Genomic DNA, 45,020 nt, shown 5'->3' on the forward strand with positions numbered 1-45,020 from the left:
TAATTCTGTGTTAGAGTGTATAACGTGTTTACAGCACAGACGTCACAAGGAGGTACGGGATGGCGACTGCGACGGCGGCATTGAGAATACCAGAGGATCTGTCAGCCCGGTACGACCGGCTAGCGAAGGCGACGGGCCGAACGAAGACGTTCTACATGACAGAGGCGCTCTCAAGCTCGATAGACAGGCTTGAGTACGAGTACGACATCCTCAAGAAAGTCGAGGACTTCCGTGCTGGCCGCCTTGAGACCGTGACGCTCGACGAGCTGGAGGAGCACCTTGGCTTGGCGGATTGAGCTCGACAAGGGCGTTGAGCGCACGCTCGCGAAACTCGACAAGCGAACTGCCAGACGTATCGCGTCGAAGCTGCGCGAGATCGCGCAGCTCGACGACCCGAGAAGCACGGGAAAGGCGCTCGTCGGGAATCTGTCGGGGCTGTGGCGCTACCGCGTCGGGGATTACCGAATCATCTGCGACATCGAGGACGAGATCCTGCTGATCTTGGTCGTGGACGTTGCCCACCGCAGCGAGATCTACAAACGCCGCAGGTGAGATTTGGTGACAGGTTTGCAAACGCCACGCCAGAAGGAGCTCGCCCCGGGCCAACGCCATGCTGGCCCGCAAGGAGACAGAAAGACCCCTGGCTCGTCCGCGTTGAGCAGGCCTAGAAGACGAATTCATGAAAAGCCTCTCCATCAAAAGTACGTCAAGACTGGCTAACATCAAACATGCTTAATTTCACGGGATATAATTAACTCTGCAGGCAGCTTTCCACTTGGAGGCTTATGCCAATTTGCGCACAGTGGAGGGGTCAATGAACAGCTACTTCGGTATAGCTCCCGAAGATCTCGGCCGACTAAACGCACAGAAGGCCGTCACCGTTTTTCGCGACCTAGTATTCGCGGAGGCCAAGCACGTCGATGTTGAAATAAGCAAGATCGACATACCCTCGTCCGACAGCGCCATCACAACCCGCGACGGCGGCATCGATGGTCAAGTGTCCGACGCCCATCCAAACTCCAAAGGTCACGGAATAATCAAGCAAGGTTTCACATGCTACCAAATCAAAACCGGCACAGCGGACATCAGAACAGCGAATGGGGCCAAGGGTATCATTTCCACAAAGACGGGAATCTGCAGCCGTGTGAAATCGTGCATTGAAAGCGGCGGAACCCTTGTTGTCGTGTTGTTCGGCAGTGACGCGCCTGATCGAGAAGAAGGACAGTCCGTTCGACACGTCCAGGAAGCCATAGCGCAGTTCATGCCAAATTGCGAAAACTATCCCAATATCGAAGTCTGGCGCCAAAGCAAGCTCGTGGGCTTCCTGCAGGACTTTCCTTCGCTGTGCATGGCTGTTAAGGGGCAAACGCCTTCAGATCTGATGACAATCGAGCAATGGAGGCGGCTTCAGACTATGCACGCCAACATCAGCCCAGGAGAAAGCCAGCAAAGCTCAGTTTCGGACATCAGAGATTCGGTCCTTAAAAACAGCTCCGAAGCTATTCGAGTATTCGGTGAGGCAGGCGTCGGCAAGACCCGCCTTGTCCTAGAAGCGCTAAACGTCGACGGATGCAAAGAAACAGTGATATATGCAGAAAGGCCCTCAGCCCTGCCCCCAGGCTTCCTCAACTCCCTCACCATGACCGATTCGACAAGCAGATGCGTGCTCGTAGTCGACGAGTGCGACTCGGAGCGGCACGACACGATGTGGGATCGCATCGCATCCGTATCCAACAGGATAAAGCTCATAACCATCTTCAACGAAGTTAAGCGCCAACACCCCGGTCAGTCAATAGTGAGCGTTCAGCCGCTCAGCCAAGAAGAAGTTGCGGAGATAGTCAAGTCATACGGCATTCCCGATTACAAAGCGCGCGACCTTGCGGGGTTTTGCAGCGGCTCCCCACGTGTAGCCCATATCCTCGGTGAGCAAATTTCCCGCACTGGCAACTTCGACATATCTTACAGAGACAACATCTGGCCACGATGCATCGCCGCACCAGAAAACCCAGAAAGCGAAGCCGCGAGGAAGCGCATCCGGGTTATGAAGTGGCTAGCTCTTTTCCGCCGCTTCGGTTACGAGGGGCCCTATCGAGAAGAAGGCAATCTTGTAGTCACAAAGATCCAGAAGTCCACCGGCATTCCCGAATGCGAGATACGCGAAATCATCCATCGCCTGCGCGAAAAGAAGCTTCTGCAGGGCGACTACACCTTGTACATAACCCCACGACTGATGCACATCTGGTTGTGGGTGCAATGGTGGGAAGAGCAGGGTCCTGGCTTCAGCTTCGAAGAATTCAAGCACATTGACGGCAGAAAGGAGCTGAGCGGCAAGCTCATCGACTGGTTCTTCGAAATGCTGCAATATGGACGCGAGTCAAAAGTCGTACCGCAGATCGTTGATGAACTCTTCGCGGGCCAAGGCCCTTTCTCGTCGCCAGCGTTTCTTCAGAGCAGCACAGGCGAACGTCTCTTGGATGTCCTAGCTGACATCGCTCCCCGCAAAACGCTGACGTTCGTCGAGAGGGGCCTCGTCAATCGCAGCACAAGCGAGTTGCTGGAACTAAAGTCTGGTCGGAGGGGCCTCGTCGACGCTCTCCAGAGAATCGCCTGGGAACCCCCTCTGTTCGAGCGGGCAGCATACCTGCTGCTGAAGCTATCGCTCGCTGAAAACGAGCACTGCACGAACAATGCGACGGGCGTATTAGCCAGCCTGTTCTCAAACGGGATCGGAGCGCTCGCACCCACCGCTACGCCGGCGAAAGACAGATTCCCCGTCCTCGAGAAGATAGCCACATCGGAGCAGCCGGAGATCCAGGCAATTGCGATAAAGGCCATGTCGAAAGGTCTCGACGTAGTAACGAGTGCTATCAAGCCTCTGCGCGACGCGGAGCTCCTTCATGAGCGAGCAGACGGCTGGCTCCCTACCGATCACGACGAATGGTGGAGCTCGTACAGGCGAATCTGGACGCTTGGAACGAGGTGTCTCAGAATTTACGAAGAATCTAACCAAAAGAACCTCGCAAAAATGCTCGTAGAGCGAGGTATTCACCTAGTGGAGTTGATTGACGATGGCACTGAAGCCGTCGGCTGGCTCGAGGATCTCGCCGACAATGGCTATGCCGAGAAGGAGGATATTGCCAGGGGCGTCATCGACCTGCTGAGGCACTCCCAATTTTTAGGCGATAAAGCCCGAACAGCCCTCGAAGGGCTGCAGGAAAAGCTCATCGGAACGGGCTACGAAGACCAGATGAGGCGCTATGTCGGGATGAACGTGTTGGACGATGAGTACGATAAGGAAGACCCTCACCAAGACTTCCTTGAAGCGAAGATGAACGAGCTCGCAAGGCTTTCGATGGCCGACCCGACCGAGTTCGAGACGATGCTTCCTTGGCTCACAACGGAAATACCTGCACGGGCGGGGAGGTTCGGCTATTCCCTTGGCATGGCCGACGTCGGCAACACACAATGGGAAGCTATCTTTGAGGCCATGAAAGCCCACGGACAGCCAGGCACCAGAAAGGCCGACCCGAGGTTCTGCTCAGGATACCTCCGCTCGGTTTTCGAAGCCGACACCGAATTGTGGGAGGCGAGGATAAGCCAGATATCTCGAGATGACGAACTCCGCGAATTAGTTCCAGCCATAGCCTGCGGGTCCGGCATGACCGACAGGGTCTTTTCCCTTATCGCAGACATGTTCGAGTGCGGATCTATAGACGCAAGCTCGCTGCTGCCCCTGCGTTTCGGAGGTGTTCTTGCCACTGTAGGCAACGAGAACCTGCTCATGTTTTTGAACTTGCTGATCGCAAAAAGAGACCCCCGCATCTTCCAGACTAGCCATAAGCTTAGCGTACTCACGCAAACGCAGCGGCGGCGCTATCGCCAACGATGTTGCAATACGCCTCGTAACGCAAGACTCGCTCTTCTCCGATGCGCGACCCGCAGAGCTCTCGTCGTACGAGTTTAGCTGGCGCGAGATGTGCGTCGCCTTGCTCGACTCCGATTCAAGCTATGCTTATGAAATCGCTGCTTACACCGCCAGATCGTTAAGCAACAATGCGCACATAGAGAGATATTATGCGGAAGAGGTCTTTGAAAAAGCTGCGTCAGTCGATCCGACATCTACTTGGAAGGCAGTAGCTCCGTATTTCGAATCTCATGACTTCAGCGTTACTGCTCGTTTTGGCAACTATTTCAGCGAGAAAAGCGCTAAGCCGTTAGATATCCTGTCAATCGACGTTATCATGGACTGGATCAGGGAGAAACCCGAAACGCGTGCCGTGACGATAGCTCAAGCCTGCGCGCCCGCACTTCGTGACGACAGGGGGAAATCTCTCCTGGCAAGAGAGCTGTTGGCGTCATACGGGCAACACGATCGTGTCAAAAGAGCCCTATTCGCCAGACTTGGAAGCTACTCGTGGAGCGGGAGTCAGGTCGATGCCATAAATAGCAAGACCCAGGAACTCCGTACTTACAAACAATTAGAAACGGACGCCTCTGCGCTGCAATGGATCACAGAGGCGATAGACATGTTCGAATCCCAAGTCGACAATGCGCGTGCAAGAGAAGAGCGAGATTGGTGAACAAAGCATCTGGGGGCGTTTATCGCAGATAAAAAGTGGGAGGGTTCTGAATCTCATATGGTTCATCTTAAGCGGCCCTCTTCCCGATGGCAACGTTCTCGTCCTTGGCTATCTCGATTATGGTCGCGGCCTTCCTGGCGATCTCCTCTCCTTCCCGACCACACGCTCAGCAAAGACCGCATCATGCGGTACGCGGGATGCGAGTGGGTGGAAAGATGCGAGGTCATGGTCATAATATCGAAGACCGTATATACGATTCGCGTAGAAGCTTCTTGCCCGTAATTGACGCTTGTGAGTCAGCGATTAATGCATTCAATCACGAGATGGGCTTTCAAATGAGCTGATCTTGGGACAAGATGCAATAAGAAGGGCTCGTCACTCCACGGAAGTCGCGCGCGCCTCCTTGAGCGTCTTCTTCACGAAGCCCGTCAGCGTCGTGCCGGGGCCGCATTCGACGAAGTCGGTGCACCCGTCGGCCCACAGGTTCCGGAGCGTGTCGACCCAAAGCACCGGGGACTTCACCTGCTGGACCATCTTGTCACGCAGACCTTCCGCAGACACGATGGGGCGAGCGTCGACGTTCAGGTAAACCGGCGCGACAGGGTCGCTGAGCCCGACCTCCCTCAGCGCGTCCGCCAGCACGTCAGCCGCAGGCGCAAGCAGCCTGCAGTGGGCGGGAACGCTCACCGGGATCTTCACCGCGCGGATCTTCCGCTCCTTGCATGCGGCAACAAGCGAGTCGACGGCGCCCGCTTCCCCGCTGACGACGATCTGGCTGGGGGAATTGTAGTTGGCGCACTCGACGTATCCCTCCACGCCAGCGCACAGAGCGCGCAGCGTCTCGGCATCCGCCCTCATCACCGCGGCCATGGCGCCCTCCCCGACGGGGACGGCAGACTGCATGGCGTCCGCCCGAAGCTGGATCAGCGGAAACGCGTCCTCGAGGGCCAAGCAGCCCGCAGAGACGAGGGCGGCGTACTCGCCCAGTGAAAACCCCGCGAAGCAGTCGGCAACCGTCCCTTGAGCTTTGGCGACCTCGTATGCGGCGAGGTCGGCCGCCAGCACGCAGGGCTGCGTGTTGCACGTGAGGTTGAGCTCTTCTTGGCTGCCGTCAAAGCACAGCGCCGCGATGTCGCGGCCCAGCGCATCGCTCGCAACGTCAAACACCCGCCGTGCGGCGGGAAGCGTCTCGTACGCCTCCCTCATCATCCCAGGATGCTGGGCCCCTTGCCCGCTGAACAGAACCGCCGTCTTTCCCATATCCGTTCCCATCTCGCTCACTTGCCTACAGAGGAATGTTGCCGTGCTTCTTCCAGGGCAGCTCCACCAGCTTGTCGCGCAGCGCCTCGAACGCCTGCGCGATGCGGCTCCTGGTCTCCTCCGGAAGGATCACCTCGTCAACCAAGCCGTTCGCAGCTGCGAAGTACGGGTTCAGATGCTTCTTCGTGTACTCAGCTGCCAGCTCGTCGCGCTTCGCGTCGGGGTCGTCCGCCGCGGCGATCTCCCGCCTGTTCATGATCTCGACGGCGCCTTCCGCACCCATGACCGCAATCTCCGCGATGGGCCAGGCGAACACGAGGTCGGCGCCCATCTTCTTGCTGTTCATGGCGATGTAGGCGCCGCCGTACGCCTTGCGCATGATGAGCGTGACCTTGGGCACGGTCGCCTCCGAGTAGGCGTACAGGAGCTTCGCCCCGTGGCGGATGATCCCCGCATGCTCCTGCTTGACGCCGGGAAAGTACCCCGACACGTCGACCAGGGAGAAGATAGGGATGTTGAAGCAGTCGCAGAACCTGATGAAGCGGGACGCCTTGTCCGACGCGTCGACGTCAAGCGTCCCCGCGAGGCTGGAGGGCTGGTTGGCGACGATCCCCAGCACATGCCCGTCCAGCCTGCAGAATCCCACGACGACGTTTCGGGCGAACCGCTCCTGGACCTCCAGGAAGCTCCCCTTGTCGACAAGCGCCTCGATGACCCGATGCACGTCGTAGGCGCGCCTCGGGTTGTCCGGGACGATCTCCTCCAAGCGATGGGACTCGTCAACCGCCTCCCCCGCCATGACCGGCGGGTCCTGCCGATTGTTCTGAGGCAGGAAGGACAGCAGCCTCCGAACGCCCTTGAGGCACGACTCGTCATCGTCGTACACGAAGTGGTTCACGCCGGAAACCTTCGCATGGACCTCCGCTCCGCCCAGCTCCTCGGGCGTGATCTCCTCCCGGGTCACCGTGCGGATGACGGCGGGGCCCGTGATGAACATCTTGGAGGTCTTGCGCGTCATGAACACGAAGTCGCAGATCGCGGGGGAATAGCACGCGCCCCCGGCGCAAGGCCCCAGCACAACCGCGATCTGCGGGACGACGCCCGACATGCGGGTGTTCCGCAAGAACATGCCGCTGTAACCTGAAAGGGCGCACACGCCCTCGTCTATGCGCGCGCCGCCGCTGTCGTTGATGGAGACGAACGGCGCCTTCGCGTTCATGGCCGCGTCCATGACCTGGCAGATCTTCTTCGAGTGGATCTCGCCCAGACTCCCGCCGCTCACCGTGAAATCCTCGGAAGAGGCGTATACCAGCCTGCCGTCGACGGTCCCGTAGCCCACGACGACGCCGTCTCCGGGAACGCTGACCTTGCGATCCCCGTAGACGTTCGGCCTCGCCTCGCGGAACCCGCAGATCTCGACGAAAGACCCCTCGTCGAAGAGGATCTGCAGGCGCTCGCGAGCAGTGAGCTTTCCGCTGTCGTGCTGCTTCTTGATACGCGCGAAGCCGCCGCCCTCAGCCGCCTTCCTGCGGCGGCCCAGCAGCTCCTCCCTATGCTCAACGTTCCACATCAACATATCCTTCGTATCCAAAAAGGGCTCGCTCCCCGATCTCGCGGAGACCGGGGAGCGAGCCCTCGCCTTCAAACATCATGGCAACCTGAAAGTCGCCGCATTGCGCAGTCATCGCCTCAGCGCTCCTCTTGCTTTGGCAGAGGATCTTCCCGCCAACTCGCTCGAAACGAGCGTTGGCCATGAACCGGTAGACGTCACCGCCCGGGACTTCCCCGACCAGCTTCACCGCGCTCTCCTTCAAGGTCCAGATCTCCAGCGCCGAGAAGCTGCGCCTCTCCTCAGCCGCGGAAACCCTGGAGAGCGCTCTCTCGGGAACAGCTCTGTCCAGCTCGACGTCGCAGCCGCACGGCGAGTCGCCCAGCACCACCATCACGCAGCCCTTGGTATGGCTGACGGAGAAGTGGGCTCCCGGGCAACCTGCGAACACGGGCTTGCCGCACGGCAGCTTTTCAACCCTGGGCGCGGGGGAGCCGAATTGCAAGAAGAACGCGTAATCAAGCAGAGCCCATACGAGCTTCTGGTTCGCGGTCTTCGTCAGATAAGCGCGGCGCATGTTCCCCGCAGGGCTGAGCAGCACTCAGCCCGGGAGGCCGTCAGGCCCTCCCGAGTTGAGACGTCCTTTTCGCGAGCGAGCAGCCTTACTCCATGAAGTCGATGATGTCCTGAACCGTCTTGAACCCCTTTATGTCCTCGGAGGTCACCTTCTTGCCGCACTCGTCGTCGATCATGACGATAATCGACAGCTTGTTCATGGAGTTCCATTCCTCCATGTCTGCCAGCACGGCGTCTGCGGCAATCGCCTCAACGTCAAGCGTCTCCGCGATCAATTCAAGCTTCTCTTCCATTCTTCTTTCCTTTCATCAGAGTCGCCCGCCAGTCGGACGACAAGTTACCAACTCTATGAGAGCGATCCGCCTGTCAGGTCGAACTCGGTTCCCGTCACGTACCTCGAGGCATCGCTCAGGAGGAACGCGACGACGTTCGCCACGTCAACGGGATCGAGCATGCAGCCAATGTGCTGGATCATCTCGAACTCTTTATCTAAGAGCTCCGTGCCGTGACTTTCGATAAACGCATCGGCCATCTCGGTTTTAACCCATCCCGGAAGGACGTTGTTCACCCTTACGCCTTGGTCGAAAAGCTCGTGCGACATCGGCCTCATGGCGCCGTTCATGGCTGCCTTCGTCGAGCCGTAGGCCACCTGCCCCTTCGCACCTCTCTCGCTTGCAACTGATGACACGCCCACAATCGAAAGGGCTGCGCCCCTCATCTTCCTCAAGGAGACGCAGCGCGCGAACTCAACATAGGAGAGGTAGTTCACCGTCGCCATGCTCTGCAGCTTGTCCGGCTTCGTCATGCGAAAGGGATAAGACGTCCCCACCCCCGCGCAGTACACTGCGCCGTCAAAGGGGCCTTGGGCTTCGCGGATCCCCTTTATCGTCGGCTCAATCGCCCCGGGATCCATCAGGTCGAGGCAGAAGCAGCGATGCCCCTCGCCGCTCAGGCTGTCGCGCACAGACGCCAGGCGTGACTCGTTCCTTGCGATGAGGCTGACCCTTGCCCCGAGAGACGCAACGTGCCGACAAACCTCAGCCCCTATGCCCGAGGAGGCCCCCGTGACGACGACGTGCTTCCCCGTCAGGTCCATCGGGTTAATCATGGCTCACCGCCCCATCTTCGAAGGCTTCGTCCGTTTCGATGATTCCCCTCAACGCATTCGGGTCGATGAGCGCGTCGACGCACCCCCAGGAAAGCCCGATGCCGAAGCCGCACATCATCACACGCAGGGGGACGGCACCCTCCGGCTTGAGATCGCAAAGCGTCAGCGGGATGGAGGTGACCGAGGTGTTCCCGTAGCGGTCCATTGATATCGGCATCTTGTCGGCAGGAACCTTTGCCTTCTTCGCTACCTGAGACAATATGAACTTGTTCGCCTGGTGCATGGCGAAGCAGTCGTAGTCGTCCGGCCCGGCCCCGAGCTCCTTCATGAAGCGCCTCATCTGACGCGGCACTTCGGAAATGGTGAAGGAGAACACGTCCGTGCCGTTCATGTAGAGTTCGTAGTCGGAGCGGACGTTCCCGTCGACGGGCCACGTGTCCCTGTCCGGGGAGGCGCCGCGGTTCCTGTACGCCCCGGAGGGGACGATGATCGCCTTGAAGCCGTCCCCGTCGGTGGAGAAGCACGCCGAGATCGGTGCGGCGATCCCGTCCTTGACGAGAAGGGTGGCTGCGCCGGAGTCGCCGAAGAGCATGCACGCCGACTTGTCCTCAGGGGAAACGATCTTGCTCAAAGTGTCCCCGACGAGCAGGAGGCAATAGTCAGCATTGCTGCCGACCAGAAGCTGGGAGGCGACGTTCAACCCGTAGACGTAGCCAGAGCAGCCGAGATTCACGTCGAGCGCGATGCAGTCCTTCGACAGGCCCAGGCGCTTGTGGAGGACGCACGCCGTGGCGGGAATCCGGTAGTCGGGAGACTGGGTGACGAACACCAGGCAGCCGATCTTCTCCCTCTCAACCCCCATGTCGGAGAGGAGCTTCTCCGCAGCAGAGAACGCGAGGTCGGAAGAAGTCTGCCCCTCGGCGGCGACGTGAACCTCCTGCACCCCGACCATGCTCTTGAAGTCCTCGACCGCCTTCTCGCCGAATCGCTCCTTCCACTCATCGGTTCTTCTCACGGCTTTCGGGACTGCGCACTGTATGCCCGCGATCCTCACGCCTTCTACCTTCGTCGTCAGCATTTAGCCTCCAATTCTCAGCAGTGCAGAGCCCCAGGAGAGCCCCACTCCGAATCCGCAGAGAACGACTCGTCCTCCCTCGGGAATGCCCCCTCTGCCCATCGCGCGCTTGAGGGCGATGGGGACGGAAGACGAGACCGTGTTGCCTATGTCGCCCATGCTCACCTCGAACCGGTCGGCGGGTATCCTCATCTTCTTCCGCAGATAACCGAGCATGAACGCATTCGCCTGGTGGAAGACAAAGCGGTCGACCTGGTCTCTGCCGACCCCGTTTCGCTCCAGGAGCTTATCGACGCTCTTCGGGACCACGTCGATAGAGAACGACATGATGTCGGCGCCGTCCATGAAGACGTTCTCCTCGCTGCGTGAGTAGCCGTTCTCGTCGACCTCGACGATGCCCGTGAGCTCGCTTTTGGGGTTGCGAAACATCCCCGCGGGGACGATCAGACGGTCGTAGCCGGCTCCTCGGGAGCCCAGATCGAAGTCGACGATCTCGGCGAAGCCCTCCGCCGCCACCCACGTGGCCGCCGCAGCGTCGCCGAAGAGGGTGCGCGTGGACTTGTCCATCGGATGGATGATCTTCGAGTACGTGTCCGCGGTGAGCAGCAGCACGTTTCGCGCTATGTCCGCGCAAACGAGGCCCTTTGCCAGGGAGAGGCCGTAGACGTACCCCGAGCAGCCCAGGTTGACGTCAAGAGCGCCGCACGCCTCGGAGAGGCCGAGCCTGCCATGCAGCACACACGCCGACGCAGGAAGGACGTAGTCGGGCGTCTCCGTCACGAAGATCAGGAAGTCGACTTCTTCGGGCCTCAGGTCGCTGCGCTCGAACAGCTTTATTGCGGCCGACTCGGCCAAGTCGAGCGACGTCTCTCCCTCTGCGGCGATCCTGCGCTCCCTTATGCCGGTCTTCCCCTCTATCTTCTCCGCGGTCCACTCGGGGTACAGCTTCGCCAGGTCGTCGTTCGCGAGCACGTTGCGAGGCAAGTAGTACTCGACTGATCTGATGTAAGATTCAGGCATCTCCCTATCCTTCCAGTTCGCGCATCCGCCTTGCAGGGTTTCCAAGAACGGTGGTGCCTTTGCGAACGTTGTTGAACACGATGCTTCCCGCGGCAACGGTGGCGTCGTCGCCCACCTTGCGACCTGGGGTCAAGAAGGCATGGCCTCCGATGTTGACCCTGCGGCCGACATGGCAGTTGCCGCTTATCCCCGTGCCGGGCATGATGCTCGTGAAGTCTCCGATCGTCGAGTCGTGGCCGACCGTCACGCCTGAGTTGAGCAGGACGCCCTCGCCTATGCCGCAATTGACGGATACTATTACGCTCGGGTAAAAGACACAGCCGGGGCCTATGGTGGTTGAATCGGGGATCTCCACATCAGGAGCGACGATCGACTCGAACACGATGCCCTGGCTTGCAAGGCGCGCCTGGAGCTTTTCCTTAGTTGCAGCGTGCCCAATTGTGCATGTACACACAACCTCATTTCTGTGGCTTACCAACCACTCGCTGCTCCCAAGCACAGGGCATCCGTTAAGCTTCGCGCCAGGTTCGAAGCCGGCATCGTCGACGAACCCAAGGAGCGCGTACGTCAGGGAGACGGCGTTGATCCTCTCGACGAGCTGAGCAACCTCCCGGCCCATCCCGCCAGCACCGAGCAGAACCAACTTCTTCGGTTTTTCCATTGTTCGTCAGTCCCTCCTGAACAGATCCCGCGTGTAGACCTTGGCCGCCACGTCGTCGAGCTCGGGGCTCCAGCGGTTGGCGACGATGAGGTCGCAGCGCTCCTTGAACGCGCGCAGGTCGTGGGTGACCTCGCTCCCGTAGAACTCGGGGTCGTCCAAGGTGGGCTCGTAGACCACCACGGGGATGCCCTTGGCCTTGACGCGCTTCATGACGCTCTGGATGGAGCTCGCGCGGAAGTTGTCGCTCCCCGACTTCATGACGAGGCGGTAGACGCCCACGACGGGCCTCTCCACGCCCTCGTAGACCAGCTTCCAGACGCGGTCGACGACCTCCTCGGCGACGTAGTCCTTGCGCGTGCGGTTGGCGTCGACGATGGCCTGGATCATGCACTGCGGCACGTCCCTGAAGTTGGCGAGCAGCTGCTTGGTGTCCTTGGGAAGGCAGTAGCCCCCGTAGCCGAACGAGGGGTTGTTGTAGTGCGAGCCTATGCGGGGGTCGAGCCCCACGCCCTCGATGATCTGCCCGGCGTCGAGCCCGCGCACGCTCGCGTAGGTGTCCAGCTCGTTGAAGTAGGAGACGCGAAGCGCCAGGTAGGTGTTGGCGAAGAGCTTCACCGCCTCGGCCTCGGTGGCGCGCATGACGAGGGTGGGGATTGAGTCGGCGGGCTCCTCCGCCCCCTCGGCGAGGAGGGACGCGAACTCGCGCGCCCGCCCCTCGAGCTCGTCTGCGAAGGGCGACTCGCTCGGCACCCCCACGATGATGCGCGAGGGGTGCAGGTTGTCGAAGAGCGCGCGGCCCTCCCGCAGGAACTCAGGCGAGAACAGGAAGCGGCCCTCGAGGTAGCGCTCGCAGAGCGTCCTCGTGTAGCCCACGGGCACGGTGGACTTCACCACCATGACCGCCTCGGGGTTCACCTCGAGCACGAGCTCCACCACCTGCTCCACGTATCGCGTGTCGAAGAAGTTTCTCTCCTCGTCGTAGTTGGTGGGCGTGGCGATGACCACGAGGTCGGCCCGCCCGTAGGCGGCCCTCCCGTCGAGCGTGGGGCGGAGGTCGAGCTCCCGCTCCCCGCGCGCGGCCTCGGCGAGGAAGCGCTCTATCTCGGCGTCGGCGATGGGCGACTCCCACCGCGCGAGCCTCTCGACCTTCTCGGGCACCACGTCCACGGCGTCCACGCGGTTCCCCTGCGCCAGCAGCACCGCCAGCGAGAGCCCCACGTAGCCCGTCCCGGCAACGGCGATTCTCATAGTCAAGTCAGTCCTCTCTCTTCGGTTGTCAAAGTTCATAAGCGCCGCCCGGCCGGCAGCGCCCGAGCGGACCCCTACAGCCTGCAGTACCCCTTGTACCACCGCGCGAACGCGCGCAGGCCGTCCTCCAGCTTCGTGGAGGGACGGAAACCCAGGTCACGCTCGAGGGCGCTCGTGTCCGCGTAGGTGACGGGCACGTCGCCGGGCTGCATGGGCACGAGCTCTCGGTGCGCCTCGAAGTCGTAATCCTCAGGAAGGACACCCTCCTCCACGAGCACGCGCTGCAGCGTGTCGACGAAATCGAGGAGGTTCTCAGGGTTGGAGTTGCCGATGTTGTACACGCGGTGCGCGGCCCGGGGCAGCCCGTCGGCGCCTGTCTCCACCGCGGGAGGGTTCCCCATCACGCGCACCACGCCCTCCACGATGTCGTCCACGTAGGTGAAGTCGCGCTGGCAGTCGCCCATGTTGAAGATCTTGATGGCCTCACCGCGCACCAGCTTGTCGGTGAACCCGAAGCAGGCCATGTCGGGGCGGCCCATCGGTCCGTAGACCGTGAAGAAGCGAAGCCCCGTGGCGGGGATGGAGTAGAGCTTGGAGTAGGCGTGGGCCATGAGCTCGTTGGACTTCTTGGTGGCCGCGTAGAGGGACACGGGCGCGTCCACGCGGTCGCCCTCGGCGAAGGGCACCTTCTCGTTGCCGCCGTAGACCGAGCTGGAGATCGCGTAGACCAGGTGCCCCACCGGGTGGCTCCTGCACGCCTCGAGCACGTTGAAGAAGCCGACGAGGTTGGAGTCCACGTAGGCCCGCGGGTTCTCGATGGAGTAGCGCACCCCCGCCTGCGCGGCGAGGTTCACCACGACGTCGAAGCCTCGCTCCCCGAACAGCTCCTCGACCGCCTGCTCGTCGGCCAGGTCTCCGCGCACGAAGGTGAGCCTGCCAACGGAGAACCCGCCCGCGTCCGCGTCGCCCGCGCTCCCGCCCGCCGCCTCGGCGAGCATCTGCAGCCGGTCCTCCTTGATCCCGACGTCGTAGTAGCCGTTCACGTTGTCGAGCCCCACGACCTCGCACCCGCCGTCCTCCAGCAGCCGCCTGCACAGAAACGCGCCGATGAACCCGGCCGCGCCGGTTACCAGTATCCTATTCACTGTATTCTCCAATTTGCCGAAGGGACATTGCCGAAGCGACCAGCTGAGGCGCCGGGGCGAGCAGGAGAGGGAGAGGCTCCTAGGGGCGAGCCTCGCCCTCCCTCACGTCCTGCCAGCTCCTCCGCCAGCTCTCCCTGCTCCTCCCGACCTCGTGCATCGCCAGGATCCCGAGGAGAAGCATCACGAGGAGCAGAGCGGCGGCGACCAGGAAGGCCACGCTCGCCGCGCTCCAGCTGCCTCCCAAGCCCCACACGTACAGGACGATCGAGGACACCCCCACCATGGGGAGGTCCAGGTACTTGCCGAAGCCGGCGCAGAGAGGAGCCCACCTCGCCCCGACCCCGTATATGGAGAGGCCGCCCGCCCGCGTCTCCCACCCCAGGTCGGGATCCCCCGGCTCGATGAAGACAGACACGTAGGTCCCAAGCTTGATCATGCCCATCTTGTAGTACACGGCTTTCCAGGTGGCCGGGACCACGACGACCAGGGGAAGGAGGAACATCTCAGGGACCTTCGTCGTGAAAGCCAGGGCGAAGACGGCGATGTTCGACGTTACGGCGAACATCAGGATCGTGTTGTGGAGCTGGACCTTCTGAAGAGCCTCCTCCCGCAGAGAGCCGTACTCGGCGAGAAGGGCGCTGCTCGCCGCCCGGCAAGCCCGCTCGTCTGCCCGCGCAGCTTGGGTGCCCGGGGTTTCCTGCGGCTCAGGCCGCGTTTTCGAACGATCCGATGTCGTGGTGGGCCCAGTCATCACCCTCGTCTCCCCCTTCCGAGCCTGCGCCCCGCGCAGGAGAGCAGGTCTGAGGCGATCCTCCTGCTCGCCAGCAGGTAGGCCGCGTAGACGGCCGAGTAGGCGATCATGGCCGCCGCGTCGTCCAACAGTGATGTCAAGACGATGAACGCCGCCGTGATCATGAGCTCGCCCAGCGAGGCCCCAAGGCCCGCTCTCCCGAAGTGCCTCGCGACCATCGTCTCGGCGACGACCGATCGGGCGGCGATGACCGCCGCGGCGCCCAGAGCCATGGCCTCGACCGACCCGAGGGCGTACACGCCCGTGAGGGACGCCGCCAGGGAGAGCGCCACGGCCGCGGCGTTCAGAGCCAGGAGCCTCCCCTCCCACCGAAGCACCTTGAAGAACGTCGTCCCCAAAAGGCTCATCCTCGAGTCGAACACGCATACGGGCAGGAGCAGCGGGAACAGTACGAGGCTCGCCTCGTACTGGGGCAGCCACAGGGAGAGGACCTGCTTCGCGGGGAAGTACAGGACGTAGACGGCCGGCAGCGCGAGGGCAAGGGCGGCCCGCGCCCTCTCGAAGAACAGCCCGAGCTCCGCCCCGCCCGCACGCCGCAGGGCCGGGAACAGGACCATGCTCGCCTGGCCGACGAACACCAGGAAGAAGTTGACCATCGTCAGGGAGAACGAGACCTCGCCGAACGCCTCGATCCCCCAGGCGGCGTCGACCACGACCCGCATGACGCCCAGGACGAGCATCGAGGCGACGTTCGCGAGCATCAGCTTGACGCCGACCCTCATGCTCGCGAGGGCGTCCCGCACGGCGCGGCCGACGGGCAGCGGCCTCACGCGCAGGACGTCCCTCCCCTTCCAGGCGCAGAACAGCAGCGCCGCGACCTTGGCTGAGCCGTAGGACGCGACATAGGGCTCGAACTGGTCGGCGCGCAGGATCAGCAGAACAGCCAAGGGCGCGAGGAACACCAGCCTGTCAACCATGACCGAGAAGGAGAACAGCTTCGTCTCGTTCACGGCCTGGAAGACGAACCCGAGGTAGCTGGCGGCGTTGTTGACGAGCATGTAGACCGCCGTGGCGACGAGGACGAAGCGGCGCTCCTCCCCGAAGCCGCCGGTGATCGCGACTGCCACCATGGCAGCTGCGATCACCGCCTGCGCGGCCGTCGCCACGTAGAGCTGGGACGCGACGGAGCGCCTGTCGAGGTCGCCCCGACTCCTCCCCCCGTTCAGGAGGTAGACCCCGTCGTTGACCCCAAAATGGAAGAAGCCCGTGTAGCTCGCGTACAGGAGGAAGAGCTGCCAGTAGCCGAACTCCTCCACGCCGAGGACCTTCGGGACGAGCAGGGACGTGATTACGCTCAGGCACATCGCGACGCCCTGGGACGCGAAGGCGACCGACATGTTGCCGAGAAGCGACCTGTAGTCCATTTCCCTGCCCTCCCGACTCGAGGACCGCAGAGGGCTACTCTCCGCCGAGCGGAGGGTGCTTCTTGTCCTTCTCGCTCAGGATGACCTTCGCGGGGTCGAACGCCGCGTCGCCCCGCAGCGGGGGCCACTCGATCCCGATCGCGGGGTCGTCCCACATGAGGCCGCCCTCGTCGCCCGGGTGGTAGACGTCGTCGCACTTGTAGCAGAACTCGGCCGCGTCCGAGAGCACGAGGAACCCGTGGGCGAACCCGCGCGGTATGAAGAGCTGCCTCCTGTTCTCGGCGGAGAGGACGGCGCCCTCCCACCTGCCGAAGGTGGGGCCGCCCTCCCTCAGGTCGACCGCCACGTCGAACACCTCGCCGGAGATGACGCGCACGAGCTTCGCCTGGGGGTGCTCTACCTGGAAGTGCAGGCCGCGCAGCACGCCCTTGACAGACGAGGACTGGTTGTCCTGCACGAAGTCGCAGCCTATGCCGCCGGCCTCGAAGTCGGGCCGCTTGTAGGTCTCCGCGAAGCGCCCGCGCTCGTCGCCGTAGGACCTCACGTCAACGATGACGACGCCCTCGATCGAGGTCTCGGTGAACGTGAAGTTGCCGGACGTGATCTTGTCTCCCTGGGCCATGGCCCTCTCCTCCCTACTGCCCCTGCTCGGCGTACTTCTTCTCGGTGGCCTCCTTGGCGGGGCGCCACCAGCTCTCGTTGTCCCTGTACCATTTGACGACCTCGGCCAGGCCCTCGGCGAAGTCCGTGTGCCTGGGCTCCCAGCCGAGCTCAGCCCGCAGCTTCGAGCTGTCGATGGCGTAGCGCCTGTCGTGGCCCGGGCGGTCGCGCACCCAGTCGAAGTTGTCCTCCGCACGGCCGAAGGCGCGCAGGACCTCGCGGAGGACGTCTATGTTCGACTTCTCCCCGTCCGCCCCTATCAGGTAGGTCTCGCCGACGCGCCCGCGCGTGAGGATCGCCCACACGGCGCTCGAGTGGTCCTCGGCGTGGATCCAGTCGCGGACGTTGCGCCCGTCGCCGTAGAGCTTGGGGCGGTCGCCGTCGATCAAGTTGGTCACCTGACGCGGTATGAACTTCTCCACGTGCTGGCAGGGGCCGTAGTTGTTGGAGCAGTTCGAGATCGTGACGGGCACGCCGTAGGTGCGGTGCCACGCGCGGACCAGCATGTCGGAGGCCGCCTTGGTGGACGAGTACGGGCTCGACGGGTGGTACGGGGTCTCCTCGGTGAACCTGGCCGGGTCGTCGAGGGCCAGGTCGCCGTACACCTCGTCGGTGGAGACGTGGTGGAGGCGCTTGCCGAACCTCCTGCACGCCTCGAGGAGCCGGTAGGTGCCCTCCACGTTGGTCATGAGGAAGGGCTCGGGGCCCGCGATCGAGTTGTCGTTGTGGGACTCGGCCGCGAAGTGCACGACGGCGTCCGCCTCCGGCACGAGCTCGTCGAGCAGGTCCGCGTCGCATATGTCGCCCACGACGAGCCTCACCCTGTCCTCGGGCAGGCCCGCTATGTTCTCGGGGTTGCCGGCGTAGGTGAGCTTGTCGAGCACCACCACGTCGCAGTCAGTGTTGTCCACCACCCAGCGGGTGAAGTTGCTGCCGATGAAGCCGCAGCCGCCGGTGACGATTATCTTGCTTGGCTCGAACAATCCCGTCCCCTCCTATCTCGAAAGCTCGTCGAACCTGGCGACGTAGGCGGCGAGCGCCTCGCGCCAGGGGCGCATCTCGTCGCCGACCGCGTCGGCCAGCCTCCCGTTGCGCAGCGCGCTGAAGCGCGGGCGGTCGGCGGAGGCGGGGTTCATGCGCTTGTACTCCTCGGACGTGACCCGGACCACCTCGCAGGGAAGCCCGAAGCCCTCCATGACCGCCTCGGCGAGGTCGGCCCAGGAGCAGGTGCCGCCGCCCGTCATGTGGTAGGTGCCGTACCCCTCGGTGAGGGCCACCTTCAGGATCTCGTGGGCCAGGTCGTTGGCGTGCGTGGGGTTGCCCAGCTGGTCGCACACCACCGACACCTCCTCGCGCTCCATGCCCAGGCGCCGCATGGTCTTCACGAAGTTGCGCCCCACGTAGCCGTAGAGCCAGGCCGTGCGCACGACGAACGTGCGGGGGTTGGCGGCGAGCGCCAGCTCCTCGCCGGCGAGCTTCGTGCGCCCGTAGGCGCTGATCGGCCCCGTCGGGTCGGACTCCGCGCGCTCGCCGGGCGCGTCCCCCGAGAACACGTAGTCGGTCGACACCTGGACGAGCTTGGCGCCCTGGCGCGCGCTCGCGCGGGCCAGGGCCTCAGGCCCCAGCGCGTTCACCCGGTACGCCCCCTCCTCGTCCGCCTCGCAGCCGTCCACGTTCGTGGCGGCGGCGCAGTTCACGACGAGGTCGTAGGCATGGCCCGCGAACCACGCGTCCACGGCGGCCGCGTCCGCTATGTCGAGCTCCCCGTAGTCGACGAAGTCGGCCCGCGCGCCCGCGTACTCGGGCGGGACGGGGCCGACCTCGGCCTCCATGGTCGCGAGGCAGCGCCTGATCTCGCTGCCGAGCTGGCCGTTGCATCCGGTGACGAGGATCCTCATGGGCTCAGACATCCTTCCCCCCTCCCCTACGCGTGGTCGGCGCCGGGGACGAGCCCGCCCTCGGCGACCTTCTTGAGGAACCTGCCGTACTCGGACTTGCCGCAGCGCTCAGCCGCGGCGAGCAGGTCCCCCCTCGTGATCCAGCCGTTCTCGTAGGCGATCTCCTCCACGACCGAGACGGGGAGCCCCTGGCTCCTCTGCACGGCGCGGACGAACTCGCCCGCCTCGAACAGCGACTCCATGGTGCCGGTGTCGAGCCACGCGTAGCCGCGCCCGAGGGTCACCACCGAGAGGCTGCCGTCCTCAAGGTACATGCGGTTGAGGTCGGTGATCTCGAGCTCGCCGCGGGCGGAGGGCACCACCTGCTTGGCGAGCTCGCACACGCGCGAGTCGTAGAAGTACAGGCCCGTGACGGCGTAGCTCGACTTGGGGTTCTCCGGCTTCTCCTCGATGGACACCGCGTTGAAGCCCTCGTCGAACTCCACCACGCCGAATCTCTCGGGGTCGTCGACGTGGTAGCCGAACACGGTGGCGCCGCCCCCGGACTCGGCGCGCTCGACGGCGCGGCGCAGGTGGCGCTTGAGGCCGCTGCCGTAGAACACGTTGTCGCCGAGCACGAGCGCGCAGGGCCCGCCGGCTATGAACTCCTCGCCGATGAGGAAGGCCTGCGCGAGGCCGTCGGGCGAGGGCTGCTCGGCGTAGGAGAGCCTGATCCCGAACTGCGAGCCGTCCCCGAGGAGGCCCTCGAAGTTCGGCAGGTCGTGCGGAGTCGAGATGACGAGGACGTCGCGTATGCCCGCCATCATCAGCACCGACAGCGGGTAGTACACCATCGGCTTGTCGTACACGGGCAGAAGCTGCTTGCTCGTGACCGTGGTGAGCGGGTACAGGCGCGTGCCCGAGCCCCCCGCGAGTATTATGCCCTTCATGAGTTGCCTCTTGTTTCGCCATCTGGAAGACGCATTCGTGAATCAACTCCACAAAAGGTTGTTCGTCAACTCGGGAGCCACCACGAGGTCAAGAACGGGGTAATAGACAAGAAATACGGTTCCAATCATCCAAACCGAAAAGGCAAGAACTAGGAAAGTCCTGCCTCGGTCAGAGAGGCTCTCTCTTTGCTCAAATAGCATAATGGCGAAGTAGATGAAGAATAATATGCTTGCGCTGCGAATAGGCCGGTAAAAGTTTTGGATTGAAAGCGGGATGAAGGCTGCGATAGGAAGAAACGAGTAGACTGCGCTATCGAAAAAGGACAAGAACCGCGCCGCCGCATCGTCTTGACCCTCTTGAGCGTGACCTTCTCCACAACGCACGACGGAAAGAGTCGGACGATCCGCCTTCTCGAAAACCTCCGCAGTATAGGACTGGGTTATGTAGACTATGAAAACCTGCAGTCCGACGGAAATAAGATACGGTATAGAGCCAAAGCGGCTCATTTGCGCAAAATAAGCTTCGGCCTTTATCGAATCAGTGAGGCCCGATAGCACAGCTTGGGCGATTCCTGTATACACAAGCAAAAAGATAACAACCGTTATTGCAAACGAAACCCGAGCTGATCTTCCCCTGCCGAGCAACCCCACAAGAAGGAACGTGAACAGCACTGATGCGGGATGAACAGAGTACGCTAGAAGCATCGCAATCGCATACTTCAAGGCGAAAAACCTCACCCTGTCTATCAAGAAGCGTAGAGCAAACAGAGCGATCGCGGCAGAAATGAAGAATTTGAACTGAACCACATCGTAAAGAAAAGGAAGAAGCAAGTAGAGCGACAGGACTATTGCGCCATTTCTTGTGTATCGATTGACGAACCACGCAATGAGCAAAAGTGCCACTGTGCTCATCATCATTCTGTATTGGAGAAAATCGAAGCCAAGAGCCCATGCTACTCTCTCTGACAGTACGTAGCCTGGGTTCAATCCACTCCATTCTTCGATCCTGAATTCATAGAAGTACTCGTAACCGGCAAAATCTGCATTTGACGTATTGAACGCCATGATCAACCAGCAAGCAGTCAAAACAAAGAATCGAGCGAAGCGCGAGCGATGCCCAACGACTCCCGCCAAAGCTGCGGCAAAGAAAAGAAGATACCCAGTCATCGCAGTGTGCAACCATTCCCTCTTATAGTGTGATTTGACACAAAGCGCTATCTCCGAGGGATTTTGAGGTTCTTGAATACAAGGCACCAGAGGTCGCAATAGTAGTTTTTACGAGACGCGTAGCAATCAGAGAAAGAACAGAGTCTCAACCAGTCAAAAAAGCTCCTATGCGCGATCATGCGCTGCCTGAGCTCCAAAGCCCTTTCGGCGCGATCCAGCGTAGAAGCACTTTGATTCGAAAAAGGAGCGTCGCCAGCCCGTCGAAGCACCGCGCGGAGCAGCGAGAGCAGCCTTTCAAGACGATCTAGTTCATCCATTAGTTCACTTCGCCCCTTCTTTCTCTGCGCAGATGCACAATTCTCATGTCTTCGAAAGATAACTGAGACTTCGTTTAGGACAAACAGGGTCCCCATCATCTTGCTCACGGAATAGAGAATTGCATCATGAGGCAAAGACACATCCCAATCATGTTGGATTTTTTGAAAGAGAGTTTTCTTTACCATGTAAGTACAGCCAGGCTGTGATGTAATGCCAAATCTGCAATTCAACGTGGGGTGACAAACAGATCCGTCGCAGTCTGGATACTCGATCTCGCCTCGGCCCTCATAATGAAAAGCAGGCAATGATGACACGACCGTCGCTTCAGGATGCCGCTTAAACACATCAGCCAGCATCTCGATATGAGTTGGCAGCCAAATGTCATCCTGATCAGCAAGGCAAACGTAATCGCACGTCACCTGTTCTAACAACTGATAGAAGTTGCGTTTCCACCCAATATTGGAAGAATTGACCGTCAATCGCCAGGAGCCTAGAGAATGTCGCTTGATATAGTCAGAAACATACTCCGCGCTTCCGTCCGTTGAGCAATCATCGCATATTAGAACCTCATCAGGAACCACGGTTTGATTTCTCAGGGAATCCAGCTGTTCACCTAAATACGCTAGGCCATTATATGTCGCCATTACAACACTAATACCCAAAATAACCCCCCCCCGCAACTTTTCCAGACCTTGCAGCTGTTCATGGCCTATCGGCAACACGATTTTCGGAAAGGCCTGTTCATCAGAATCCGAGCAAACTCCACGTCTTCATATCCGCAGAGCGAACTTTCATTTATCGAAATTCTTTACCGCCAACAGGACATCCGAGTAGCGAGAACGCAACGAATCGTAGTTCGCCGCATGGTCAAAATAGCGAATGGCGCACGATCTGCGACCGGCACTCGCAAACCCATCCTCGTCAATCAGCCCCTGAAGTTCGCCCATGAATTTGCTCTTCATATCAAGGGGGATCGCACGCCCGGCAGCCTCAAATCCCTCGAACGTCCAAGGGGTCTGATCGCTTGTAAGCACTGGGCAACCAACGGAGAGCGATTCCGCTATTACATGCCCATAGTTCTCGCTTTGCGTCGGAAAAAGAAACACGTCATGCTCGGCAAATATAGCATGAGAGCCGCCCTGACCAACATATCCGCAATAGTTCGCCTTGATGTTGCTTGGCAAAGTCGAAATCAAGCTCTTACATTTTTCGTAATACGAAGCGTCCTCAACTGGCCCATAGATATTGAATTCAACGCTCCCACAAAGCCCGGGGAGGCAGCTCAACGCATAGTACAAATTTTTTTTCGGAACAATGCGAGATAAATAGGCGATCTTGATTTCACCCACTCGCTTTTTGCTTCGCTGACTGAGTTTCTTCGGCTTCGAAGGAACATTAGTCAAAGCGAAAGCTTTTGCACTCTCTCCAAAGTATCTCTTGATTCCCATCAACTCATCATCGCTCGTGAACTGAAAGGATACGTTTCTAATCAAGCCAGCTGCCCTCAATAGCCCTATATAGGGTATTTTTTTATATTTTTTCCGCATTGCACCCGGACACAGTTCTCCTCTAGGGGCCAGCAAAACAGGAACGTTGCGCAGCTTCGCTATGGACAAGCACGGAAGTACGCAATCTGCAAACAAGCTTTGCAGATACAGAATATCAGGCTTTATCTCATCAAGAGCCGCCAAGAAGCTATCCTTCGAGTAGTTTTCATCAGATAAATATTTTACAAAACAATTTCCTTTGTCGTTCCACCCGGCGCTAATCCCCGTATAGGGGAGAGTCTCCCCCATGTCGTGATTTTTTGCAACAACATAGCACTCGCAGTTATCCATAAGACTGCAGAAGTTATTAATACTTATCGGAGGTCCTCCGTACTTCACACCTGGGAGAAATCCGCTAGTTACAATCAATACTTTCACTGAGCACCCTTGCCCTTCCTCCACACCATCTTGTTGACCACGCCGGTGTAGGACTGGATTATCTTGACCACCTTGTCGGACACGTCCTCGTCGGCGTAGTCGGGGACCGGGGCCGCGTGCAGGCCGTCGCGCTCCATGGCGACGGCGAGCTCGACCGCCTGAAGGAGGCCCCGCTCGTCGATGCCGGAGAGCACGAAGCACGCCTTATCGAGCGCCTCGGGGCGCTCGGTGGAGGTACGGATGCACACCGCGGGGAAGGGCTGGCCCACGCTCGCGAAGAAGGCCGACTCCTCGGGCAGGGTGCCTGAGTCGGACACCACGCAGAAGGCATTCGCCTGCAGGCAGTTGTAGTCGTGGAACCCGAGCGGCTCGTGCATGCGCACGCGGGGGTCGAGCTCGAAGCCGCTGGCCTCCAGGCGCTTTCGGCTCCTCGGGTGGCAGGAGTAGAGGACGGGCACGTCGTACTCGGCGGCCATCTTGTTGATTGCGCCGAACAGGCTCCCGAAGTTGGCGGGCGTGTCGATGTTCTCCTCGCGGTGGGCGGAGAGCAGGATGTACTTGCCCTTCTCGAGGCCGAGCCTCGCGTGGACGTCGCTCGCGTTGATCTTGCCCAGGTTCCCATGGAGCACCTCAGCCATGGGGCTTCCCGTCACGTAGGTGCGCTCGGGGGCGCAGCCGGCGTCCTTGAGGTAGCGCCTGGCGTGCTCTGAGTAGGCGAGGTTCACGTCGGAGATGACGTCGACGATGCGGCGGTTAGTCTCCTCCGGCAGGCACTCGTCCTTGCAGCGGTTGCCCGCCTCCATGTGGAAGATCGGGATGTGGAGCCTCTTGGCGCCGATGACAGAGAGGCAGCTGTTGGTGTCGCCCAGGACCAGGACCGCGTCGGGCTTGACCTCGGCCATGAGCCTGTAGCTCCTGGCGATGATGTTGCCCACGGTCTCGCCGAGGTCATCCCCCACCGCGTCGAGGTAGACGTCGGGGTCGCCCAGCTCCAGGTCATGGAAGAACACGCCGTTCAGGCTGTAGTCGTAGTTCTGCCCCGTGTGGGCGAGCAGGGTGTCGAAGTACCTGCGGCACTTCTTGATGACCTCGGACAGGCGGATGACCTCGGGGCGCGTGCCCACGACGATCAGCAGCTTGAGCCTGCCGTCGCGCTTGAAGCTCACGTCGTAAGCCATGTCTCTAGACCTCCTCGAAGTAGGTGTCGGGACGCGCCGGATCGAAGGCCTCGTTGCAGGCCATGACCGTGACCAGGTCCTCGGTGTCGGAGAGGTTGGTTATGCTGTGGGTCCAGCCCGGGATCATGTGGACGGCCTCTATTTGCTCGCCCGTCACCTCGAACTCTATCGTTTGGTTCGTATTGACGTTGCGCTCGCGTATTAGCGCACGTCCCTTAACCACGATAAAGAGCTCCCATTTGGAGTTGTGCCAATGCTGGCCCTTGGTGACGCCGGGCTTGGATATGTTGATAGATACCTGACCGCAATCTTGCGTGTGAACAAGCTCGGTAAAGCTCCCCCGCTCGTCAATGTTCATACGTAAGGGGTACTTGAACTTGTCTGTGGGCAGATAAGTAAGGTAGAGGCTATAGAGCTTCTTCTCGAAGGAGCCCTCCGGCATGGACGGCATCATGAGCGTCTCGGGCTGAGTCCTGAACTCCTGCAACAACTCGATGATACGCCCCAACGTTACTTTGTGAGTAGTCGGCACGTAGCAGTAGCGCCCTGTGTCAGAAGGAATGACCTCTAATCCTTCGTATTCACAGCGTTGCTCTTTGCCTTCCAACAGATCAAACATGCCCTGTACGAGGTCATCAACGTAGAGAAGCTCGAGTTTCGTATTGGGGTCATTAACCGTATAAGGTTCATCGTTGGCTATTGCCCAGCAAAACGTTGAGACGGCTGAATTGTAGTTAGGACGAGAATGCCCCATGAGATTAGGAAAGCGATAGACGGCTACCTTGGCGCCGGTTTCCTTTGCGTAGTCGAAGAACAGCTCTTCTCCGGCCCTCTTGCTCTTGCCATAATCGCTCTCCCCGAAACGGCCAGACAGCGTCGCCTGGATACTGGAGGAAAGCATGATGGGTGCCTTGTTGCGAGCTGCTCTAAGCTCACCAAGCAACTCGCCCGCGAACCCGAAGTTGCCCTCCATGAAGTCGGCCGGATCCTCGGGGCGATTCACACCAGCAAGGTTGAATACGAAGTCGCACTCCCGGCAGTACCTTTTGAGATCTTCCGGCGTCGAGTCCAGGTCGTATTCGAAGACCTCGTCGATCTTCAAGTTGGGCCGCGTGCGGTCCTTGCCATCACGTATGTTGCGCAGGCTATTGCAGAGCGCCGTGCCGACCATGCCCTTTGCGCCGGTTACGAGGATCCTCATGCTACTGCACCGCCTCGTGCTCGCGGCCCTGTAGGGCAAGTTGGACGTACTCCGCAGTCTTGATCTTCTCAACCGTACCGGCTACGTCAAGCCTTGTTGTGTTGTGTGAGGTGTAGGCCTCTGTCGCCATCGTCTTAACCTCACCGTCCACCACGAACTTGTCGTAGTTGAGATCACGAGTATCAGCATGTACGCGATAGTAGTTACCCATATCTTCTGCACGAAGTCGCTCCTCGCAGGTCATCAGGGTTTCATAGAGTTTCTCACCATGACGGGTGCCTATGATCTGCGTTCCGGTATGCCCGAATACTTCTTGGACTGCTTCAGCCAAGTCCGCAATGGTAGAAGCTGGGGCTTTTTGGATGAAAAGATCTCCAGGGTTGGCATGTTCAAAGGCAAAACAAACCAGATCTACTGCCTCATCTAAGTTCATCAAAAAGCGTGTCATATGAGGGTCAGTTACCGTAAGTGGCATACCCTTACGAATGCGGTCGATGAACAGCGGGATAACGCTACCGCGCGAGCACATGACATTGCCGTAACGCGTGCAGCAGATGGTCGTACGCCCTGCACCATTACGAGCATTCGCGTGGATGATCGACTCCATCATCGCCTTGGACTTGCCCATGGCGTTGATGGGGTATGCCGCCTTGTCGGTTGACAAGCACACCACACGCTCGACCCCCTCCGCTATGGCGGCGTGCAGCACGTTGTCGGTGCCGATCACGTTAGTGCGCACTGCCTCCATGGGGAAGAACTCGCAGGATGGCACTTGCTTGAGCGCTGCCGCATGAAATACGTAATCGACCCCGCGCATGGCATCCCGAACCGACTGCGAGTCGCGAACGTCCCCGATAAGAAAACGCACCTTTCGTGCTGCTTCGGGGCTCACCCTCTGCAGCCTGTGCCTCATGTCATCCTGCTTCTTCTCGTCGCGAGAGAAGATGCGAATCTCGCCGATATTGGAATCAAGGAAGTGCTTGAGCACCGTTGAGCCGAAGCTTCCCGTCCCGCCAGTGATCATCAGGGTCTTGCCCTTGAACGCGTCGCTGCTAATCATTCACATGCTCCATAATCAACCTATAGGAACGCTCCGCTGTGCAGTTGCCCTCGAAGTACCGGCAGCCCGCCGCCCCCATCCGCCTCAGCTCCTCGGAGGAGAGGCTCTCGCACACCTCGAGGAACCGGGCCTCGTCAATGCTGCCGACCCTCACGCCGAACCCCTCGACCTCGGCCAGCGTCCCCACGTCACTCACGTCGTCCGTCGCCGCGACGTAGGGTATCCCCGCCTGCAGATAGGACAGGCTGCGGGAGGGGAAGTTGGGGATGGTGAAACGATGGTCAAGCAAGACTACCCCGCAGTCGGAGGCCCGCAGGAGGGAGTCGAAGTCCTCCCGCGGCAGGAGGGGGAGCAGCCTCGATCTCTCCGGCCTCTCCTCCTCGAAGTACTCCTCGAGCAGGTGCCGCTCGGTCCCGGCGCCTGCGACGGCGAAGAAGACGCCGCCCCTCTCCTCGTTAAGTCTCAGGACTCGGACGAGAAAGTCGATGGCCTGCGGCTTTCCGAGGTTGCCGCCGTACGTGAAGAGGCGGGCGTCGGCGGGGATGCCGAACCGCTCCCGCAGGACAACCTTGTCGACGTCGGGCATGTCCCGGGGGATCAGGCTGTTGGGGTTGACCTCGACCTTCTCGGCGTCGATCCAAGGCTCGTGCTCGACGAGGTAGCGGCGGTTCGCCTCGGACATGCAGCCGATGAAGTCGGAGGCCTCGTAGGTCCTCCGCTCAGTGCGCTTGAAGTACCGGTAGGCCAGGCCCCTCAGCCCCCTCTCCGACAGCATCCCCAGGTCGAGGGAGTTCTGCGGGAAGATGTCCTTGAGCAGGAGGTACGTCATGGCGCCGTGCTCGCGCTTCAGCTTCCCGACCAGCCCGCCCAAGGTGGTGGGCGGCGTCGGGTACAAGATGAGGTCGAAGTGAACCCCCGCGAAGTGCCTCTCGATCGCCGACAGGTACTGCCTCTCGAGCCTCAGCTGCGAGATCCCCTTCTCCACCAGGCCGCACTTCTGGAGGTTGCCGGTGCGCACGCGCAGGACCTTCACTCCCTCGACGTCTTCGCATTTTGTAGGAAGGTCAGCTCCTTGCTCCTGCGGGTTCACCGCATATACGGCGTGCCCGTGGTCTCTGAACGTCTTAAGCAGGTCGCCGTAGATGCCCTGGCTCTTCAGGTCGCCGATGCCCGCGATGCTCAGGAACAGGACGTTCATGCCGCCTCGCCCTGCTTTCCCTCTTCGGGCGCACCCGCGAACCTCTCCATGGTCGCAGAGGTCTCGCTGCTGATGCCGGAGCGACGGAGGAGGATCTTGAACGTGGCGATGAACACCTTCAGGTCCATGGCGAAGGTGCAGTTGTCCACGTACTCGAGGTCGTACCTGAACTTGTCCTCCCATTTGATGGCGTTGCGGCCGTTGACCTGGGCCCAGCCAGTCAGCCCGGGGCGGACGTCGTGGCGATGGCGCTGCTCCTCGCTGTAGAGGGGCAGGTACGACACCAGGAGCGGCCGCGGCCCGACGAGGCTCATATCGCCCCTGAGGATGTTCACGAGCTCCGGCAGCTCGTCCAGGCTCGTGGAGCGCAGGGCGCGCCCGAAGGGCGTCAGGCGCTCCTCGTCCGGGAGCAGCTCGCCGTCCTCGCCGCGCGCGTCGGTCATGGTCCGGAACTTGTAGAGCTCGAATATGCGCTCCTGCCCCGTGGCCGGGTCCACCATGCCGGGCCTCCTCTGCCTGAAGACGACCGGGCTGCCGAGCCTCGCGCGGACCAGCAGCGCGGTCACGCCGAACACGGGAGCGAGGAGGACGAGCGCCGCGGCGGAGAGCACGACGTCGAGCGCCCGCTTGACGCGGCGCTCGTAGAGGCCCTCAGGCATCCTCGGCTCTACGGGGGGAAGCGCCGCCACCTACCCGAAGCACCTCCTCACGACCTCGATGACAACGTCCTGCTGCCCGGGCGTCATCTTCACGTCGGAGGGCAGGCACACGCCGCGGCGGAACAGGTCGGCGCCCACGTCGGGGGCGCGGCCGTCGCCGGCGTAGGCGTTCGTGCGGGCGCGCCCGTCGCCCTCGCGGGTGACGAAGGGGTGGTTGCGGTAGACGGGCTGCAGGTGCATGGGCTTCCACACCGGTCGCCCCTCGGCGTTCACGGAGGCCAGCGCGTCGAGTATCTCGTGCGGGCAGGACCTGCCCGGCTCGGGCGCGTAGAGCACGTCGCGCTCGCCGCGCACCTGCCGGCACATGGCCTCCTCGTCGATGAGCAGGCAGGAGAGCCAGAAGTTCGGCTCGGAGGCCTCCGCGTCGTAGGGGTTCATGGACGCGGGCAGGCCCGCCAGGCCCTCCCGGTAGCGCTCGTAGATCTCCCTCTTGCGGGCCACGTGCTCACCCAGGTGCGGCATCTGGCCGCGCACCACGCCGGCGACCACGTTGCTCATGCGGTAGTTGTAGCCGAGCTCCTCGTGCTGGTACCAGGGCGCCGCCTCGCGCGCCTGGGTGGACCACTTGCGGGCCTTGGCCGCCGCCCCCTCGTCGTCCGTGAGCAGCATGCCGCCCGCGGAGCCCGTGATGACCTTGTTGCCGTTGAAGCTCACGACGCCGAGGTCGCCGAGGGACCCCGTCTGGCGGCCCCGGTAGGACGCGCCCAGGGACTCGGCGGCGTCCTCCACGACCACGGCGCCGTGCGCGCGGGCGACGGACAGGATCTCGTCCATCCTGGCGGGGACGCCGTAGAGGTGGGCCACCACGACCACCTTGGCCCGCGGGTGCAGCCCGAAGGCGCGCTCGAGGGCCTCAGGGTCCATGTTCCAGGTGCCGGGCTCGGAGTCCACGAACACCGGGACCCCGCCCTCGTAGGCCACGGGGTTCACCGTGGCGTCGAAGGTCAGGTCGCTGCAGAGCACCTCGTCGCCGGGCCTCACCCCGGCGAGCTTCACGGCCAAATGGAGCGCCGCGGTGCCGCTCGAGAGGGCCACGGCGCAACGGGCGCCCACCTCCTCGCGCACGAGGCGCTCGACCTCGTCGATGTTCGCGCCCACGGTCGACATCCAGTTCGTCTCGTAGGCCTCCGTCACGTAGCGCAGCTCCTCGCCGTGCATAGTCGGCGACGAGAGCCACAGCCTCTCGCCGAAGGGGGTGATGTCATCAAGGCCGCGCAGCATGCGAGCCCTCCTTGTCGTCTCTTAAGTCCGGATGGTACGTCGGCACGGCCTCGGCCAGCGCCCGCCTGACGTCGTCGTTGGTGCCGCCGAGGGACGCGCGAAGGATCTCGAGGCGCCGCCCCACGTCGCCCACCTCGGGGCGGGCCGCGGTCAGCACCGTGATGCGCCCGTCGGAGGTGGGGCGCGCCTCCTCGGCGCCCATGCGCAGCTCCTCGTACATCTTCTCCCCGGGGCGCAGGCCCGTCTCGACGATATCCACGTCGCGCCCGGGCACGAGCCCCGAGAGCCTCACCAGGTTCTCCGCGAGGTCCCATATGCGCACAGGCTCGCCCATGTCGAGCACGAAGATCTCGCCGCCCTTGGCGAGCGCGCCCGCGGTGATCACGAGGCGGGAGGCCTCGGGGATGGTCATGAAGTAGCGCGTGATGTCGCGGTGGGTGACCGTGACGGGCCCTCCCTCCCTGAGCTGGCGCTTGAACAGCGGGATGACGCTCCCGTGGCTCCCCAGCACGTTGCCGAAGCGCACCGCGGCGAACACGGTGTCCGACATGGCGGCGTAGCGCTGCACGACCATCTCGCACATGCGCTTGGTGGCCCCCATGACGTTGGCGGGGTTCACGGCCTTGTCGGTCGACACGAGCACGAAGTGGGTGCACCCCCTCTCGTGGGCCATGCGCGCCACGTTGAGCGTGCCGAGGACGTTGTTCTCCACCGCCTCGCGGGCGTTGGCCTCCATGAGGGGCACGTGCTTGTGGGCCGCGGCGTGGAACACCACGTCGGGCGCATGCTCCCCGAAGCACTTCTCGAGCGCGGGCAAATGGGTGATCGAGCCGATCTCGACGGACAAGCCCACCCCCGCCTCCTCGCAGCGGCCCCTGATCTCGTGGTAGAGCTCGTAGGTCGTGTTCTCGTACACGTCGAGCAGGATGATCTCGGCGGGGCGGGCGGGCAGCAGCTGCCGGGCGATCTCGCTGCCGATCGATCCGCCGCCTCCCGTCACGAGCACGCGCCTGCCCGTGACGTAGCCCACCTGCCCGAGGTCGAGCGCGACCTCGTCGCGGGCGAGCAGGTCCGCGATCTCCACCTCGCGGATCGGGGCGGGGGCGTCGGGCGTCGCGACGTCCAGCTCGTAGGGGACCATCATCGTCCTGACGCCGGTGCCCGCGCACACGTCGTATATGCGCCCGCGCTGCGAGCGGGTGGCGTTGGGGATCGAGATCACGAGCTGCTCGACCCCCAGCTCACCGCAGAGCTCGGGGATGCGGTCGCAGGTCCCCAGCACCCTCACCCCGTGCACGTGGCGGCCGACCTTGGCCGGGTCGTCGTCGACCAGCCCGACCGGGAGGCCCGGCATGCTGCGGTCGCCGGCCAGCATGCGCTTGACGACGATGCTGCCGTTCTCGCCGGCGCCCACCACGAGCGTGCGCGGCGAGCCCTCCGGCCCGGCGGCGGCCCCGCCCCCGGCCCCCGCCGCTATCCGGGCGGCGAAGCGGGAGGCCCCGCACGCGACGAGCATGAACAGCCACGCGAACAGGTAGGAGCGGACCCAGAGCCGCTCGCCGAACAGCAGCGCGGCGGCCAGGTCGCCCGCGAGCGACGCCGCCGTGACCGCGAGCACGACCCGCACGAGCTCGTCGACGGAGGCGTACCTCCAGATCGTCGTGTACATGCGGAACGCCGCGAGCACGAGCACGTAGACGAGCGCGAGCAGCGCGACGTGCCACCCGAAGGCGCTCATCCCGAGGATCTCCCCCTCGAGGTGCATGCCCCACGCGCCCACGACGAAGGCGGCGTAGACGGACATGACGTCGAGCACGACCAGCGGCAGCGCCCTCAGGAGCGTGTCGAGCCTCGCGCTCACGCCGCCCCCCGGCCGCCCGCCCCCGGGGCGCGCCCCGCGCTCCGCTGGGTCCGCTGGGTCAATTGACCCAGCGAGCGGCTGCACGGGCAGGTGAATGCAGTGGGCGCGTCTTTCGCGCTCGCCGCCGCAACGTCTCCGCCGCCTGCTACTATTTCGCTTTCTGCTTCTTCTTGCACGCTTTTCTCTTCGTGATTATCTTGATGCCCAGCTGGGCTTTTATCTTCTTGCCATGGGCCTCGATCTCGAGGTAGGCCACCTTCCTGCGGTGGTTCACCTTCTGGATGACGGCCTCGCGACCCGCGAGCGGGCCGCTCGTTATGTGGAGCTTGCCGTCCTCGACATAGCCCTCGGACATCGCCACCGCGCTTCTGCCGCGCTGGGTCTGCTCCTCGAGCCATCGGACGCTCTGCTCCGAAAGGGGAACTGCCACGTTGTCTTGCCGCACCACACGCACGAAGCCGCGCGTCCTTCTCAGCGCGCGGACCAGCGCGTCGGGGTCGCGCGCAATCGCCACCAGATAGCCCGGCATGAGCACTTCCTCGCCGGGAAGCCACTTGCCTTCGCGCTTCACGCCCACGCGGGCCTTCGGCACGAAGACCTCCTCCGCGACCGGCAGTCCCTCGGGCCGCCTGCCCTCGGCCTCCGCCCGCTCGCGCATGGCCTTCTCCTCGAGCTTCACCGCCTCCGCGATCAGCTCGCGCGCATGGTCCTCGCGACCTGCCATCACCTGCACGACGTACCACGGCACGCCGCGCACGGGAAACGCATGGCGGCGGGAAGCGGCGTCTGGCTGAGCCGCCTCCGCAAGCCCTTCGCTCAGCTGAGACGAATTCAGGACACGCATAGCTCCGCCATCCATCCTTCCTGGTCGGTCCGACAACGTGTTCGTTCCCCTGATGCCAACGCGCGCCGAGCGCGGCGCCGTTCACAGCAGCAAGGTATGCTGCAGCCGCCCTTACGTGCGGCTGGTTATGGCCAGCGCCGCGCGCAGCAGCACCGGCCGATCGGGCATGTTCACCTCCACGAAGGCGAGCGCCTTGTGGCGGTTCAGCTTGCGGATGCGCCCCTCGAAGCCGCGAAGCGGCCCCTCGGACACCCGCACCTGGTCACGCTCGATGACGCCCGCGCTCGGACGCAGCGTGCGCCGGCCGTCGAGAACTGACTCGAACCAGCCCTGCTCGTCCGCGGTGAGCGGCACGTACGTCGTACGCTGCTGCCCGATGAGGCGTGCCGGAAAGGAAAGGGAGCTCAGCCGCCGGTCGAGCCCGCGCGGGCTGTCTGAGACGGCGAACACGTAGCCGGGGTACAGGAGCCGCTCGACCGTGACCCACTCGCCCTGCCGCTTCTGCAGCAGCTGGACCTTGGGGACGAAGCAGTCGCGCAGGAGCTCTTCGCTGACCAGGCTCTTCAGGTCATGAGCTGCGGCTTCCTCGCGGCCCTCGTGCACACGCGCCACGTACCAGCACGCCGGCCCTATGGGACCTCCTTTGCCCGCACGTGAGGCAGACGGACCGCGCTGGGAGGCCTCGCGCACGCCCGAAGGCGAACGACGACCTGCGCGCGCACGCGTCTCGCCTCGCGAGACGGAGTGCGCTGCAACCTCTGCCGCATATGTGCTCGTGGCCATGCGTCCTCCGCCTTCGTGCCCGCAAAAAGGCCGAGCGCTCTGGCATGGCGTCAACCCGCAAGCTCGAAGCCGCAAAAGGTACACTTTTTGAGAGCTCCTGACTTGCAGCTTGGCGGGATGCCGTATTAGCGCCCGACCTGCCCTTTCTTCCAAACTCAGCCAGTATAACCCTCCCCTGACAAATAGTGTACCTTTTGAGAGCAGGGAGCGTCTTCGATTGCCCGAAAGACGCGTCTGATGTCACCATCGCCAACCCGCTCAAGATGATTGTGAAGAAAATAAGAAGGCCGAGGGGCCCTGACAAAAACTGCGTCAGGGGCCCCTCGGCCGTTGCCTATATGAGGGAGGGAAAGCCCCTCCCCTTCGTCTCTCTTACCCGAAGCGGCCGGCCACGTAGTCGGCGGTGCGGGGGTCGCTCGGGGTCGTGAAGATGGTGTCGGTGTCGCCCGCCTCGACCATCTCGCCGAGCAGGAAGAACGCCGTCTTGTCGGACACGCGCAGAGCCTGCAGCATGTTGTGCGTCACCATGATCACGGTGTAGCTCTTCTTGAGCTCGGCCACCAGCTCCTCGATCTTCGCCGTGGAGATGGGGTCGAGCGCGCTCGTGGACTCGTCCATGAGCAGCACCTCGGGGCGCACCGCGAGCGCACGCGCGATGCACAGGCGCTGCTGCTGGCCGCCCGAGAGGCCGAGCGCGTTCTTCTTCAGGCGGTCCTTCAGCTCGTCCCAGATGGCGGCGTCGCGCAGGCTCTGCTCCACGATCTCGTCGAGCTCGGCGCGCTTCTTGATGCCGTGCGTGCGCGGGCCGAACGCCACGTTGTCGTACACGCTCATGGGGAAGGGGTTGGGCTGCTGGAACACCATGCCCACGCGGCGGCGGAGGTCGTTCACCTCGACGTCGCGGTACGCGTCAGACCCGTCGAGCATGATGGAGCCCTCGACGCGGCAGCCCTCCACCAGGTCGTTCATGCGGTTCAGGCTCTTCAGCAGCGTCGACTTGCCGCAGCCGGACGGGCCGATGAGGGCCGTCACCTGGTTCTCCGGGAACGTGAGGCTCACGTCCTTGAGCGCGTGGAACTCCTTGTAGTACAGGTTGAGGTCGCTCACGACCATCTTGTTCGCCGCGGGAGCCGCGCCGCCCGCAGCGCCTGCGCCGGCAGCCGCGCCTGCGCTCGGCACAACCGTCGTCCTCGTTGCGCCTGCTGCCTCGCGCGTCGTCACGCGCTCCATCGTCCCGCTAGTCATTGCCGCTTCCTTTCCTCATCTTCTTGGCAGCGAAGGTCGCCGCCGCGTTCAGAATTACCACGACCACCAGCAGCACAACCGCGGTCGCATACGTCTCGTTCACGTGCAGGCCCTCGCTGGCCAGCACGTACATGTGCACCGCAAGCGTGCGGCACGAGTCAAACACCGCCATCGCGCCGCCGGCCGCGAAGTCGGGGATCTGCGCGATGGTGCCCGCCGTGAACAGCAGCGCGGCCACCTCGCCCACGCAGCGGCCGAGGGCCAGGATCACGCCGCCCAGGATGCCGGGCACCGCGCTCGGCAGCACGCAGCGGAACACCGTGCGCAGCCGGCCCGCGCCCAGACCGAAGCCGCCCTCGCGGTACGCGTCAGGCACGGCGATCAGCGCCTCCTCCGTGGTGCGCATCACCACGGGCAGCACCATGATGGCCAGCGTGCACGCGCCCGACAGAAGCGACAGGTTCCAGCGCAGCGCCGTCACGAAGAACAGCATGCCGAACAGGCCGTAGATGATCGACGGGATGCCCTGGAGGGTCTCGGTGGTGGTGCGCACGATGCTCACGAAGCGCGAGCCGCGCGGCGCGTACTCCACCAGGTAGATGGCGCTTCCCACGCCGACGGGCACCGCCATCACCAGCGCGAGCGCCGCCATCATCAGCGTGCTGACGAGCGCCGGCATGAGCGACACGTTGTCAGAGGTGTACGTCCACTCGAACAGGCTGGGCGTGAGGTAGGGCACGCCGTTCACCAGGATGTAGCCCACCAGGAAGGCCAGCACGGCCGCGGTGGCCGCCGCGCCCAGGTACACGAGCCCTCGCAGCAGCGAGCTCACCATGCGCCGACGGCGCGCGACCTCGGCCTCGCGCACGGCCCACTCCGGGCCCGTGATGCGCGACGCCGCGTTGAGCTGCGCCGCCGTCATATCCCAAGGAGCCATCATCGCGCCTCGCCTCGCTTCTTAATCACGTTGAACAGCATCGTTATCAGCAGGATGAACACGAACAGCACCACGCCCGTGGCGATGAGCGCGCCGCGGTGGAGGTCGGCGGCGTAGCCCATCTCGAGCACGATGTTCGCCGTCATGGTGCGCACGCCGTCGAAGATGGAGCCGGGGATCACCGCTTGGTTTCCTGCGACCATGATGACGGCCATCGTCTCGCCGATCGCACGGCCCACGCCGAGCACGATGGCGGCCATGATGCCCGAGGCGGCCGCGGGGACCACCACGCGGAACACCGAGTGCTCGTGGTCAGCGCCGAGCGCCAGCGCGCCCTCGTAGTACTTCTGCGGCACGGCGTCGAGCGCGCTCTGCGCCACGGTGATGATGGTGGGCAGGATCATGATGCCCAGAAGCAGCGCCGCCGCCAGAAGCGAGAGGCCGCGCCCGGGCAGGTAGTCGCGGATGAGCGGCACGATGACCACCAGGCCGAAGAAGCCGTACACGACGCTCGGGATGCCTGCGAGCAGCTCGACGCCGGGCTTGAGCGCGGCCGCCACGCGCCCGCTCGCGAAGCGCGAGAGGAACACGGCGCACAGAAAGCCCGCGGGAACGCCCACCAGCATGGCGCCCGCCGTCACGTAGATGGAGCCGATGATCATGGGGAAGATGCCGTACAGGTCGTTCGCCGGACGCCACGTGGTTCCGAGGAGGAACTCGGGGATTCCGATCTGCGCCATGGCGGGCAGGCCGTTCGCGAACAAGAACACGCAGATCAGAGCTACGGCCAGCACCGAAACGGCCGCTGCGCCCACGAAGAGCGCTCGCGCAAACCCCTCCTTCACAGCAGATTGAGACATGATTTCCTTTCGTTCGATGTGCTGAAGCCCTAGACGGTTCTGAGAGCCCGCCCCTCATCAGGGAGCAAGGAGGCCCTTTGGTTCGAGAGCCTGCCCCGGCAGGGGCGCAGGGCGAAGAAACGACAGAGGGCGGGGGATGTCCCGCGCGCCCTCGCTGCTTCCGGAGGCCCGCCCCGCCAGGGTGCCTAGACGCGAAGCCCTGGCAGAGATGGAGAGGGGCGGGCAAGAGCAAGACTCAGGGGCAGGCCGCCGGGAATCGGCCTGCCCCCACTCACAGGGGAGAGCTGTTGCTAGGCGATCTCGGACCAGTCGGTGATCTCGCCGGTGTAGATCTTCATGACCTGCTCGGAGGTGAGCTCGTCGATGGTGGAGTCAGGGGAGACCACCACGGCGATGCCGTCCTGGGCGATGACCGTGGCCACGACGCCCTTGGCGGTCTCGGAGTCCTTGAGCTCACGGGACGCCATGCCGATGTCGCAGGTGCCCTCGGTCGCCATGTTCACGCCGGTGGTGGAGTCGGACTGCTGCACCTCGACGGTCACGTCAGGGTTGACCGCCTTGTAAGCCTCGGCGAGCTTCTCCATGACCGGGGTCACGGAAGAGGAGCCGGCCACGACGACCTTGCCGGAGATGCCGCTGGCGGTGTAGGCCGCCGCGCCGTCGGCCACGGCGATGTAGCCCGCGTCCTCGACGACCTTCTGGCCGTCAGCGCTCATGATGAACGTCATGAAGTCCTGCGCCACGGCGGAGAGCTCGGACTTCGTCACCACGTTGAAGGGACGGGCGATCTTGTACTCGCCGCTCTTCACGTTGGCGGCCGACGCCTCGGCGCCGTCGATCTTGAGCGCCTTCACGGTGTCGTTCAGCGAGCCGAGCGAGATGTAGCCGATGCCGTTCGGGTCACCGGCAACCGACGTCATCATGACGGAGGTGGAGTTGGTGATGGCGGCGGAGGGGGTGGTCATGTCAACCTTGGTGCCCGAAGCGTCCTTCTGCTCGATGCCGAACAGCTCGATGAACGCGCCGCGCGTGCCAGAGCCGTCCTCGCGCGAGTACACCGAGATCTCGCCCGACGCGGCGCTGCCGCTGGCGGACGAGGCCGAGCTGTCGCTGGAGCTGGAGCTTCCGCTGTCGGAGCTGCAGCCCGTGATGGCGAATGCGCCGAGCGCCAGCGCGGCGACGAGCGCGATTCCCAAAATACGTTTCTTCACGTTCTTTCCCTTTCATCTTCGTGCGGCGCCGAGCCCCATGCCCGCTGCCGCATCGCGCGCCAAGGCACGCGATCTGAAACCTGCAAGCACCATGATCGGGGGGCGCGATCAAAAAAAGGTCAGGCAAAAGGAAAGCCCAGGTAAAGGCTGGCGTAAGAAATGTAAAGTTTGGGAAGCGAAAAACAGGAGAGCCGCTGCCCGGCTGCGGGCGGCGGCTCTGATCTGACGTGCTGTTTCTCGTGCGCTGGCGGCTTTGCGGGCCAGCTGCGCTGCCGCTTGAGGCAGCCACGCGGGGTTGCGCTGCGCCTCTTAGGCCGGTTGCGCGGGGTTGCGCTGCGCCTCTTAGGGCGGCGGCGCTACCTCAGGTTACCGCGTGCTGCGCCTGCGAAAAGCGGCGACGACGCACACGGCGGCGGCGGCAAGCGCCACGGCGAAGGCCGCGAGGGCAGCCACGGACACGGGGTCGCCCGTCTTGGCGAGCGCCATGGCGGCAGGCTTCTTCGCGTCAGCGGGCTGGTCGGTCGCAGGCTGGTCGGTCGTAGGGCCGGCGGGCTGACCGCCGGCGTCAGGGCCTGCGGGCTGGCCGCCAGGCACGACGGGCTGCCCGCCAGGCGCAACGTCCTCGTAGGCGAGCGCATAGGTGGAGAAGAGGTCGGTCTCGAAGGTGGCGAAGCCGTCCTTGACGGTTGTGGCAAGCCTCTCCGCCTTGCCGTCGTGGACGCGGACCACGTAGAACGTGCGGCCGTCCTTCACGAGGTCGGCCGGGATGGCGACCGTGAACTTGACGGGCTCGTCCAGCTTGTTGATGACGCCGATCTCCTTGTTCCCGGCCTTCAGGATGACGGACAGGTCGAGGTACTGGGCTATCTCGCCGCCCTCAGTGACGACGGCTGCGACCTTGTCCTTGTCGCCTGCGGAAACATCCTCGGGCAGGACGGGCGTGGCCTCGACGACCACGTCGATGGTCTGGCCGGCCTGGACCGCCTGCTGAACGGCCTCGTAGGTCTCCGCGCTCACGACGCCCTCCTTGACGAGCTCAGCCTCCGCGGCAGGCTTCCCGATGTCGCCTATCGCAGCCTCGACCACGGAGCTCGCAGTGCTCGCGGCAACCTCTGCGGCGGCAGTCTCCTCAGTGGCGTCAACGTCACCCTCGCCCTCGACGGACACGGGCACGTAGGTCGGGTCGACGGCGGCACACACGGAGCACGCGCCCTCGACGAACTTGTGAGGCTCAGCCTCGCCCACCTTCACGTCGCAGACGTCGCAGAGAGCCCAATGAGAAGCCCAGTCAGAGCCCCACTTGCCACCCTCGGTCTTGTGGCCTGCGGCGGGAACTACGGTGCCTTCCAGCGTTACCTCCTGCGTGCAGGCTTCGTCGCTGTAATACTTACCGCAGATCGAGCAATGCCAGTAGGCGATGTTGCCCGCCTCCGTGCAGGTTGCCTTCTTCTCGTCCGTCTTGACGGCGCGGTGCGTCGCCGTCACCTGGCCTCCGTTCTCCACGGCCTTGCCGTTGACCGTGATGGCAGCGCCCGTGCTGTTGGTGATCTGCACGCCTTCCGCGACGGTAATGTCCGCAGCATGCTGGTAGAACGTCAGGGCGTCTCCGGCTACCGCGCCTTCCACGAAAGCCGTCGCGCCAGCTCCCACTTTATATAACGCAGCTTTCTGCACGACGGGGATGCTGGCCTCGACGTAGCCCACCGGGCTGTCGGCGAAGGTACCTCCGGTAATTTTCACCAATTCCGTCGCCGTAACATCGCCGAGCTTTCCGACGAGGGCAGCAGTGTTCGTCCCTTCGAAATATCCGCCGGCTACATGCACCTGGCCAGCAGTCGTGTCGCTGGTATACCGCTTTCCTGCCACGATAGGAACTTTCTTAGACGTTACGGCAGCCTGCGAGCTAGCAGGAAACTCGACTACAGCCATATGCCTCGAGACGACACCATAGGTACCTGCGTTGAACACGCCCCCGTTCACCGTGGTAGTCCCACTCGTAACGCTGATGGCGCTGCAGTTGCTCTCGAACGTGCCTCCGTTTATGACGGTTTCCACCCCCGCCACGGCGGAGCCGATCACGCCAGTTGTCGAATTGCTTTCGTGTATCTGCGCCTCAAAAGTGCCGCTCTCGATGGTGAGCTTCCTCTGGTTGATGACAGCCCCAAACGCAGCTTTGTCATTGGAGCTTGTGTCCATGAAGATCTTGCCTCTGCCGGCTGAGTCCCTGATGGTCAGGTTGCAGCCAGACTGGACGGCTATCGTAGTTGAGCTGATGGTACGGCCGTTCAGGTCCAGCACCATCACGTCATCCGGGGCCGCCAACACGTCACCGAATGTAATCGGCTGCTTTCCGTTAGGGAAATTGAAGTTCTTCAAAAGCTTGACCGTGGTGACATCATCGGCCTTCGTGATCTCGATTGCGCCTTCACCCGCCCACGTATTCAACTCCTCTTGCGTGGTGTCTTTCGTGATCGTCCTTCCGGTTGTGGCCGTAGCCGTCTCGCCTGCCGCCCAGGCGCTCTGCGGCAGGGCCGCGCACAACGCGAGCGCGCAGGCTACGAGCAGCGCCGCCAGCCCCAGCGCCAAGAATCCCTTGGCCTTCCGTGTGTTCTCCATTTTCGTGCTCCGTTTTCTGCGCCGACGTGCCAGGCGCACTCGACTCCCCATCAAACGCGTCGACAGCAATCTCCTGCTGTCTCTGCTTTCAATATAGGGCGCCGCCAAAAACAAAGCAAGCATAATCGAGCGTTTTTTCGTAATGAACGATCTACATTTATAGAAATTTGAGGAGAAATACTCTTAGCTTGCGTGCACGAAGGGGGCGATGGCTCGCAGGGCGGCGTCCTTGGCGAAGACGGCCTGGGCGGAGTCGGCTATAGTGAGGGTGAGGGTCCCCCGGTAGCCGTAGTCGGTCACCTCCGTGAATACGGTGCGGGCGGGCTTCTCCACCTCGCACACCTGCGCCACGGCGGCGCCGGCCGCCTGCTCCATGTCAGAGGCGATGCGCTCGAGGCTCTCGCCGGCCGCCGTCACCACCACGGGGATGACGATCACCGACACGGGGCGCAGCTTCACGAGCGCCGTCTTGTTGATGACCGAGTTCGGCACCACGATGCGCTCGCCCACGGCGTTCTCGATGGTGGTGTGCCGCCACGTGACGTCGCGCACGATGCCGCGCTGGCCGCCCACGTCGATGTGGTCGCCCGGCTCCACGAGCCCGGTGATGCTCACCTGCAGGCCGCCGATCAGGTTCGCCAGCGTGTCTTGGAAGCCGAGCGAGATGGCGATGCCGCCGATGCCGAGCGCCGTCACGGCCGCGCTCACGTCCACGTTGAAGCAGCTCGACAGCACCACGCTCGCGCCGACGCACCAGACCACCACGCGCGCGATGTTGATGAAGATGCTCGACGAGGGCAGAGGCGAGCTGTCGTGGCTCAGCAGGTGCCGCAGGAACTTCGTGACCACATGCGCGAGCACGGCCGTGAACACCGCCGCCAGCACCACCGTGATCAGCGTGCTCAGCCACTCCACTCCCACGATGCCCTGTATGAAGTCGTGCAGGCCCTCAGTCTGCTCCTCGGGGTTAAGCTCCATGATGACTGGTCACCTCCGCTACCACGAGGGGGGCTTCTGGGGGACGAAGCTCGGAGGCTCCCACGTGACCACCCGGCCCGCGGCGCGCGTGGCCGCGACGTCGATCAGGCGCTGGTTGGACGAGCCGCACCACTTGAGGGAGAGCGACTTGCGCGCCTGCACGAAGGGGCCGTCCACCAGCACGTCGACGTTGTCCAAGAGCTCGCGCACGGCGGCTTCATGCTCGGCGAGGCGCACCAGGTCCTCGTAGAGGTAGCCGGTGTACGCCCAGACGCCGTAGCCCTCCCCCTTCAGCTGGCGCGCCAGGTGCGCGCAGGCCGCCGCCTGCTCGAACGGCTCCCCGCCCGACAGCGTCACGTCGTGCACCAGGCCGTTCGCGCGGATGTCGGCCAGCACCGCGTCGGTGGTGGTGAGCGTGCCGCCCTCGCGCGGCTGGCTCTCGGGGTTGTGGCATCCCGGGCAGGCGTGCGAGCAGCCCTGCACGAACACGGCATAGCGCAGCCCCGGCCCATCCACGATGGAGTCCGGGACCGCGCCGTAAAGGTTGATGTCCATGCTACCGCTGCGTGGGGATGGCGTGCTTCACGCGGTCGTGCTCTTCGGCGCGCTTGGCGTCGTTGAAGCGGTCGAGCGTGCCCACCAGGTAGCCCGTGATGCGGCGGATGCGCTCGAAGGGCTGGTTGTGCTCGTCCTCGGTGCGGCCGCACTTGGGGCACACGTCCTCGATGATGCCGTTGTAGCCGCACACCGGGTCGCGGTCGACCGGGTGGTTCACGCTGCCGTAGCCCATGCCGCAGTCCTTCATGTAGCGGATGACGCTCTCGAACGCCTCGAGGTTCTCGGTCGGGTCGCCGTCGAGCTCGATGTAGCTGATGTGCCCGCCGTTGGTGAGCGCGTGGTAGGGCGCCTCGATGGCGATCTTGTCAAACGCGTTGATGTCGTAGTACACCGGCACGTGGAAGCCGTTGGTGTAGTAGTCGCGGTCGGTCACGCCGGGGATCACGCCGTAGCGCTCGCGGTCGATGCGCACGAAGCGGCCGGACAGGCCCTCGGCCGGCGTGGCGATGAGCGTGTAGTTCATGCCGCGCTCGCGCGAGATGCGGTCGCAGTAGGAGCGCATGTGCCCGATGATCTCCAAGCCCAGGCGCTGCGCCTCGGCCGACTCGCCGTGGTGCTTGCCGGTGAGCGCCACCAGGCACTCGGCCAGGCCGATGAAGCCCGTGGTCAGCGTGCCGTGCTTCAGAACCTCGCGCTGCGTGTCGGTGGGCTTGAGCTTCTCGGAGTCGATCCACACGCCCTGCCCCATCAAAAACGGCGCGTTGTACACATGCTTGCGCGCCTGGATCTCGAAGCGCTCGTCAAGCTGCCCGGTGACCAGGCTGAGCTTGGAGTCGAGCAGGTCGAAGAACAGGTCGAGGTCCCCCTTGGCGCGGATGGCCAGGCGCGGCAGGTTGATCGACGTGAAGCTCAGGTTGCCGCGGCCGGGCGTGACCTCGCGCTCGGGGTCGAACACGTTGCCCATGACGCGCGTGCGGCAGCCCATGTAGGCGATCTCCGTCTCGGGCGTGCCCTTGTAGTACTGCGCGTTGAACGGCGCGTCGAGGAAGCTGAAGTTGGGGAACAGGCGCTTCGCCGAGCAGTGCATGGCCAGCTTGAACAGGTCGTAGTTCGGGTCCTCGGGGTTGTAGTTCACGCCCTCCTTCACGCGGAAGATCTGCACGGGGAAGATGGGCGTCTCGCCGGAGCCGAGGCCCTCCTCGGTGGCGAGCAGCATGTTGCGGATGACCATGCGGCCCTCGGGGCTGGTGTCCATGCCGTAGTTCACCGAGCTGAACGGCGTCTGCGCGCCAGCGCGGGAGTGCATGGTGTTCAGGTTGTGCACGAGCGCCTCCATGGCCTGGAAGGTCTGGCGGTCGGTGTCGCGCGTGGCGTTCTTCAGGGCGTAGGCGATGACCTTCTCGGCCACCTCGGCGCTCACGCCCGCGGCCTCGAGCTCGCCCATGACGCCGGCGCGGAACTCCGGGTCCATGTCGAGGCTGGCCACGACGCCCGTGGCCTCCTCGACGCGCGCGAGCATGGCCTCCGCGAACGCGCGGTCGTCCTCGACGTCGGTCAGCAGGTCGATGCCCTCGGCGACGTGCTTCTTGAACAGGCGGCGGAACGTCTTGCGCACGCCCACGGCCAGGCCGTAGTCGAAGTCGCACACGCTCTGGCCGCCGTGCTGGTCGTTCTGGTTGGACTGGATGGCGATGCAGGCCAGCGCCGCGTAGCTGGAGATGTCGTTCGGCTCGCGCAGCACGCCGTGGCCCGTGGAGAAGCCGCCCTTGAAGAGCTTCGTCAGCTCGATCTGGCAGCACGTGGTGGTGAGCGTGTAGAAGTCCATGTCGTGGATGTGGATGTCGCCCTCGCGGTGCGCCTTGGCGTAGCGCGGGTCGATCACGCACATCTCGTAGAACTGCTTGGCCGACTCGCTGCCGTACTTGAGCATGGTGCCCATGGCCGTGTCGGCGTCGATGTTGGCGTTCTCGCGCTTCATGTCGGAGTCAGAGGCCTTCGAGAAGGTGATGTCCTTGAGCGTCTGGATGAGGCGGGAGTTCACGTCGCGCACGCGGTTGCGCTCGGCGCGGTACAGGATGTAGGCCTTGGCGGTCTGGACGAAGCCCGACTCGATGAGCGTCTCCTCCACGAGGTCCTGCACGCCCTCGACCGTGGGCGTGCCCTCGATGGCGCCCGCGTCGAGCTTGGCGACGACCTTCTCGGCGATCTCGTCAGCCACGGCGCGGTCCTGCATGGCAGCGCATGCGCGGAACGCCTTCTCCACCGCCTCGGCGATCTTCTCCTGGTGGAACTCTGCCGTGCGTCCGTCGCGCTTGATGATGGTCTTTACCATGCGTGCTCTTCCTTTCGTCCTTCGCCGAGTCATCGCGTGCCGCAAGCGTTGCTGCGTGCGCTGCCGCAAGCGTTGCCGCGTGCGTTTGCGCAAGCGTTCGCCGTAAGCGTTGCCGCATGCGTTTGCGCAAGCACCGCCGCGAGCGGCCACAAAATAGGGTGCCAGAACCGTGCAGCGCACATTATCCAGACACCCTTGCGTTTCTTCATTCCGACCTGTGGTTTCGCTTGTTCCTTCAACATGCTTTCCACAGCTTTTTCACCTCAGCAAACCACAATATATTGTGTTTTGCTGCTCTCAAACCGCGTATATATAGTACCCGCGCACCAGCCTTCGCGCAAGCGAACGTTTTGTGTTTTTACCAAGCTGAAAACTACAGAAATGTTTTCGGAGGAAGGCTGGAGGGGCGAGCGGGGGGCGGCGGGAAGGCGCCCCGCCTCCCCGCCAGCTGCTAGCTCACCGTGCCGTACACCTGGCCCCAGGCGTGACCCGTGGTGGCGGAGTTCAGCTGGTCGCACAGGCGCAGGCGCGTGTAGTCTCCCGGCGGGAGCAGGCCCACGAGGCGCATGAGCTCGTCCGGCAGGTCGTAGGTCTCGGCGGCGAGCACCACGTCGAGGCGGCGCACCGTGGCGTCCTCGCCTTCGAGGTCCTGGAACAGCGCGTCGACCATGCGCTGGAGGACGCCGTAGAACTCGCTGCGGTCGATGTTGGCGCCGACGTGGTTGCGCGGCATGCCTAGCGCCCCTCGACCTGAGGGCCGTCGGCCTCCACGATCGCCAGGTTGTCGCCGAGCGCCGCGGCCACGCGCTCGCGCGCCCGGGCGATGAAGTCGGCGAGCTCGTCTTCGATGGCGCCGGCGGGGGCGGGGTCAGAGACGGCGGCCGCGGAGGCGCCAGCGGGGGCGCCAGCGGGGGCCGCGCCCTC

42 protein-coding genes are annotated in these 45,020 nt (G+C 63.2%); 4 read left to right on the forward strand and 38 right to left on the reverse strand.

What is annotated here, in order from left to right:
* The first annotated feature begins 59 nt into the window (after nt 1–59).
* The 4 genes from HRL41_RS01280 to HRL41_RS01295 all read left to right on the forward strand — a co-directional run bounded on the left by HRL41_RS01280 (nt 60) and on the right by HRL41_RS01295 (nt 4,580).
* The gene (locus HRL41_RS01280) at nt 60–296 is read left to right on the forward strand and encodes an antitoxin (protein ID WP_172135163.1); all 237 of its coding nucleotides are present in this window, start codon (nt 60–62) and stop codon (nt 294–296) included.
* Nucleotides 280–552 carry a type II toxin-antitoxin system RelE/ParE family toxin gene (locus HRL41_RS01285; RefSeq protein WP_172135164.1) on the forward strand — a complete coding sequence of 91 codons (273 nt, stop codon included), beginning with the start codon at nt 280–282 and terminating at the stop codon, nt 550–552. Before HRL41_RS01280 ends, HRL41_RS01285 begins: the two co-directional genes overlap by 17 nt.
* A 262-nt stretch (nt 553–814) precedes the next feature.
* Nucleotides 815–3,964 carry a hypothetical protein gene (locus HRL41_RS01290; RefSeq protein WP_172135165.1) on the forward strand — a complete coding sequence of 1,050 codons (3,150 nt, stop codon included), beginning with the start codon at nt 815–817 and terminating at the stop codon, nt 3,962–3,964.
* Between the two features lie 22 nt (nt 3,965–3,986).
* Nucleotides 3,987–4,580, forward strand: a complete 594-nt coding sequence (locus HRL41_RS01295) for a hypothetical protein (RefSeq protein WP_172135166.1) — start codon at nt 3,987–3,989, stop codon at nt 4,578–4,580.
* 375 nt (nt 4,581–4,955) lie between these two features.
* On the opposite strand, the gene fabD is transcribed toward HRL41_RS01295, so the two are convergent.
* The 38 genes from fabD to HRL41_RS01485 form a co-directional block, all read right to left on the reverse strand.
* On the reverse strand, nt 4,956–5,840 hold the full coding sequence (gene fabD / locus HRL41_RS01300) for an ACP S-malonyltransferase (protein ID WP_172135167.1): 885 nt from the start codon (nt 5,838–5,840) through the stop codon (nt 4,956–4,958).
* Nucleotides 5,841–5,865: 25 nt separating this feature from the next.
* The gene (locus HRL41_RS01305) at nt 5,866–7,410 is read right to left on the reverse strand and encodes an acyl-CoA carboxylase subunit beta (RefSeq protein WP_172135168.1); all 1,545 of its coding nucleotides are present in this window, start codon (nt 7,408–7,410) and stop codon (nt 5,866–5,868) included.
* Nucleotides 7,397–7,783 carry a 4-phosphopantetheinyl transferase family protein gene (locus tag HRL41_RS01310; protein WP_172135169.1) on the reverse strand — a complete coding sequence of 129 codons (387 nt, stop codon included), beginning with the start codon at nt 7,781–7,783 and terminating at the stop codon, nt 7,397–7,399. Before HRL41_RS01310 ends, HRL41_RS01305 begins: the two co-directional genes overlap by 14 nt.
* Before the next feature lie 268 nt (nt 7,784–8,051).
* Nucleotides 8,052–8,258 carry an acyl carrier protein gene (locus tag HRL41_RS01315; RefSeq protein ID WP_172135170.1) on the reverse strand — a complete coding sequence of 69 codons (207 nt, stop codon included), beginning with the start codon at nt 8,256–8,258 and terminating at the stop codon, nt 8,052–8,054.
* Between the two features lie 53 nt (nt 8,259–8,311).
* Nucleotides 8,312–9,061: an SDR family NAD(P)-dependent oxidoreductase gene (locus tag HRL41_RS01320; protein WP_172135171.1), complete on the reverse strand. Its 750-nt coding sequence runs from the start codon at nt 9,059–9,061 to the stop codon at nt 8,312–8,314.
* Between the two features lie 4 nt (nt 9,062–9,065).
* The gene (locus tag HRL41_RS01325) at nt 9,066–10,151 is read right to left on the reverse strand and encodes a 3-oxoacyl-ACP synthase III family protein (RefSeq protein ID WP_172135172.1); all 1,086 of its coding nucleotides are present in this window, start codon (nt 10,149–10,151) and stop codon (nt 9,066–9,068) included.
* Entirely contained in the window at nt 10,152–11,168 is a 1,017-nt protein-coding gene (locus HRL41_RS01330) for a ketoacyl-ACP synthase III (protein WP_172135173.1), read from the reverse strand. It abuts the gene before it with no gap.
* A gap of 4 nt (nt 11,169–11,172) precedes the next feature.
* The gene (locus HRL41_RS01335) at nt 11,173–11,829 is read right to left on the reverse strand and encodes a NeuD/PglB/VioB family sugar acetyltransferase (RefSeq protein WP_172135174.1); all 657 of its coding nucleotides are present in this window, start codon (nt 11,827–11,829) and stop codon (nt 11,173–11,175) included.
* A gap of 6 nt (nt 11,830–11,835) precedes the next feature.
* Nucleotides 11,836–13,077 carry a nucleotide sugar dehydrogenase gene (locus HRL41_RS01340; RefSeq protein WP_172135175.1) on the reverse strand — a complete coding sequence of 414 codons (1,242 nt, stop codon included), beginning with the start codon at nt 13,075–13,077 and terminating at the stop codon, nt 11,836–11,838.
* A gap of 74 nt (nt 13,078–13,151) precedes the next feature.
* On the reverse strand, nt 13,152–14,222 hold the full coding sequence (locus tag HRL41_RS01345) for an NAD-dependent epimerase/dehydratase family protein (protein WP_172135176.1): 1,071 nt from the start codon (nt 14,220–14,222) through the stop codon (nt 13,152–13,154).
* Between the two features lie 79 nt (nt 14,223–14,301).
* Nucleotides 14,302–14,973, reverse strand: a complete 672-nt coding sequence (locus tag HRL41_RS01350) for a hypothetical protein (RefSeq protein ID WP_172135177.1) — start codon at nt 14,971–14,973, stop codon at nt 14,302–14,304.
* Nucleotides 14,973–16,397, reverse strand: a complete 1,425-nt coding sequence (locus tag HRL41_RS01355; RefSeq protein WP_172135178.1) for a hypothetical protein — start codon at nt 16,395–16,397, stop codon at nt 14,973–14,975. The genes HRL41_RS01350 and HRL41_RS01355 overlap by 1 nt, the downstream gene beginning before the upstream one ends.
* A gap of 34 nt (nt 16,398–16,431) precedes the next feature.
* Nucleotides 16,432–17,019 carry a dTDP-4-dehydrorhamnose 3,5-epimerase gene (gene rfbC, locus HRL41_RS01360; RefSeq protein ID WP_172135179.1) on the reverse strand — a complete coding sequence of 196 codons (588 nt, stop codon included), beginning with the start codon at nt 17,017–17,019 and terminating at the stop codon, nt 16,432–16,434.
* 13 nt (nt 17,020–17,032) lie between these two features.
* A complete protein-coding gene (gene rfbB, locus HRL41_RS01365) occupies nt 17,033–18,040 on the reverse strand; it encodes a dTDP-glucose 4,6-dehydratase (RefSeq protein WP_172135180.1) in 1,008 nt (335 codons plus the stop codon).
* A 12-nt stretch (nt 18,041–18,052) separates the two neighbouring features.
* Nucleotides 18,053–18,967: a dTDP-4-dehydrorhamnose reductase gene (gene rfbD / locus HRL41_RS01370; protein ID WP_253904631.1), complete on the reverse strand. Its 915-nt coding sequence runs from the start codon at nt 18,965–18,967 to the stop codon at nt 18,053–18,055.
* Nucleotides 18,968–18,981: 14 nt separating this feature from the next.
* On the reverse strand, nt 18,982–19,884 hold the full coding sequence (rfbA, locus tag HRL41_RS01375) for a glucose-1-phosphate thymidylyltransferase RfbA (protein ID WP_172135181.1): 903 nt from the start codon (nt 19,882–19,884) through the stop codon (nt 18,982–18,984).
* A gap of 42 nt (nt 19,885–19,926) precedes the next feature.
* Nucleotides 19,927–21,051: an EpsG family protein gene (locus HRL41_RS01380; protein WP_172135182.1), complete on the reverse strand. Its 1,125-nt coding sequence runs from the start codon at nt 21,049–21,051 to the stop codon at nt 19,927–19,929.
* A gap of 47 nt (nt 21,052–21,098) precedes the next feature.
* A complete protein-coding gene (locus HRL41_RS01385) occupies nt 21,099–22,013 on the reverse strand; it encodes a glycosyltransferase (protein ID WP_253904632.1) in 915 nt (304 codons plus the stop codon).
* A 147-nt stretch (nt 22,014–22,160) separates the two neighbouring features.
* Entirely contained in the window at nt 22,161–23,294 is a 1,134-nt protein-coding gene (locus tag HRL41_RS01390) for a glycosyltransferase (RefSeq protein ID WP_172135184.1), read from the reverse strand.
* Nucleotides 23,291–24,472, reverse strand: a complete 1,182-nt coding sequence (gene wecB / locus HRL41_RS01395; RefSeq protein ID WP_172135185.1) for a non-hydrolyzing UDP-N-acetylglucosamine 2-epimerase — start codon at nt 24,470–24,472, stop codon at nt 23,291–23,293. Before wecB ends, HRL41_RS01390 begins: the two co-directional genes overlap by 4 nt.
* A 4-nt stretch (nt 24,473–24,476) precedes the next feature.
* Nucleotides 24,477–25,673: an NAD-dependent epimerase/dehydratase family protein gene (locus tag HRL41_RS01400; RefSeq protein WP_172135186.1), complete on the reverse strand. Its 1,197-nt coding sequence runs from the start codon at nt 25,671–25,673 to the stop codon at nt 24,477–24,479.
* Nucleotide 25,674: 1 nt separating this feature from the next.
* Nucleotides 25,675–26,733, reverse strand: a complete 1,059-nt coding sequence (locus tag HRL41_RS01405; RefSeq protein WP_172135187.1) for a polysaccharide biosynthesis protein — start codon at nt 26,731–26,733, stop codon at nt 25,675–25,677.
* The gene (locus tag HRL41_RS01410) at nt 26,726–27,931 is read right to left on the reverse strand and encodes a glycosyltransferase family 4 protein (RefSeq protein ID WP_172135188.1); all 1,206 of its coding nucleotides are present in this window, start codon (nt 27,929–27,931) and stop codon (nt 26,726–26,728) included. Before HRL41_RS01410 ends, HRL41_RS01405 begins: the two co-directional genes overlap by 8 nt.
* The gene (locus HRL41_RS01415; RefSeq protein WP_371808775.1) at nt 27,928–28,620 is read right to left on the reverse strand and encodes a sugar transferase; all 693 of its coding nucleotides are present in this window, start codon (nt 28,618–28,620) and stop codon (nt 27,928–27,930) included. The genes HRL41_RS01410 and HRL41_RS01415 overlap by 4 nt, the downstream gene beginning before the upstream one ends.
* Complete coding sequence (locus HRL41_RS01420; protein ID WP_172135189.1) at nt 28,621–29,871, reverse strand: DegT/DnrJ/EryC1/StrS aminotransferase family protein; 1,251 nt, start codon at nt 29,869–29,871, stop codon at nt 28,621–28,623.
* Complete coding sequence (locus tag HRL41_RS01425) at nt 29,855–31,732, reverse strand: nucleoside-diphosphate sugar epimerase/dehydratase (RefSeq protein WP_216662450.1); 1,878 nt, start codon at nt 31,730–31,732, stop codon at nt 29,855–29,857. The genes HRL41_RS01420 and HRL41_RS01425 overlap by 17 nt, the downstream gene beginning before the upstream one ends.
* A 148-nt stretch (nt 31,733–31,880) precedes the next feature.
* Nucleotides 31,881–32,576, reverse strand: a complete 696-nt coding sequence (locus tag HRL41_RS01430; protein ID WP_172135190.1) for a transcription termination/antitermination NusG family protein — start codon at nt 32,574–32,576, stop codon at nt 31,881–31,883.
* A 111-nt stretch (nt 32,577–32,687) separates the two neighbouring features.
* Entirely contained in the window at nt 32,688–33,359 is a 672-nt protein-coding gene (locus HRL41_RS01435) for a transcription termination/antitermination NusG family protein (RefSeq protein WP_172135191.1), read from the reverse strand.
* A gap of 372 nt (nt 33,360–33,731) precedes the next feature.
* Nucleotides 33,732–34,472, reverse strand: coding sequence for a phosphate ABC transporter ATP-binding protein PstB (gene pstB, locus HRL41_RS01440; RefSeq protein ID WP_172135207.1), 741 nt, complete (start codon nt 34,470–34,472; stop codon nt 33,732–33,734).
* Between the two features lie 124 nt (nt 34,473–34,596).
* Nucleotides 34,597–35,541 (reverse strand): phosphate ABC transporter permease PstA, encoded by a 945-nt coding sequence (gene pstA / locus HRL41_RS01445; RefSeq protein WP_216662451.1) that lies wholly within the window; start codon nt 35,539–35,541, stop codon nt 34,597–34,599.
* Nucleotides 35,541–36,401, reverse strand: coding sequence for a phosphate ABC transporter permease subunit PstC (pstC, locus tag HRL41_RS01450; RefSeq protein WP_172135192.1), 861 nt, complete (start codon nt 36,399–36,401; stop codon nt 35,541–35,543). The genes pstA and pstC overlap by 1 nt, the downstream gene beginning before the upstream one ends.
* Nucleotides 36,402–36,691: 290 nt before the next feature.
* Nucleotides 36,692–37,612, reverse strand: coding sequence for a substrate-binding domain-containing protein (locus tag HRL41_RS01455; protein ID WP_172135193.1), 921 nt, complete (start codon nt 37,610–37,612; stop codon nt 36,692–36,694).
* A gap of 366 nt (nt 37,613–37,978) precedes the next feature.
* On the reverse strand, nt 37,979–40,228 hold the full coding sequence (locus tag HRL41_RS01460) for a hypothetical protein (protein WP_172135194.1): 2,250 nt from the start codon (nt 40,226–40,228) through the stop codon (nt 37,979–37,981).
* Between the two features lie 183 nt (nt 40,229–40,411).
* Entirely contained in the window at nt 40,412–41,206 is a 795-nt protein-coding gene (locus HRL41_RS01465) for a mechanosensitive ion channel family protein (protein WP_172135195.1), read from the reverse strand.
* A gap of 18 nt (nt 41,207–41,224) precedes the next feature.
* The gene (gene nrdG, locus HRL41_RS01470; RefSeq protein WP_172135196.1) at nt 41,225–41,761 is read right to left on the reverse strand and encodes an anaerobic ribonucleoside-triphosphate reductase activating protein; all 537 of its coding nucleotides are present in this window, start codon (nt 41,759–41,761) and stop codon (nt 41,225–41,227) included.
* Between the two features lies 1 nt (nt 41,762).
* Nucleotides 41,763–44,096 (reverse strand): anaerobic ribonucleoside triphosphate reductase, encoded by a 2,334-nt coding sequence (locus HRL41_RS01475; protein WP_172135197.1) that lies wholly within the window; start codon nt 44,094–44,096, stop codon nt 41,763–41,765.
* A 451-nt stretch (nt 44,097–44,547) separates the two neighbouring features.
* On the reverse strand, nt 44,548–44,829 hold the full coding sequence (locus HRL41_RS01480) for a hypothetical protein (protein ID WP_172135198.1): 282 nt from the start codon (nt 44,827–44,829) through the stop codon (nt 44,548–44,550).
* 2 nt (nt 44,830–44,831) lie between these two features.
* On the reverse strand, nt 44,832–45,020 hold a 189-nt coding region (locus tag HRL41_RS01485; protein WP_216662452.1), incomplete at its 5' end, for a hypothetical protein.

The sequence above is a fragment of the Adlercreutzia sp. ZJ473 genome (genome assembly GCF_013185065.1).
In the GTDB taxonomy this organism is placed as follows: Bacteria; Actinomycetota; Coriobacteriia; order Coriobacteriales; family Eggerthellaceae; genus CAAEEV01.

Bases quoted from the DNA above. Each gene is read 5' to 3' on its own strand.
- HRL41_RS01280 (WP_172135163.1), top strand. From the start codon at position 60: ATGGCGACTGCGACGGCGGCATTGAGAATACCAGAGGATCTGTCAGCC.
- HRL41_RS01290 (WP_172135165.1), top strand. From the start codon at position 815: ATGAACAGCTACTTCGGTATAGCTCCCGAAGATCTCGGCCGACTAAAC.
- fabD (WP_172135167.1), bottom strand. From the start codon at position 5,840: ATGGGAAAGACGGCGGTTCTGTTCAGCGGGCAAGGGGCCCAGCATCCT.
- HRL41_RS01305 (WP_172135168.1), bottom strand. From the start codon at position 7,410: ATGTGGAACGTTGAGCATAGGGAGGAGCTGCTGGGCCGCCGCAGGAAG.
- HRL41_RS01310 (WP_172135169.1), bottom strand. From the start codon at position 7,783: ATGGTGGTGCTGGGCGACTCGCCGTGCGGCTGCGACGTCGAGCTGGAC.
- HRL41_RS01315 (WP_172135170.1), bottom strand. From the start codon at position 8,258: ATGGAAGAGAAGCTTGAATTGATCGCGGAGACGCTTGACGTTGAGGCG.
- HRL41_RS01320 (WP_172135171.1), bottom strand. From the start codon at position 9,061: ATGGACCTGACGGGGAAGCACGTCGTCGTCACGGGGGCCTCCTCGGGC.
- HRL41_RS01325 (WP_172135172.1), bottom strand. From the start codon at position 10,151: ATGCTGACGACGAAGGTAGAAGGCGTGAGGATCGCGGGCATACAGTGC.
- HRL41_RS01330 (WP_172135173.1), bottom strand. From the start codon at position 11,168: ATGCCTGAATCTTACATCAGATCAGTCGAGTACTACTTGCCTCGCAAC.
- HRL41_RS01335 (WP_172135174.1), bottom strand. From the start codon at position 11,829: ATGGAAAAACCGAAGAAGTTGGTTCTGCTCGGTGCTGGCGGGATGGGC.
- HRL41_RS01340 (WP_172135175.1), bottom strand. From the start codon at position 13,077: ATGAGAATCGCCGTTGCCGGGACGGGCTACGTGGGGCTCTCGCTGGCG.
- HRL41_RS01350 (WP_172135177.1), bottom strand. From the start codon at position 14,973: ATGACTGGGCCCACCACGACATCGGATCGTTCGAAAACGCGGCCTGAG.
- HRL41_RS01355 (WP_172135178.1), bottom strand. From the start codon at position 16,397: ATGGACTACAGGTCGCTTCTCGGCAACATGTCGGTCGCCTTCGCGTCC.
- rfbC (WP_172135179.1), bottom strand. From the start codon at position 17,019: ATGGCCCAGGGAGACAAGATCACGTCCGGCAACTTCACGTTCACCGAG.
- rfbD (WP_253904631.1), bottom strand. From the start codon at position 18,967: ATGTCTGAGCCCATGAGGATCCTCGTCACCGGATGCAACGGCCAGCTC.
- rfbA (WP_172135181.1), bottom strand. From the start codon at position 19,884: ATGAAGGGCATAATACTCGCGGGGGGCTCGGGCACGCGCCTGTACCCG.
- HRL41_RS01380 (WP_172135182.1), bottom strand. From the start codon at position 21,051: ATGACTGGGTATCTTCTTTTCTTTGCCGCAGCTTTGGCGGGAGTCGTT.
- HRL41_RS01385 (WP_253904632.1), bottom strand. From the start codon at position 22,013: ATGGCGACATATAATGGCCTAGCGTATTTAGGTGAACAGCTGGATTCC.
- wecB (WP_172135185.1), bottom strand. From the start codon at position 24,472: ATGGCTTACGACGTGAGCTTCAAGCGCGACGGCAGGCTCAAGCTGCTG.
- HRL41_RS01400 (WP_172135186.1), bottom strand. From the start codon at position 25,673: ATGAGGATCCTCGTAACCGGCGCAAAGGGCATGGTCGGCACGGCGCTC.
- HRL41_RS01405 (WP_172135187.1), bottom strand. From the start codon at position 26,733: ATGATTAGCAGCGACGCGTTCAAGGGCAAGACCCTGATGATCACTGGC.
- HRL41_RS01410 (WP_172135188.1), bottom strand. From the start codon at position 27,931: ATGAACGTCCTGTTCCTGAGCATCGCGGGCATCGGCGACCTGAAGAGC.
- HRL41_RS01420 (WP_172135189.1), bottom strand. From the start codon at position 29,871: ATGCTGCGCGGCCTTGATGACATCACCCCCTTCGGCGAGAGGCTGTGG.
- HRL41_RS01430 (WP_172135190.1), bottom strand. From the start codon at position 32,576: ATGCGTGTCCTGAATTCGTCTCAGCTGAGCGAAGGGCTTGCGGAGGCG.
- HRL41_RS01435 (WP_172135191.1), bottom strand. From the start codon at position 33,359: ATGGCCACGAGCACATATGCGGCAGAGGTTGCAGCGCACTCCGTCTCG.
- pstB (WP_172135207.1), bottom strand. From the start codon at position 34,472: ATGGTCGTGAGCGACCTCAACCTGTACTACAAGGAGTTCCACGCGCTC.
- pstA (WP_216662451.1), bottom strand. From the start codon at position 35,541: ATGGCTCCTTGGGATATGACGGCGGCGCAGCTCAACGCGGCGTCGCGC.
- pstC (WP_172135192.1), bottom strand. From the start codon at position 36,401: ATGTCTCAATCTGCTGTGAAGGAGGGGTTTGCGCGAGCGCTCTTCGTG.
- HRL41_RS01460 (WP_172135194.1), bottom strand. From the start codon at position 40,228: ATGGAGAACACACGGAAGGCCAAGGGATTCTTGGCGCTGGGGCTGGCG.
- HRL41_RS01465 (WP_172135195.1), bottom strand. From the start codon at position 41,206: ATGGAGCTTAACCCCGAGGAGCAGACTGAGGGCCTGCACGACTTCATA.
- nrdG (WP_172135196.1), bottom strand. From the start codon at position 41,761: ATGGACATCAACCTTTACGGCGCGGTCCCGGACTCCATCGTGGATGGG.
- HRL41_RS01475 (WP_172135197.1), bottom strand. From the start codon at position 44,096: ATGGTAAAGACCATCATCAAGCGCGACGGACGCACGGCAGAGTTCCAC.
- HRL41_RS01480 (WP_172135198.1), bottom strand. From the start codon at position 44,829: ATGCCGCGCAACCACGTCGGCGCCAACATCGACCGCAGCGAGTTCTAC.